This window comes from Limosilactobacillus secundus, from assembly GCF_020784695.1.
GTDB lineage: Bacteria > Bacillota > Bacilli > Lactobacillales > Lactobacillaceae > Limosilactobacillus > Limosilactobacillus reuteri_F.
In genome coordinates this window covers 1-52,485 of record NZ_JAJGUA010000041.1, presented here as the reverse complement: position 1 = coordinate 52,485, position 52,485 = coordinate 1, and the positions used below count along the sequence as shown (strand labels likewise).

The following is a 52,485-nucleotide window of genomic DNA, read 5'->3' as shown; positions in this document are numbered from 1 at the left end:
AGCTTTTTGAGCATCTTGGTAAGCTGCTTCATAGCCTTCCTTGATGTAATCTTCTGCATCACTGTTTTGTGCATCATCGTTCAATGCCTTAGCTTCTTTAACTGCTTGGTAAGCCTTAGCAATTTCTGGACTTGCCTTGGCAGCAGCATTATATGCATCTTGAGCATCTTGGTAGGCCTTTGCGTAGCCTTCCTTGATGTAATCTTCTGCATCGCTGTTTTGTGCATCATCGTTTAATGCCTTAGCACTATCTAATTCATCAGCAGCTTTGATAACCGCTTGAGCATTAGCCAAATTTTCACTAGCTGTCTTTTGGGCAGCCTTAGCGTTATCTAAAGCTTTTTGTGCGGCATTAACAACATTATTTGCGTTGTTTAATGCACTTGTAGCCTTTTCAGCGTTAGCAGAAGCTTCTTCATAAGCTTTCTTTAATGCATCAAGATTAACAGCTAACTTGGCATTATCAAGAGCAGTCTTAGCTTGTGCTTGAGCACTAAGAGCAGCATCTAATTGCTTTTGAAGGTTTGCTTGGTTAGCATTTGCTTCGTCAAGAGCTTTTTGTGCTGAAACGATTTGTTCATTGGCATACTTTTCGTATGTGTTAAGAGCATCAACAGCCTTACCCTTATTGGAAACAGTTGGGTTTTGGTTATATTCGTTAATTGCATTAATTACGTTTTCAGCTGCTTGTACTTGCGAACTGTTGTTACCGTAAAGCTTTTGAGCTTCACTAACGGCAGCTTGTGCAGCATTCAAAGCATTGTCAGTCTTGCCATCCTTAAATTGATTATAAGCAGCTGCAATGTTAGTTGAAGCGTTAGTAGCGGCGTCAGCGTTTGACTTAGCAGCGGTGTAGTCTGCAAATGCAGAACTTGCAACAGCTGAAGTAGAAGCAGCATTACTTTGTGCAGTTGAAGTTGCGGCACTTTTAGCAGTTGCTACATTTTCTTGAGCAGTACTGTTAGCTGCACTAGTAGTTACAACAGCACTAGAAGCCGCAGTAACTGCATCACTAGCAGCATTAACATTTTCTTGAGCTTGTGAAACTACATCAGATGAAACATTTGAAGCAGCACTTGTTGTACTTGCGACATTAGCAGAACTGGTTGTTGCAGTAACAGCAGGTTGGTTAGCAACGTCAGCGTGAACTTCAGTGCTGTTAACGTTTGCTAATGTAAGACCTGCCAAAGTGGCTGTAGTCATTAAACCAGCATATACAATATTTTTCTTTGCTTTGTACATTTTGTAGTGTACTTGATTATTTTTCATAAATAATCCTCCCAAAAAATAAAAACTTCAAAATAATTGTTGTCTTACAACACCATCATTTTATGTAATCGCTCTTTCTATTTCAAGTCGTTTTCACTTATCTTTCGATTGATAAAAATAAAAAAAAAAAACGGCATTATTTGCGTCATATCAACATCCATTTTATAAATTTTAATTACAAAAAATTTCAATTTATATTTTTCGCCAGATCAAGATACCAAGTTTCTTTATCAACAGATAATATAAAACGCAAAAAATATAAACATTAAGAATATCCACACTCTAAAGTCATTAATATTTATAGATAACTACATAGGATCACTTGATTAACAAAACTTAATATTAAGCTTCATTTCTTGCACAAATTCGCTACCAAGAGTTTATGATACTATTTTTCAGATTTTTTTCGCTGATCACTTCCATACCGGCCTTGTTCCTTGATTACACTGCCTTCATGCCGATGCTTATAAATAAAATCTTGTTCAGTAGCGAAAATCATTAAAAAGTCGATAAAATTTTTACTAAAATTCTTTTTAAATTTATTCCATTTATTTTTGACCATTTTATATCCCTCAGAAATATCATCCATCTTTACTTTTATTTATTCTAGCATATCTATTTTAGTGCAAACGATTGCGTAATTTTAAAATGAAATTGTGGTAAAATAGAATTTGTAAAAGCGCTTACTTCAAGGAGGAAATATTTTATGGAAATTTCTAAAGTACCATTTGGAACTTATAAAGACGAACCAGTAACAAAATATATTTTAACGAACGATAATGGTGTTCAAGTAGGAATTCTTGATTTTGCCGGTTTACTTCAATCTTTTAAGGTTCCAACAAAAGATGGTGGTAAGGCCGATATGATTTTGACCTCTGAAAAACTCGACGAATTTACTAATAATGGCTTTTGTACTAACCGCTTAATCGGCCGGGTTGCTGGACGAATTGCAGATGGTAAGTTCAGTATTAACGGTAAAGATTACCAAATTGAACAAAACGAAGGTAAAAATGCTCTTCATGGTGGAACTAATGGTTTTTACAATCATATTTGGCATGTTGATAGCACAGAAGCTACCGACAACTCGGTTTCGATTACCCTTAGTTTAACCTTAAGTCCTGAAGTTGATACATACCCTGGTAAGATGCATGTCACTGCAACCTATACTTTAACTAATGACGACTTCCTTTCACTTAAGATGTCTGCTACTACTGATGCAGATACGTTGTTCAATCCTACCAACCACACATACTGGAATATGGCAGCAGCAAATATCCCAACGATTAATCAATTAAAGCTTTATGTCAACTCTGAGAATCATTTAGCCGTCGATGGTGGTAAGATTCCAACCGGTGAAAAGATCGCTAACGAAGGAACTCCATTTGACTTTAGTACCCCAACTACAATGGAAGATGCTCTAGAAAAAATGAGTTCAACTAAAGAAAACGGCTTTGACGATATTTGGGAAGTTACTCCTAGTCTTACAAAACCAGTTGCCACACTTGAAGATCCAGAAAGTGGGCGAAAGATGAGTCTTTACTCCGATCGTAACGGATTAGTTATGTATACGATGAATTCAGATGATGCAGCTGTTTACAATCATGGACAAGTTCATCCCCACCTTGGTTTAGCAATGGAAGCGCAGAATCTTTCTGATGCGCCTCATCATCCAGAATTTGGTGATATTACTTTACATCCGGGTGAAGAAAAAACATACACCATTAAGTGGCACGTTGAATATTAATTACTAAGTAAAATACAAAAAAAGAGATCGACGCTTTGCCGATCTCTTTTTTATGTATTAGGAATTATAAATTAGTCTTTGTCATCCGGATTATACTTTCCAGCCTTTTGAAGGATTTCCTTTGCCTTTTCAAGGTAGTGGTGTTCTGCACGGAAAGCCTTAATCTTACCACCTTCATCATCAGTAAGGGCAGCTAGCTTATCATCAAGTTCCTTAAATTCCTTGTTAAGGTCCTTGATAACGCCTTCTTCATCTTTCATGTAAACATAGTGATTTTCTGCTGGATCTTTACGACCTTCGCCAGCACGCTCTTCAAGCTTTACTGCATCTTTGTCTACTTTCCAAGCATGCTTAAGGATTGACTTAATATCCTTAATTGTTTCGTGTTGAGCAGTACGATGCTTTTCATTGTCAACACTATCTTCAATCTTGGTTAAGTGTCCTTCAGCATCTGCAATCTTCTTTGCAATACGATCCAAAGCCTTAAGTTGACGTTTTGCGTAATCAGCCATAAATAATTACCTCCTAAATATAATAGCTATAATTCCTAATTCACTTTTATTATATTTTTATAATTTAAATTATACAAATAATACGTCTTAAAATTATAGTTAATTTTATTTTGCAGTAATTTCAGAGCTTAAATAAATAGATGATCGATAGGAATTTTTTCTTCTCAGTTCTCTATTTAGTTAAACATCGACTTTTTAGCAACACTTTGACTTGTACTTACTGGAATATTAAAATCAGGCAACCCTGGAATATGTAACTCAATTGAACCAACTTGTTGATTCTTCTTTATCGGTGCAGTTAATTGTTTTGGGTCGTCTCCCTGCAGTCGTAATACTGGTTTAGTTGCTTGTAATTTCATATTCTTTGGAAGCCAAACGGTAGTCTTCTTAGTCAACTTAATATTGGTCTTATTCTTATTTTCACCATTCTTTATTTTTATCTTGGTGAGCTTAGCTGAAAGATCACTTACATTTTTGATTTCAACTGGCTGATACTCATCGATTAATTTATTATAAAAGTCTTGCTGCATCTTCGACTGATCATTCCATTCTCCTTTTGTATGCAAGGCAACCAAAATAATCCGTCGTCCTGCGAATGTCCCTGTTGAAACAATGCACTTTCCTGCCCGATCAGTATTACCTGTCTTTAGTCCGTCAATTTCTCCATTCTTAGGAGCAAAACCGTTTTGCGGCAAAAGAGCATTTACATTTGTCATTAAGTATTGTTGGTCTTTAGTTATATCAAAGTTCGCAAACTTTTGCTTTGTAATGCCAAGAGTTTCAGGATATTTTTCAACAAGATACTTTGAGATAAGGGCAACATCTTTAGCAGATAATAAGTTCTCGGCGTCTTTATCTACACCCTTTAGTTTATGTTTTCCTAAGTCCCCATTCGGCAACCCAATCATATTGTAAATTTTTATATCTGTAACTCCTGCTTTTTTCGCAAACGCCATCATCTTTTTATTAAAGGCTGCTGTACTGCCAGCATCAGCTAATGCCAGTGCTTCTGTACTTCCATCAGCGGATACGAGCATCATCGAATCAACTAACTGACGGACTGTATATTCTTCCCCGTTCATTAATGGGACATTGGAAAAGTGCCAATCATCCGCCATCTTGGCAACTGCTGGTGTAATCTTTATTTTCTGATCCCACCTTAAATGATGATTTCGAATATCTTGTAAAATCACTCCTAAAGTTAAGATTTTAATTACAGATGCAATTGGGTAGCGTTTAGTTGCATTTTTTTGGTATAGAACCTGACCAGTTTCTGCATCAATCGCATAAGCTGCTCGTGCATCCATCTGAAAAGCTGCCGTATCAGCATGGACTTTTGCGAACATCCCCAAGCCATTTAAACAGATACTAATTATTGCCGTTATTAATAATAATTTGGCAAAAAAGGATTTAACTTTTTTCATGATAATCATTTCTCCCCTTTACACATTTAACTATCATATCTTATTCTGTCTAAAAAAGGTGTAACGATTTGATAACAATTCAAATGAAATCCTTATTTTTCATTAAATTAAGAAGATGCACCTTTTAACTTCCAAAAATTATCTGTATTATTAATAAGTATGCTAATTTTAATCAGAAAGGGTCGGTTAAAAAATGCAAAGATCGCAACGTCATCGTCGTAAACTGCGCAAACTTATCTTAATTATTATCGCTATTCTGCTCATTATTATGGGTGTCCGGCACTTCAGCTCGACAAGTGCCCGCCTAAAATCCGCATGGAATAAGATCATTTTCACTTCCAATAATAATGTTAGTATTGCGGTATATTCACCAAAGACCCACCAAATTTATACTTCTAGTAATGCACCCCAGCATAAGTTTCGAACTGCTAGTACAGTAAAGGTTAGTATTCTAGCGGGAATTCTTGCTAAACAACAAAGCCCTCTTACAAGCCATCAAAAATCGCTTGCTACTAAAATGATTGAACAGAGTGACAATGATTCGACTAGCGAATTATTTGAAGATTATCTTGGCGGAAAAAACGGTCTCCAGCAAACTTTTGAAAAATTTGGTATGACCCAATCCCAGGCTAATAGCAGTTGGGGATTAACTGTTACTACTCCTAAAGATCAAGTTAAATTATTAAATAATATCTTTTACAAGTCCAAAATTTTATCTGACGAAGAAAGAAGCGAAATTCGTGATTTAATGGGTAATGTCGAAAATGACCAAGCCTGGGGGATCTCAGCAAGTAGCGATAATTTCGCATTAAAAAACGGTTGGCTAAATTACGGTAAAGATGAATGGATCGTCAATAGTATTGGCTACGTAAAAAATAGTAACGGTACAGACTACACAATTGCAGTTTATACTGATAAAAACCAATCAATGGCAGCGGGACAACAAGTAATTGAACAACTTGCTCGTGTAACAAAGCCAATCTTGGACTAATTGAAATGATAAACAAAACAGGGCTGGAAGAAAACTTCAAATTTTCTTCCAGCCCCATTTTTTATAGGTAGTTTATTGAGAGAGATAAAGCGTTTTGGAAAGGAATACTACCTATTTTATTTCGAGAGAGATTACTAATTAATTTGATGTCTATTTTTGTTCCATCACTTTTTCACCATTAGCTGTAATAGTGAAAGTCTTGTTAGCAGCATCAGCGTCAAGAACAGCAACATTTTTGCCGTCCTTATCCTTCCGTGTAATCTTAATAGTTGTTTCAGTTGGTGTTTCCACATCAATAGAACCATCAAGATCAAAGGCAGCAAATTTATTCCGCCATGCAAGTAAGTCTAAGAGATTCTTAACTACTGGACGTTGAACTTCTTGTGCAACTTCTTCTTTAGTGTAGTAGTGACGGTTGATGTTACGACCTTCCTTAGTCTTTTCAAGCAATTCAAGGTCATTTGACCCAGCAAGTAACCCAACATAGTAAACCATTGGAATACCAGGTGCAAATACTTGGAATGCACGAGAAAGCAGGTAAGCTTTATCATCGTCACCTAATGCAGAGTAGTAAGTAGAGTTAATTTGGTAAATATCCAAGTTGTTGTATTCAGCACTTGAGTACTTCCGCTTAACATTAGCACCAACCTTGTATAATTCGTTGGATGCATATTCGATTTCATCATCACTTAAGATATCCTTAGCATCAACAACCCCAATACCATCATGAGTATCAAGAGTAGTAAATTGCTTCATTGGTGACATCTTTAACCACTTAGCAAGACGGTTAGTCTTACCAGAGTAAAGAGTATAAAGAGTAGTCATTGGTAAGGTAAAGTCATAGATGAAGAAGTCATGTTGTGAAATCTTTTGTGGAATCGTGTAGTGTTCGTGAATTTCAGGAAGGATGATGGCCTTGTATGGAGCCAAAATATCTTGAACTTCATTTAAGAGATCCCAAATTTCAGGTTCAACGAAGAAATCATTAGTACCAACCTTCTTAATAGCGTAAGCAAAGGCATCAAGACGAATCATATCAGCGCCGTGCTTAACCATGTCAATTAATGTTTCCTTGAAGAATTCGTTAGCCACCTTACTCTTAACATTAATATCAATTTGTTCTTCACCGAAAGTGTTCCATAAGTTTTCAGTAGTACCATCATCAAAGGTAATTTCTTGCTTAGGAGCTTTGTCCTTCCGCTTGTAAATTAAATCAACGTCTTCTTGAGTTGGACGGTTCTTACCAGCTTTTTCCCAGAATTTTTCCCAACGAATAAAGAAGTCATTGTACTTAGAGTCATCGTGCTTCTTCTTGAAGTCTTGGTACATTTCAGACTTCTTGGAAATATGGTTAATCATGAAGTCAAACATTAAGTAGTAGTCTTCACCCAATGCTTCGACGTCATCCCAATTACCAAAAGCAGAATCAACAACATCGTAACGGTATGGTGCGAAACCACGGTCACCAGTTGATGGGAAGAATGGAAGTAAGTGAACACCGCCGATTGCATCACCGATATAGTTCTTTAATACTTCATGAGTTTCTTTAATATTTTTGCCCATTGAGTCAGAGTAAGTAATTAACATTGCTTCATTTTTGATTGGCATAATGATATCCTCCAATAATTTTAAATTTAGTTAGCTTGTTTAGAATGACGAGTTGCAAAGAAAATAATTAAGGCAATAACTATTAGCATTACCCCGTAGATTGGGAATGGCGCAGCAAGATCGAGACCACTCATTGGACGACCGACTAACCGATTCATCCATTCAGCAATTGTTGGTGAGAAGAAAGCTCCAAAGTTAAAACCAATCAGTACCATTGAAGTTACTAATGGTTGACGCTTAGCAGGGGCTAAATCCGGCAACAAGTTAAAAATCAACGGAGAAACCAATTGTAGTGGGAAACCGATTAAAAGCAAACCAATTACTAACATTACAAAGTTGCCGTTTGCGAAGGCAAATAAGAAGTTCGAAATGGCCATTAACCCAAGACCAAGGTAAACAGTGTTAAAACCTAACACTTTATTAATTGATCCATAGAATAAACCACCAAGCGTTGCGCCAATTAACATCAAGGAAAGGAACATTGATGAACCAGTATAGCTATTTCCCTTAATCGCAACTGCCAGACCAGGGAAACGGTTTTCCATTCCCACATAATCTACAACCAAGAGGAAAGCGAAAAGAACAAGGAGGTAAACTACTGGACTAATTTTTTTAATTGGTTCTTCCACTTCAGTTAATTCTTCAGCAAGATCGTCTTCTGCAACGTTATTATCTTGTGCTTTGCTATCGTCAGGAACACGAACTGCAAAGAAGAAAAGGACAACGAAAGCAAGAAGATAGACGGCAAATGATGCATGCCAACCTGCATAGCTAAGAATCAATCCCGCAATTGCAAGGGTACAAGCCTGACCGATTTGTTCAGCTGCAGCACGCCAACCAAGCATTTGAGCTCGGGTTGTACCTTCATACCAAACCGAAATCATCGAAATTGCTTGAGAGTTGTATAGACCAAATCCAGCTCCTAAAACTAACCGGGAAATCAAAATCGCAGTGTAGTCATTAGCAAACATGGGAACAATTCCTGCAAGACCAACAATTGTAACCCCAGCCATAATAATCTTTTTATCAGAAATGTTGAACCATTGTTGAAGTAATGGTGAAAGGACAACAAAAATCATTACAGCAAATGATGGAGTTGTAACTAAATATTCTGACTGTGTCTGTGAGATTCCGAGTGCCGCCTTTAATTGCGGTAAAGAACCTTGAATGGCATAAGCACTCGTAACCATGAATGAAACTGACAAGAACGCCAATTTGGTAACAAGAGAATTTTTGTTATTCATAATTAGTAGGTACTCTTTCTATAGGTATTTGATAAACGTTTATCATTACTGTACACAAATAATATACAATGAACTTTTCAAAATGTCAAACGCTTAACAAAGATTTCTTATAAAAATTGTAATCCATTACATTGTTATTATAACGCGGTTTGAATATAAGAAGCCAAAAACTGATGATAACGCTATTTTAGCCCTTCTTTTGAATTGTTTGTGAATTTTAACACATTATATTTTTATAATTTTTTTATTAAACTTAAAAGGGTAAAACAATGACTAATTCATCGTTTTACCCTTTTAAGTTTAATCTTTATATTTAATCCACGCAAAGTTGCTTAATTGCTTGGGCATAAATTTCCATTGCTTTATACATGTCTGGCAATGGCCATTGTTCGTTAGCTTGATGCATATAGTCGGGAGTCGTCGGTAACATTCCCCCAAAGGCAACACAATTATTCATAGTCCGAGCAAAGGTTGCTCCACCAGAAATTTGCGGTTCAGCATCAACATCCCCAGTTTGTTCTTTATAAATATTCATCAAGGTTTGAACTAATTTACTATCTTTAGGAACATATAGTGGTGCTAGATAATCAAAATGAACATACTTCAAATCGTAAGCTGCTACCTGCTTACTTAATTTTGCTAGTAATTTATCACGATCAACCGTTACCGGAATTCGTAAGTCGATTTGCATCCGTGTTTCATTTTCATTAATTTCAAGACTAGAAATATTGAAGGTTAATTGTCCAGATTCATCGCGAACATCACCGAGAACATTACTCCCCGTCGCGTCTTCCTTAAACAGCTTACCAATAAAATCAAGTGGCTTAAAATCAAAAACATCATCAAGGGCAATTGCTAACCGCAAAATAGCATTCGTTCCTGCTGGTGCCATCATCGCATGAACGGACTTGCCCATAACAGTAATTGAATTACCATCACTCGTATATTCAAAGCCATGATTGTCTAAAGCTGCCCTAACTTCATCCTGCTTGGGGCCATCATACACTGCGGTATCAGGAACGGCATTAAACGCATTTTTCAAATTGAGTTTTAATTGATCTGTTCCCGGACCAACGAGATAAGATTGTTGCAGTCCCTTTTCAGCATATATTAATGGAAATTCAGCATCAGGAGAAATCCCACTATCAATTGGCGCTTCCTTTTTATTATATTCAGCAATTCCGCGCCATAGGATTTCTTCATCAGTTCCATAAATAAAACGAATTCGCTGATTAAAGTGATAACCTTGATCCATCAATGCTTTAACGGCATATAAGGCTGCAATTCCAGGCCCTTTATCGTCTTGTGATCCTCGTCCATAAACTGCATTATTGATTACTGTACCTTTAAATGGATCATGTTTCCATTTGCCTAAATCGCCGGCAGGAACCGTGTCAAGATGACAAATTACACCAAAAATTTTATCCCCACTACCAACTTCCGCATAGCCATAATACCCATCTGGATCTTTATAAGTCTTAAAACCTAGTTCATCGCAAATCTTCATCATCTCATCGAGGGCGTTACGAATTCCCTTACCAAATGGCGCGCCTTCTGCTGCTGATTGATTATACGATGGAACCGAAATTAGTCGTTCTAAAGTTTTAACAGCAGCTTTTTGTTCCTCTTCTGTAATAATTTTATCCATTCAAATCTCCTCCTAAAGCAAGGCAGCAATTCCTAAGAACAAGCAAGTAGCAACAAAGAGATAAATCATTAATTTCAACATCCACTTCCACCAAATGCCAACATTAATATGAGCAATTGCTAATGCTCCCATAACAACTCCCGAAGTTGGGGTAATAAGGTTAACCCAACCTGAAGCTGCTTGATAAGCGGTAATAACAAGACTACCTGATACGTGCGCAAAATGCCCCATTGGTCCGATAATTCCCATCGTTGCAGCAGCTAGTCCAGATGTTGATGGAATTAAGAATGACATTGGAATATAGAAAATATAAGTCAAAATAATAAAGATCGTTTGGGATAATCCATGAAGGCCTAATTCTCCCCAGTAAAGAACTGTCCCAGTGATCATTCCATTATTCATTATTACTTGAATTCCCCGTGCAACTGCCACAATAATCGCAACGCTTAAGAAATCCCCCATTCCTGACATAAAGGCATCAATAAATTCGCTTTCCTTCATATGATAAACAGCCATAATTAAGACTGACATAAAGAGGAAGAGCATGGTGATTTCATTAAAGTACCATGTTCCAAGCGGTGCCATATTATGCCCTAATAAATCGCCTAGAAATGGAATATTAACCAACCACTTTGTAAATTTATCAAAAAATGTCCAATGACTATTAAGGTTTGCCCATGGAATTAATCCTAGAATCATCACAATAAAAGTAATCCCGAATAACCAAATAACTGTCTTTTGGCGGCCGGTCATCTTATGGTCGTCATTAGGGTCAGCCTTGACTAAAAATTGCTTTTCATCTTCCGCTCGTTGATTGTAAACCAATGATTTAGTTGGGTCTTTTTCAATTACCGATGCATAGTGGTAAACATAAATAATACTAATCGTGATCGTAATAATTAAAAGTATTACCCGGGAAACTAAACCATCACCGGGAGAAATATTTAATGTTTGAGAAGCTACGCCTGTGGCAAAGGGGTTAACGGTCGAAGCAAGACAACCAACTTGGCTTCCCACTAAAGCAATAGCGACCGCCACAATTGAATCAAAGCCAACTCCCATCATCACGGGAATCAAGAGAGGATAGAACGCAATCGTTTCTTCTCCCATCCCATATGTTGATCCACCAAGGGCAAACAGAAGCATTAAAATTGGAATCAATTGTTTTTCTCGTCCCTTATACCGGCGAACAATTGAACCAATCCCTTCATTTAATGCATTTGTCTTATTGACTACTCCTAAGAATCCACCGATAACAAGAATAAATAGTGATACTGAGATGGCTCCATCTGTCTTTTTATCACCGACCATCCCGATAACGGGAGCCATAAAGATATCCCAAATTCCCTGGGGTTTATTTGTAACCGCCTTATATGTGCCAGAAATAATATTCCCAGCTTTATCTGTTTCATATGTCCCCGCTGGTATAATCCACGTTAAAATTGCAATTAAAATAATAATTAAAAATAAAATTGTAAACGCAGAGGGCATATGAAAATGATGCTTTTTCTTCGTTTGTGTTTCCTGCACGATAACCGCCTCTTTTGTAAAATTAATATCAATTTTATTTTAATTCAGTTTGAAAGCGGCTTCAACCAAATCTAAGAATTGTCCTTAAAGAATGCTATAATTGCCTTGTAGCAATTTTAAGGAGGCTGAAGCCAATGGTAATGAATCCCAGTAAAGCTCAAGACGTTTGGAAAGATGCTGGTGAACATGTTCAATTTACTGTATTAGAATTAAAACGAGAAGATCAAGCAAAGGAACAAGAAGCAATTCAAGAATTTGTTGAACGGTTCCAGGCAATTACTCGATCACTGCGAATCCGAGATAATAAAGGTAATCTTAAAGTTTCTTTAGGCTTTAGCAAGGACGCATGGGACTATCTTTTCCCCAATGCCCCCAAACCCAAAGAATTAGAAACTTACCAAACATTAACCGGGCCAAAATACAAAATGCCTGCTGCAAAAGGAGATATCTTCCTCCATATTCGGGCAAACGATGAAGCTGCTGTTTACGAATTCATGGCCCAAGTAATGCTCTTCATTAGGGATATTACTAATGTTGTTGATGAAACAAAAGGCTTTCGCTATTTTGAAGGCCGGGCCATTATTGGCTTTATTGATGGAACTGAAAATCCAGAACCTCAGGATGCTGCTGAGTACGCCATTATTGGTGATGAAGACCCTACGTTTGAAAATGGTTCATATGCCTTTGCCCAAAAATGGCGACATAACATGGATATCTGGAATAAGTTAACTACTGAAACACAAGAAAAAGCTGTTGGTCGAAAAAAGTTTTCTGACTTAGAATTAAGCGAAAAAGAAAAGTTTAAGAATGCACATAATGTCGCTTCCCAAGCTAAAATCAATGGAGTTGAACAAAAAATTGTGCGCATGAATGTTCCGTATTCAGACCCTGCCGCTGATAATACCGGAACTTTCTTTATCGGTTATTCACGGCATTGGACTGTAACTAAGAAAATGCTTGAAAATATGCTTGAGCAAAACGATTATCTCCTAACCTTCTCTGATATTTTAGGTGGTCAACTCTTCTTTATCCCTTCGCGCCCAATATTGGATCAAATTGCTGAGGGTGAATTAAATTAATTAGTTGACAACTTAAAAGTAAATTGCTATATTATTAGCAATAAATTTTAGGAGGGATCATCCATTGAAATTTTAATTCTACACAATTTAACGTATCTGACACTGTGGACTTACGCAGAAAAGGTACTATGGGTAGAATTATTTTTCAATGATTGATCAATAAATGAGAACTAATGGACCAACACCATTAGTTTTAAAAGTCTACCTGTAGGGGTAGACTTTTTTAGTTACCTTTTCTGCAAGTAACGAAAGGGTGATTTTTTAATGGAACCAATTACAATAAATAATTTAACTTTTGCCTATCCAGGACAAGAACCGCTTTTTAATCATTGCGATCTTAATATTAGCAGCGATTGGAAGCTAGGTCTTCTCGGCCGAAATGGTCGTGGTAAAACCACATTACTCAAACTCTTGCAAAAACAACTTTCCTTTCAAGGAAGTATTCAGACTAATCTTAAATTCAACTATTATCCATTAGTAATTCGTGAACCAGATGATTACACGTTAAACGTCCTTACGCGAAGTGGCTATCAAGGTGAACAATGGCAAATCGAACGAGAATTAAATTTGATGTCAACTCCCACAGAATTACTATGGCAACCTTTCAGTAGTCTTAGTGGTGGCGAACAAACACGCGTAATGCTAGCAACCCTTTTTGCCCAAGATGGATCCTTCCCCCTGCTTGATGAACCTACTAATCACCTTGATCAGGATGGGCGAAAACAAATTGCTCAATACTTAAAAACAAAGAAAACCGGCTTCATTATCACTAGTCATGACCGAAATTTTCTCGACAAAGTCATTGACCATGCATTAGTGATTGAACAACACCAGCTTGTTTTAACTCATGGTAATTACAGTGATTATTTTATTCATAAGGAGCAACGAGATTCTAGGACCATCAAGAAAAATGAAAACTTATTAAAAGATATTCATCATTTAAAGCAAACACGTCAGGCAAAATCTCAATGGGCTCAACAAGCAGAAAATGAAAAGAAGAATAATTCGCATGCGGATAAGGGATTTATTGGTGCCAAAGCTGCAAAAATGATGAAAAAGGCAACTATAATGAAAGGACGCTTAGATACTGCAATCGAAGAACGAAAAGGGCTTTTAAGAGAAATCGAAAAAGTTGTTCCGCTAACAATTAATGTCCTCCCTCCTAATCATCAACCATTGTTAACCATTAATGATCTAACGTTATCGCATCCAACTAAACAACTCTGTTCTAATTTAACCGTGACCGTTGAGAAAAACGATCAGATCCTGCTTTGTGGTAATAATGGTACTGGTAAGTCTAGTATTATTAATGCAATCCTCGGGACATTCAGTGGTAAGCAAAGCGGAGATATACTTTTGAGCAATGCACTTAAAATTAGTACAGTGCGTCAAGATTATTCTGATAATCATGGAAGTTTACGTAGTTTTGCTTCCGCTTCTAAAATTAACTACGATCAATTCCTTAACATTCTTCGTAAATTAGGAATGGAACGCGCTACTTTTAATGTTCCAATTGAAGAAATGAGTATGGGACAACAAAAGAAAGTTGAATTAGCACGGTCGTTAGCTGAGCCAGCCCATCTTTATTTATGGGATGAGCCACTAAACTATCTCGATACTTATAATCAGCAACAGCTAATTCAATTAATTCAAGAAAAGCGACCACCAATGCTAATTGTTGAACATGACCAAAATTTCATTAATCAGGTTGCTACAAAGAAAATTAAAATTTAATATTTCCTGGGAAATAATCGAATTTACTAATTCAATGTTAAAAAGGAGCTTCACGCGACGAATTAATAGTCGCTTGAAGCTCCTTTATCAGCTAAATTAAATTTAATTCAGTTAACCACCCAAGAAATAGTGGGAACCACCTTCCCATATGTGTATCTATCCGGTCATTATTGACAATACCAGTATATTCGTTAGCTAACGCGATTCCGTGGCCCCCAGTACCAAATTCATGTAATTCATATGGAATATCATGCTTAATTAATGCATCTGCATATACTTGGAGGTGATCAACAAAGGGAGTCAGTTCATCTTTTGCCGATCCCCACATAAAGGTTGGGGGTGTTTGCGGATTTACCAATTTCGCCACATTTTCCGTTGTAACCCCCATGCGTTCATCAATCAAGGGTTGAATAACAGGATATCCTAATGCAGCGAATTTAGCATGGGTTAGTTTTTCATTACTATATGCAGCGGCAATTTGGCCTCCTGCAGAAAAGCCAATAATTCCCAACCGATCAACGTCAACATCTAATTCATCTGCATGGTTAATGATATATTCAAATGCTTGGTGAACTGCTATTTTGGCTTCTTCATAATTTTTATGTTCAACTACCGGATATCGCACAACAAACGTTTGCCATGCATGTGTTGCAAACGTTAATGCCACCCGTTCAGAATCTCGTTCCATAATCTGGTTATAACTGCCTCCTGGCAAAATAACAAGACTGGGTAACGCTTTATCACTATTACTATGATAAATATCTAGAGACGAATATGGTTGATCTAAGTTAACACTTTTAAATTCCATTTTCTCACCTCATTTTGATTTTTCTAAATGTTGAAATTACAAATAATAGTATAACCTTAATACGAGATAAACGATACAATTAAACAGTTTATTATTAATTTCTAAATTTCCTCTTGTTTATCACGATACATTTGTTAAAGTGATAAGGTATCAATTATCAATTGGGGGTTAGAAAATCTAATGAGTATTATGAAGACTAGGTCATTTTGGATTGCCGCTATTATGACCTTAATCTGTTCTGTCGCTGGAGTCCTTTTAGCAAAACTTCCTTATATCAACTTGATTGGGGCACTGGTTATTGCTTTGCTATTAGGTATTGCAATGCAGTTGACTCCTGCTAGCTTGCGCAATGAGGCTCAAGGTGGCATCGGATTTATTTCTAACAAATTTTTACGGCTTGGTATTATTCTTCTTGGTTTTCGCTTAAACCTAGAAAAACTTGCTGCCGCTGGTGTTAAGACTATTTTGGTTGCAGCCATTGGCGTTACCGGAACGATTGTCCTTACTTATTGGCTGAGTCGAAAGTTTGGCGCAGAAGATGAATTAGCTATCCTTTCTGCTTGCGGCTGTGGTATTTGTGGAGCGGCTGCCGTAATGGGGGTTTCACCACAAATTGAAACTAACAATGAGGAGCGCAAACGAGAAAATGAAGTATTAGCTGTTGCTGTTGTTTGTGTAATGGGGACAGTCTTTACTTTAGTTGAAATTGGAATCAAACCACTTCTCGGGCTGACTGATCCACAGTTTGGTATTGTTGCTGGTGGTTCATTACACGAAATTGCGCATGCCGTTGCAGCCGGAGGAGCTTTTGGTGAGGCAAGTTTAGATAACGCCCTTATCATGAAACTTTCACGAGTTCTTCTCTTAGCACCTGTTGCTTTAATTGTTGGTTACTGGTACCAACACCGCCTTGTAGTTGAAAGTGAAGAAGACCATACTAAAGAACCAAAGAAATTACCAATCCCTTGGTTCCTCGGTGGTTTTATTTTAACTAGTGTGCTAGGAACCTTTCTTCCATTCTCACCAGCCTTTCTCGATGCCCTTGTGCAAGCAGCCTATATCTTTTTAGGAATGGCAATGGCTGCATTAGGTGTTTCAGTAAACTTTAAGGTTATTTTCAAACGCGGAGGGGCTGTTTTTGGTGCAGCTGTGATTAGCTCAACCTGTTTATTAGTATTCATGATTATTATGAGTAAATTATTCTTCTAATTATTAAAAGCGTTAAGATTGAGGATTTATTTTAGTGGCATATAGCCTTTCCTTCAAATTTAACGCTTTTTATTTATAGTCTTCTATTTAAGTGCCTTTCCCAGCTGATAAGCTTCTTCAACGTGTTGAGCCAATTTTTGATTATTCCAAGAATCAGCTGCAAGCACCTCTCCTATTTTATCCCAACGCATGTATTCAAGTAATTGCTTAAAATATAAGTTAAGTGATGCAAAGGCATCTTCTTGTCCATAACCACTCACTAAAGTAATAGCTTTCTTTCCGCCGTGGAGTTCATGGTTATAGTTGTAGAAACGATCAATTACTGCTTTTAGTGCTGCATTGATCCCATAATAATATAATGAACTAACCAAGACTACCATATCTGCCGCTAACAGCTTAGGCATTACTTCATTAGTAATAACATCATTCGGTTCAATCGCCACTTCTTGTCCGGGATGATTGTCTTCCAATTTAATCATTGAAAATTCATCGGTCCGGCGTCCAGCATCAAAGCGATAAACGGCATTTCCTGCTTCAGTAGCGCCCTTAACAAAGGCATCTGCTAATTGCTCAGAAGTTCCTGGATGATGGGGACTTCCTGTTAATACAACAATCTTCATCATGATCCCGCCCTTTCTTACTTAATTATAGTGATAATTCGACCAGATTAGAAATAGAAACATTGAATGTTAATAGATAGCTAAAATGAATTAACGATGCCAATTAAAGATTTTTAACCAGTTAACCGTAAAATGATTGCGTTGTTGTTCTTCTTTAATGTATGAACGATCCGTAATGAAATGAAAGATATTCATATCCTATTCCTCATAAATATGTTCACTGAGGTAACGCTCGCTTGAATCAGGAAATACCGTGACTAAATTAGCCCCGTGTGGCAATTCTTTAGCAACTTCTAAACTTGCCGCAAGCGCAGCCCCACTAGAGCTACCAATAAAGAGGCCAAGATTTTTAGCAACCCAGCGAACATAATAGAATGCATCCTCATCACTGATTGTTTTTACCCCGGTATAATCTAAGTCCTTGAAAAACGGTGGAATAAACTCCACTCCAATTCCTTCTGTACGGTGACTATGGGCTGGGCCACCATTTAAAATCGATCCGGCTGGTTCAACAATATAGCCTTTCAATTCTGGGTAAGCATCTTGGAGTGCCTTTTGAATCCCCGCAAAAGTGCCTCCACTTCCTGCCCCTGCTACAAAAGCCGCCAACGGTTTATTAGCAAGATCAGCTAAAATTTCTGGTCCCAAGGTGTGTTGATAAACATCAGGATTCGCTGGATTCTGAAATTGTAAAGGCACATAAGCATCCCCGATTTCAGCAGCTAATTCTTTGGCGGCCGCAATTGCTCCTTTGATCCCTTCTTCACTTGGAGTATTAATCACTTCGGCTCCCAACGCACGCATCAATGTTTGCTTTTCAAAACTAAACTTTTCTGGTACCACTAATTTAACTGGTAAATGGTATTTTAGTGCTGCTAAAGCGACTCCAATCCCTGTATTTCCAGCAGTTGGCTCGATGATTGTCGTTGTATCTGTTATTTTTCCTTCTTCCATTCCTCGCTGGATTAGCGCCATCCCCAAACGATCCTTGATACTGCCACCTGGGTTAAACATTTCGAGCTTAGCATAAATATTAACGTCATTCGGAGTCTTCATTGGCAAGTGCATCAAGGGGGTGTGACCAATCAAATCATAAGTATTTTCAACTAACATAATAGTTCCTTCTTCCTCAGAGTATAAAAAAAGGCACAAACTCAAGAAACAATCTTGGATTTGCGCCTTATGTGTTATCAACTTGATAGTAATTCAATTAAAAATGAGTATACCAAAAAGTGAGTCGCATAAGACGCGATTCACAACAACAAATATTTGCGTTAACAAAATAATTGTTTTCCATTGGTAATTTCCTCGTATTTCAAATTACAGTAATAATAACTAGTTAAAAGTAAGTTGTCAAGAAAATTTATATGGACAGGTGTAAAATAAAAAAGAATTATTTTATAAAGCAGGAGCGATACCTATGAAAAAGAATGGACTACTATTAGTCAATCTCGGTTCACCCGATACGCCAACAACTCCCGACGTTAAACGTTATTTGAAGGAATTCCTCAGTGATCGGAATGTTATTGAAATGCCCCCAGCATTATGGCAGCCACTCCTTCGTGGGATTATTCTTCCAACGCGATCATGGCGATCAGCGACTTTTTATCGTAATTGCTGGACAAAAGATGGGTCTCCATTGATTGTCTACACAGAACGGTTGGTTGCTAAGGTTCAGGGATTAATGCCGGAATGGGTTGTCAAAATGGCAATGACCTATGGCAAGCCTAAAATTAGCGACACAATTACCGAAATGAAAAAGGAATGTCAAAATATTACAGTTTTGCCGCTCTTCCCTTTTTTTACTAAAAGTACAACTCAAACGGTTATTGACAAGGTAAAGGATGCTGATCCAGAAGCGAAAATAATTGATCGTTTCTCGGCCGAAGAAGATTATTTAGACATATTGGCTAAACAAATCCAAACGGCATGGGATAAAGGGAAATATGACAAATTACTCATTTCGTACCATGGAATTCCGACAGCCATGGTTAATCACGGTGATCCTTATCGTGATGAAACAGAAGCGGCCACCGCGGAACTAATTAAACGTCTTGACATTCCTGAAAAGCAAATTAAGATGGCTTACCAATCTAAGTTTGGCCCAATGCCATGGTTAAAACCTTACCTCCGGAACACGCTGCTTAATGAGGCACAACTCGGGCATCGTGATGTGTTAGTCGTCGCTCCATCATTTGTGGCGGACTGTTTAGAAACATTAGAAGAAGATCAAGTGCAAAACTATCAGGTCTTTCGTGAAAATGGCGGAAATAACCTTGTAATGGTACCTTCGCTCAATGACTCACCAGAATTTGCTCAGTTTATTACTGATCTTGTGCAACGAAAGGGATAAAAATGGAACGAAAAAGTTTAGACGAAATCAATGGAAGTGTTGATGTTCCAAATGTCTATCAAAGTGCATTTTGGCAAAAGTTTCTCGCCTATAGTGGTCCGGGTGCTTTAGTCGCCGTTGGTTATATGGACCCGGGGAACTGGTTAACGTCGCTTGCTGGTGGTAGTCAATACCGCTACCAGCTATTAGTGGTCCTTTTTACCGCCATTTTAATCGCTATGTACATGCAATCTTTATCAATCAAACTCGGCGTTACCACCCGAACCGACCTCGCCCAAGCAATCGCGCGACGTTTACCTACTCCATTACGCATCGCCCTGTGGTTATTCAACGAAATAGCGATGATGGCAACGGACTTAACCGGAGTCGTTGGAACTGCTGTCGCCTTAAATATGCTATTTAAACTACCATTGCTCATCGGGGTGCTATTAACAATTGCGGACGTTTTAGTAGTCCTCTTCTTCCTTCACTTTGGGATCCGCCGAATTGAATTTATCGTTCTAACTGCTATTCTGGTTGTCGGCGCCATCTTTGCGATTGAAGTATGTCGGACCCACCCTGAATTTTCCGCGATTATGGACGGTTTTGTTCCCCGTTCCACAATTTTTACTAATCACAGTGAGCTACTAATTAGTTTAGGGATTGTCGGAGCCACGATTATGCCTCATAATATTTACCTTCATTCATCCTTAGCGCAAAGTCGACGCTATGATGAGCATGATCCAAAGCAAGTCAAAGAAACGCTCCGTTTTGCTAACTGGGATTCATTAATTCACCTTTTTGCAGCCTTCATCGTTAACGCCCTTCTGCTTATCCTTGGTGGAACCCTCTTCTTTCATGCGGCAAGTCTCGGTAGTCTTGAGGATGTCTTTTTCGGGCTAAAGAATCCCCATATCGTTGGTGCTCTAGCAAGCCCATTAATGAGTTGGCTCTTTGCCTTTGCCCTTTTGGTAACTGGTTTAATCTCCTCTATCACTAGTACCTTGGCCGGCCAAATTGTCATGGAAGGATTTATCAATATTCGCCTCCCACTCTGGAAACGGCGCCTCCTTACCCGGGCTGTAACCCTCGTGCCAATCTTAATTATCGGCTTCATGATTAATTTCAACGAAGAACAATTTGAACAACTCATCATTTATGCGCAAATCGTCCTCAGTATCGCCTTACCATTTACGCTCTATCCCCTTGTTGCTTTGACGGGCAATAAGAAACTGATGGGACCACACGTTAATTCACCATGGCAAACCGTCCTTGGATACGTTTTGGCTAGTTTGGTCACTGGGTTGAACTTGCTAGTGTTGGTATAATTTTTATTTATCATTATAAACTCAATAGATAAATACCCTTATTTTCAGTTATCAGTGTTTAAAAAAGCAATCAAATATTGTAAGATAATAATAAATTTTGTTGTAATTTTTGATGCAATAAAAGACTGGGCACTATTTACTTTTGGGAGAGTAATTTGATATAAAAAATTTCTTATCTTTGGTGTGACGCTTTTAGTAATCTCATTTTACAACTGAATTAAAGAAGCAGGGCTGAACGATATTTATGTTCAAACCCTGCTTCTTTATTTTAGTTTCGTCGTGCAACCATCACGCGCTGTCCACCCATTTGTTCAACTTTAATATCTTTGAACCGACAATATTCCAGTAGTTGCCGATAACGTTGCACAGTAGTAGCAGTAATCACTATGGTTCCTTTAAAATCGAGGACCCTTATCGCTTCTTGTAAAATACGTCCCTGTGTAATTGCTGGTTTTACTTGCTGAAGGTTATTAATTAAAACATAGTCAAACTGATGACCAGCGAAAGGCAAATTAGTAATATCAGTCAATTCTACTTTCGCGCGATCAGCTACTGCCTCTTCTTTGATCAGTTCTTTTAATTTTTGTTCCTGCTTTTCATTTGTAACCACCCCAACGATTTTCCCTGGAGTAGTCAATTGCTTGGCAAGATTAATAAACGTTTTTCCATTACCGATGCTCATGTCAAGGATTTGCACGTCCCCACTTATCGATAAATCAGCACTTATCTTTTTCCAGACTTGTTGCCTTTGCCAGATCAACCATCCAATTATCCCAGCAACTATAACAATTACGATCCCAATTCCGGCTATCAATTCTCTTCACCCATTATTTTAACTAACAATATCGTTTAATTTACGAATATCCTTCAAGTTCCCAACAACTGTAATTTTATCGTGGGGTTGAATAACATCATTTGCTTGCGGCATCTGATTGACTTCATCATCTTTACTTACAATGATTATCACATTGACATTATAACGATTGCGAAAATCCAGTTCATCGAGCGTCTTATTGAAAAACTTCGGATTATTAATGTTTACTTCTGCCAAGGTTATCTCTTTACTTAGCGTTACATAGTCCACTACGCTTGGGTTTAATTGCTGAAAAATAAGTCGCTTAGCTAAATCATGCTCTGGACGAACAACCATATCAGCGCCAATTCGTTCTAAAACGCGGGCATGATTAACATTTTCAGCTCGACAGATTACATCTGGTGCCCCGAGTTCTTTAGCAATCAGGGTCGCCATGATACTTGCTTCAACATTTTTTCCGATTGAAATATAAATATGGTCAAAACTACCGATGTCAAGGTCACGCAGGGCATCCTCATCTTGCGCGTCCGCAATTACCGCCCGCATAACTGACCCCGCAAATTCATTTACCACTTCTTCACTAGAATCAATCGCCAATACTTCTTGCCCAGCCTGAACTAGGGCTTCACATATTGAGGCTCCAAATTGTCCAATTCCAATAACAGCATAACTTTCTTTTTTAGCCAATTAACACACTCTCCTCTGGATAACGATAATTCTTCGCTGCCGTACTTGCATTTAAGATTGAGAACATTACCGTATAGATTCCTACCCGACCGACAAACATCAAAAACATAATAATCAGTTGCCCTAACAGATTAAGGTTAGTTGTAATCCCTAATGAAATCCCAGTAGTACCAAAGGCCGCGACCGCCTCAAAGGTAACATACGCTAATGAATCATGTTCTGGTAAATCCTGTGTTTCAGCAAGAACTAAAATTGCTACAAGCAAAATAAATAAAGCAACAAATAATAATGTCAATGCCCGATAAACGTTTTCCTGGGTAAAACGTCGATGGGCAAAAGTCGTATCCCGTTGGCCACGCAAGGTTGCAAAGCTCTGAATCGTCAATAGCCCAATTGTTGTTGTTTTAACACCACCAGCAGTTGATCCCGGTGTTCCACCGATAAACATTAAAATAACAGTAAATGCAAGACCAGCAGCACTTAAATCAGTATAAGGAAAAGTGATTAAACCGGCAGTTCGTGGAGTAATAGCCATAAAGATGGTATTGAAAATCCGGTTTGAAACACTTAATTTATCGCTTAATTGCGCTAAGTTCTTCTCGGTAATAAAGTAAACAATCACGGAAACAATAAATAGGACTGCACCAGTGCGTAACGCTAATTGAGTATGCAAGGATAGTCGGTGATATTTAGGATAATTGAGGATGTCTTTCCATACTAAAAAACCTAGTGATCCAGCAACAATCAAAATAGCAAGTACACATAACATATAAGGGTCATTAGCATAATTTGCCATACTGTTATCAAATAAGTCAAAGCCGGCATTACAAAAGGCTGAGATTGAGTGAAAAATACTAAACCATATCCCCTTACCAAGTCCATAACGCGGATAGAAATCAAAAAACAAAAATATTCCACCCGCTAATTGGATAAGTAACGAAAGCCGGATAATAAGGTAAACCACGTTCAATTGGGACAAATGATCAAGATTAAGTGCTTCTTGGGTTAGCAGTCTTGTCGACATTCTCATTCGTTGCCGAACCAAAAGCGACATCATAACCGCAAATGTCATAAAGCCTAACCCTCCTACTTCCATTAAGATTGCAATTACAATCTGACCAAATAATGTCCAATGATGAACTGTACTAACGAGAGTTAACCCTGTTACACAGGTTGCACTCGTTGAAGTGAAGAAAGCAGTCATAAAATTTGTCGTTTCTCCTGATCGCGTCGCAAACGGTAAGGAGAGTAAAATCGTTCCCATAAAAATAACGATTAGGAACCCAAATGTAAGGATTTTAGGAAATGTATATTTATGTTTATTTATTTCAATCACTTTTATCCTTCCCCATATTAATATTACTCAATTAATTATAAGCGTTTTTGTTAAATTCTAAACCATTATTTTATTTCCCGGGAAATTATCTAGAGAAAGCGCTACAATATAACTGTGGCTTATGAGATTACTTTTCCTGAAAGGAGACCTTTTTATGTATTATTCAAACGGAAATTATGAAGCATTCGCTCGTCCCCGTAAGCCGGTGGGAATAGATAAAAAGCACGCTTACATTGTTGGGGCCGGTTTAGCAGGCCTTTCTGCGGCTGTCTTCTTAATTCGCGATGCCCAAATGCCAGGTGAAAACATCCATATTTTTGAGGAATTACCAATTGCTGGTGGTTCCTTAGATGGTCAAGATCGCCCCGATGTTGGCTTTGTCACTCGTGGCGGACGAGAAATGGAAAATCACTTTGAATGTATGTGGGATATGTATCGTTCAATTCCATCCTTGGAAATCCCGGGAGCATCTTATCTTGATGAATATTATTGGCTAGATAAGGATGATCCAAACAGTTCAAATTGTCGCTTAACCTATAAACGGGGCAATGAGGTTCCCACTGACGGCAAGTATCTTCTCGGAAAATCAACTAAGGAATTGATGAAACTAATCCTTACCCCTGAAGACCAACTCGGCGACTTAACGATTGGTGATTACTTCTCGGAGGACTTCTTCAAGAGTAACTTCTGGATTTATTGGTCAACCATGTTTGCTTTTGAAAAGTGGCATTCGTTAGCAGAAATGCGACGATACGCAATGCGATTTATCCACCACATTGATGGTTTACCTGATTTTACTGCTCTTAAATTCAACAAGTACAACCAGTATGAATCAATGACCAAACCATTGCTTGCATACCTTAAAGATCATGGTGTTAAGTTTGAATATGATACACAGGTTCAAAACGTCCTAGTTGATACTAAGAATGGTGAAAAGCACGCTAAAAAGATTATTCTTAAGCAAGGCGGCGAAGATAAAACGATCAACTTAACTGACGATGATCTGGTATTTGTTACTAACGGTTCAATCACGGAAAGTTCAAATTATGGGAGTCACCATCAAGTAGCGCAACCAACCCGGGCCCTCGGCGGTAGCTGGAAATTATGGGAAAACCTTGCTAAACAATCACCAGCGTTTGGTCATCCAGACGTCTTTTGTAAAAATATTCCTAACCGTAGTTGGTTTATTTCTGCAACTGCTACCGTTAAGAATCCACAAATTGAACCGTACATTGAACGCTTAACTAAACGTGACCTTCACGACGGAAAAGTAAATACTGGTGGTATTATTACCGTTACTGACTCAAATTGGATGATGAGCTGGACTATTCACCGTCAACCGCACTTTAAGAGTCAAAAGCCAAATGAAACCATTGTGTGGATTTATGGTCTCTATTCTGATACAGAAGGTAATTACATTAAAAAACGGATCGTTGACTGTACTGGGGAAGAAATTACTAAAGAATGGCTTTATCACCTCGGGGTACCAGAAGCTTTAATTGATGACTTAGCAAAAGAAGAATCAGTTAATACGGTTCCGGTCTATATGCCATTCGTTACTAGCTACTTTATGCCACGGGTAAAAGGCGATCGCCCTGATATTGTTCCGGAGGGGTCAGCTAACCTCGCCTTTATTGGTAACTTTGCCGAATCGCCAACTCGGGATACCGTCTTTACTACTGAATACTCCGTTCGAACTGCGATGGAAGCCGTTTATAGTCTCTTGAACGTTGATCGCGGGGTACCAGAAGTCTTTAATTCGATCTATGATATCCGTGAACTAATGCGAGCCATGTATTACATGAATGATAAAAAGCCGCTTGAAGAAATGGATCTTCCAATTCCAAAGATTATCGAAAAACCATTACTTAAGAAAGTTAAAAAGAATTGGATTGGTGAATTAATGGAAGAACAACATTTACTTTAAAAACTGAGGGAGTGAGGCATAAGCTAAATCAGCTTTTGTCTCACTCTCTTCACTAATAAAGGAGTCCTTATTATGGCAAACGATACAATTGAACATCAATTAAACCACCGTACAATTCGGGCATTTAAGCCCGTAAACCTTTCAGCAGAACAACTGAATACTCTTTATTCTGTTGCAAGCCAGACGCCAACTAGTATGTTTATGCAACAAATGTCAATCATGCATATTACTGATTCAGATAAACGGGCCGCAATTAGGGAAATTAGTAAGCAACCGTATGTAGGCGCAAATGGTGACCTGTTCATTTTTTTAGTTGACCTTTATCGCAACCAACAAATCCGGCACCAAAAGGGCAAAGATGATGGTCGTTTACATACCGCTGATATTTTCTTCCAAGGTCTCGACGATGCAATCATGGCTGCCCAAAACGTAATTGTTGCAGCCGAGAGTATGGGCCTCGGGGGTGTTCCCCTTGGCTCGATTAAAAATGATCCGCAAAAAATCATTGAAGTCCTTAATCTGCCTAAAATGACCTTCCCAGTTTTAGGCTTACAAATCGGCGTACCTAATCAAGTACCTCAACTAAAGCCCCGTTTGCCATTAAACTTCATTGCATTTGATGATAACTATAAAAAAGAGATCAAGCTCAGTGACTTAAGCGATTATGATCAAGAAGTTACTACCTACTATGACCTTCGCGATGCTAATCGACGAATTGATTCCTTTACCAACCAGATTGCTGGGGCTAAACTCGATCGTCATCATACTAAGCGCGATGAAATCATGAAGGTTTTACATCAACAAGGACTTTGCACTGATGAAGGAATTGGTTAATCCATCCACTTTGGAGAAGCTAATATCTTAACACAACTTTTTCAGCAGTTCACTAGTTTAAAAGCTTAATAAATAAGGTGAAATCTTCATTTAAAAATCACCCTTTTCTATAGTTAAATTTAGAGATATTCCTATTAGATATCTTCGTACGTTAAAAACGTAAAACCGAAATTATTAAGATAAACAAAAAGCCTGATCTCCTCAGTGCAGGAAAAATCAGGCTTTTAACTTAGTAAACTCATCTATGAAACATAATGTTGTTGATGTTAATTGGATAAAGGGATGCATTGTTTCAATGAAGAGTCTTTTATCTAACTTAAAAAACAAGTGAATTTCTTGTTTGTACGTATTATATCACACCTGTTGTGAATATGTTAACTAAGTTTTTTTATAATTAAACATTTTTCGCAAAAACTACTTATTTATCCACCTTTAACCTTGTTTACCAGCAGTGATTATACTCACAATATCACATTATTTCTAATTGAATTTAGAAATAATAAATTATCCTGTCTGTCTCCGCTTAAAATTCTCTCCTGTATTTTATAGCTAATATCACTGCTTTATCTAATAAGTTTCATTATATCTGTCTTATTATATTATAATTTGTAAAAATAAATATTTTTATGCAATTGGCCTTGAAAAAAAAAAAAAAAGGCTAATATAAGGGTGATAAATAAATTTTAATAAATCCATTTAAAAGAAATGAATTTATTATTCCTGATCACACCCCATACGGTCAGCAGCAATGATTTTATAGTTATTTATAAACTACTATTTCATTGGACTTTATTTATCATACTTCATAGAAAGGAGCAGAAGGTTTTTACTCTGTTAGCTAAGTTTAGGGGTATTATTTGAGTTATTTAATTTACTTTATAGCTACTTTTCTTCCTTTATCAAATTGATTAAATCACTTAGATTTATATCACTAATACTTTTAACCTAGTAATTCTCTTTTAGCGTTTCTCATTATTCTTAGAAGCGCTGTTGTTTGATTCAAAAATAGAATATTCATTAATACACAGTTACAAAGCAATCTCTATATTTAAGCTTTCTAATCAAAAAGCAACCTCATGTCATCCTTTGACTTTGAGATTGCTTTTTATTTAATTACTGATTTTCAGTTAATTTTCGACGGACTAACGTTGGATCAGCCTTTCCTGGATTTAATTCAACCAGTTTCCCCGATCCACTGTAAATAATCCATTCTGCTAAGTTAACAATATGGTCGCCAGCACGCTCTAAATTTCGGAGAACGGCTAAATAGCTTTCATAGGCTTTTACATCTTCGCCACCTTTAACCAGTGCTTTCATGATTTCTTTTTGTAATTTTACATAAAGTAAATCAACTTTCAAGTCCTCGTTGGCAACCTCATAGGCAACCTGCTCATCAGTATAAACATAAGCATCGAGGATTCGTTCAAGCATCTTACGAACAATCATCATCATCTGTTCAATTGGTTGTTCGATGTCTTCATGATGTTCAAATTTGCTTAAGGTAATCGCAGCGCGGGCAATATGGGTGGAATAATCGCCTAATCTTTCGATATCAGTACTAGCTTTTAAGATACTGATAATTTTCCGAAAGTCGGTTGCAACCGGATTTTGTAATGCCATTAGCTTCAACGCCTGTTTTTCCAAATGAATTTCTTCATCGTTAATCTTTGTATCAGTTGTTAAAACCTTATCCGCTAAGTCTGCATCATGATCCGTAAAGGCCTTTGTTGCTTGATAAATCTGCTCACTAGCGTCGATTCCCATTTCCATGAAGTGGCTCCGCAGCCGTTTTAATTCATCATCAAAAATTGCTCCCATGTTTTCACTCCTAACCAAATTTTCCGCTAAGGTAATCCGCCGTTTGTTGTTGTTGAGGATTCATAAAAATATCCGCCGTCTGGTTAAATTCAATTAATTTTCCTTGGTGCATAAAAGCTGTCCAATCGGCCGAACGTGATGCTTGCTGCATATTATGGGTAACCATAATAATCGTAAATTTCTCTTTTAATTGTACTAAAGTATCTTCAATTTGCGAAGTCGAAACCGGATCAAGGGCACTTGTCGGTTCATCCATCAAGATAATTTCTGGTTGAACTGCCAGCGTCCGCGCGATACAAAGCCGTTGTTGTTGACCTCCTGATAAGGCGAGCGCACTTTCTTTTAAGTGGTCCTTAACTTCTTCCCACAAAGCGGCCTGGCGCAAACTCTCCTCTACTCGTTGATCAAGAATTTGCCGGTCCTTTACTCCGGCAAGACGTAATCCATAAATAACATTCTCGTAGATTGATAATGGGAAAGGTGTCGGTTGCTGGAAGACCATTCCAATTTGTTGACGAATCCGGTAAACATTAACTTTAGGCTGGTTAATATTCAAGTCATGAAAATTAATTTCACCTTTGACCGTTGCTAAATCATCGTTCATCCGGTTAAGGCTTCGTAACAATGTTGACTTTCCTGAACCAGAAGCCCCAATCATTGCCGTAATCTTGTTGGCCGGAAATTTCATTGAAACGTCATGAACAACGTGTTTATCACCATATAATACTTGTAAATTTTTCACTTCAAGAGCAACTGAATTTTCCATTCTTTTATCCTCACTTTGCAAGTCGTCGCTTGATTAAATAACCAATATATCTAGCTAATAGGTTAAAGATTAAAATTGTTAGAATCAAAACCGCTACTGAACCATTTGAAACAGCACGGGCATCTGGAACCAGTCCTTCACTGTTAACTTTCCAGATATGGACAGCTAAAGTTTCGGCTGGTCGTAATGGATTTAAGAAACTGGTAGGACTAAATGGGTTCCAATCGGTATAGCTAATAGCCGGTGAACTCTGCCCGGCCGTGTAGATCAAGGCGGCAGCTTCCCCAAAGATACGGCCAGCACTTAGGATCGCTCCGGTAATAATTCCCGGTAAAGCAGCTGGTAAAACAATTTTAGTTGTTACTAGCCACTTTGACATTCCTAATCCCAATCCGGCCTGGCGTTGAAGGTAAGGAACTTGGCGAAGGGCGTCTTCACATGCCCGCGTTAAAATTGGCAAGTTCAAAATTGTTAAGGCCAATGCCCCAGCAAGTAAGGAGAAGTCTAACCCCCATTGCAAAACAAAGACTAAGTAACCAAATAATCCCACTACCACTGATGGCAGTGAACTTAAAACTTCAATTGCCAAGCGTAATAAGTTTGTCCATCGATTATCTGGTGCGTATTCGCTTAAATAAATGGCAGCACACAATGCTAAAGGAATCGAAACGATTAATGTTAAAACAACCAGGTAAAGAGAATTAAACAATTGATCACGAATTCCCCCACCACTTCTAAACGATTCAGCGCTTGACGTTAAGAAATGCCAAGAAATATGGGGAATTCCTGATAGTAATAAATACGCTAACAAGGCAAATAAAACTAACCCTACTAAACCGGTTAAAGTTAAAATAATCACGGTTGCCAACCGATCTGCTTTTTCTGGACGCATTATTTTACCCCTTTCCGGCTAACGAGCCGCATTAAAAGATTGAAGGCCAAGGACATTACTAACAGAATTAAAGCTAAGGACCAGAGCGCATTGTTTGAGATCGTCCCCATGACTGTGTTTCCAATTCCGGTAGTCAAAACACTAGTCAAGGTTGCCGCCGAATGCATCAATCCCGTCGGCATTACCGTCGTGTTTCCAATTACCATTTGAACGGCTAAGGCTTCACCAAATGCCCGGGCCATCCCAAATACCATTGCGGTTAAAATCCCGCTTTTGGCACTCGGAATAATCACCCGCGAAATCGTTTGCCAGCGAGTTGCCCCCAGCCCCGCAGACGCATTGCGATATTGTTTAGGTACTGCCCTAAAACTATCAATTGTCATCGAGGTCATTGTTGGTAAAATCATCAAAAATAATACACAAGTAGCAGCGAGAATCCCAAAGCCAGTGCCGCCGAAAAAGCGCCGTAGAAAGGGAACGATTACTGTTAAGCCGACATATCCATATACCACAGATGGAATTCCGACTAATAATTCGATGGTCGGTTGGAGAAACTTATATGCAGTTGATGGCAAAATCTCTGTGATTGCAATAGCAACTACTAAGGCAAGCGGCAAAGCAATTATTCCTGACAAAAGAGTAACGCTAAAAGAAGTAGCGATCATCGGTAAAGCCCCGAATACATGATCACTTGGTCGCCATTTAATCCCACTTAGAAATTCCCACAATGAATAGTGATTGCCAGTAAAAAGAGCAATTCCTTTCCAAGTTAAAAAGATTAAGATCGTTGCCACTAGTCCCCCAATTAAAGTAATTGCAAGATAGCTAATTACTTTTCCTGAGGTTTCCTGCTTACTTTCAACAGAGGGCTGTGTCAAACGTTGTCGTAAGTCTTCCATCGTACTATTTCCTTTCAGTTACTTTCCCAGTTGGTGTTTTTTCAACTTTCATATCATGAATGCTAATATAGTGAGCTTCTGTTACGAGCGTCTTTTGGACTTTCTCGCTTTGCATATATTTAATGAAACTTGCAGTTGATTGGGATGGTTGTTTTTGCGTGTACATATGCTCATATGACCATAATGGCCACTTATTAGTTGTAACATTATCAGCAGTTGGCGCTACTCCATCAAGGTTAACTGACTGAACTTGGTCATTAAGATAGGCAAATGCAATATAGCTGATTGCCCCTGGTGTATTTCTAATAATTTCTTTGACTGTCCCGTTTGAATCTTGTTCTTGAGCATTCACTGCCTGCATCCCCGGTTTCAATACTGTTTGTTCAAACGCAACCCGAGTTCCACTCCCATGAGCACGATTAATAACTGTAATTGGCAAATCCGGTCCGCCAACTTCTTGCCAATTCGTAATTTGACCAGTAAAAATTTGCTGAAGCTGCTTCATTGTCAAATTCTTAATCCCAAGCTCTTCATTAACAATTGGTACTATTCCCGAAACAGCAACAATATTGTCATCTAATTTATTGGCATTAATCCCATCTTGCTGGTCAGCAAAAATATCAGCAGATCCGATATTTACTGCTCCTGCTTGCACTTGACTAAGTCCGGTTCCTGAACCACCACCCTGCACAATAATGCTGGTTTGGGGATGCTTAGTTCGGTAATCATTTGCAACTGCTTCAGCTAATGGTTGGAGAGCTGTTGAGCCGACAATAGTAATTTTTTCTTGTGATGGTTGTTGCTTAGCGAGTACCCATGATCCGCCTAGCCAACAAACTATTGCGACGATAACAACCCCGATAATCGTTTTTTTCATTACTATTCCTACCTGTTTATTAGTTGTTTTCATATATTTCGTATGGTACAAATAGAGAATAGCAAGTCGATGTAAATTTTTAATCTTTGTAATGTAAAGGTTATGTAAATTTTGGAGAAAGTATTATGACCAAGAAATTTTTGCTAATGAGCCAGCAAGACGATCTCGTCCAACAGTTACAAGCTATTTGTAAAAAAGAACACTGGACCTATGAGCTCGTGACTACTCCGACGGGCTTAGTAGTAGCCTTAGAAAAAAATCAAATTAGCGGAATTTGGTGGGATATGACGGAGGTAAGTCTAGACACCACGATTGCTACCATGACCCTTATTCGGTCGCAAGTCCAAGGACCAATTACCGTTTTGGTCCCCCACCTTACGGAACGCATTCAACGAAAATTATACCGAGCACATGTTGATGATATAATTGAATTTCCCCTTCTTCCCAGTGTTTTCCGCCCCCTAATTCAGCAGCGCTTGTGGACTTACCACTATCCACAGATGCATTCCTTGGCTGATGATAATACAACCAAAAATGACCCAGTAATAACTACTGGATCATGGGAAATTAATCAAGAAACCTATACTGTTACTAAAAATGATAAAACAATTGCGTTAACCCCCAAGGAATTTCAACTACTTTCCTACTTAGTTGACCATAAAGGACAGGTATTAAACCGGGATCAACTCGTTAATGGAGTTTGGGGATATGATATTCTTGATACTTCACGGATCGTTGACATTCATATCAGTCACCTCCGCGATAAACTTGAAGATGACTCTCAACACCCTACTCACCTTCTCACAGTACGGGGATTTGGCTACAAATTTGTTTAAAATAAGTAGGAATGTGATATAAGTCAAGTCACTTTCATAAAAGACAGCTAGCGCAGTACAACAATGGCCTCCAACGCTCGGCAAAAAAGCCGAATATTGGAGGCCTATTGTTGCTTGCGGGGGCTCGAAAACGAAGTCACGAGTGACTTCTGTCTCGCTCCCTTTTGTTACAAACATCTCTCATTTTATAAATTATCTAAGTAATCAATAAAGCGGGGCATCTCTTCCAGTTGATCCGCAGTTATTTCCCGGGTAATAGTATGATCTTCTGAGAAAACATAAACCCGATCTACTAATGATCTAATCTGGTTAAAATGGTGGCTCGAAATAATAATTGTTTTTCCCGCATGATGAAGCTGGTTAACAATCTGCGTTATCAATGCCCGATATTTTGGCGATAAACCATTAAACGGTTCATCAAGAATTACAATGTCAGGATTCATTGCCAGAACACTCGCAATCGCCACGAGTTTCTGTTCCCCACCAGAAAGGTGATAAGGAACCCGATCACGTAGCCGTTCAATTTTCAGCAGTTTCAAACAATCATTTACTCGTTGATCAATTTCATGCTGCGGAAGTCCTAAATGTTGGGGACCAAATGCAATCTCATCAGTTACACTGGTATTAAATAATTGAATGTCACTATTTTGGAAGACAAAGCCAAACTTTTGATAAAATGGACCAGTTTTAGTTGAATCTTTTAAGAACTTCTTATCAATCGTCTGGTCATTAAATGTATATTTACCATTCTCCAAACTAAATAGTCCCACAATTGTTTTCAATAGTGTCGATTTTCCAGACCCGTTTGGACCCATGATACAGACCGCATCCCCACGATTAACGTTGATATTTACATCATGAAAACCCGTTTGCGTTCCATAAGTATAAGCTCCGTTAGCTATTTTGATCATGCAACCACTCCTCGTATTAAGCAGTATGCAACAATTGCTAGTAACAATTCTCCCATACTAATAACGTCATATTTATTCCAACTAAGTCTCCAACTCGCAACATTATTACTATTATATCCCCGTAATAACATTGCTTGGTAAAGGTCACTGGTTCGCTTCTTTGCTGATAGATATACTTGTCCAATAATTACACCTAAAACACGCCGATTTACGTGTTGTCCAAATGTCCGTAATTTAATACTGCTTAATAATTCCTGGATATAAACACCTAATGTATAAACATATTTCATTGTAATATCAAGAGTTAGGATGATGACATTCGGTAAATGTAATTGTTTCAATCCTTGAATGAATTGCGGCCAAGAAGTAATACTTAAGAATATGGAAATATTTAACATGATTAGTGCAATCCGCGCTAAAAATAACCCAATATTATTTGCCTGTAATAATAAACTTGGTAAAAGGACAACTAATGAAACAAGCAATAATTTACAAAGTTTTTTACTAATTGTAATTATTACTGATCCAGGCAAAATAAGCAGGTGAACTAACATCAGGATTAGCATTAACCATAAAAACATAACTTGTGATGATAATACGATCAAGATTGTTAAACCAATCAGTTCAACAATTCGAACCCATGGCGAATTCTTAGCAGAATAAACCGGCGTAATTCGTGTAAGAAAAGCAACCAATGCGGCAAATTTGCTCAAGTTATCTTGCACTAACCGCCCCTTTGTTAGGGGAACTTGATGCCGCTCTGAATTCATCAACCAGACTGGTAACTTTTCTATTGGTTTATTTTTAGGTTGGTTATTTATTTGGGGCTTTGTTTGTTGAACCATAGACTGCCATCAGCACCTTACTTATTAAGAAGAAAATTAATATTGCTGTGATCGCGCTTAAAATGTAGCCAATTGGCAAACTTGTTCCGGGAATCGTATAGTCACCAAACAATGCTGTATAGTTGAAACCATGATTCATCCCTGCAGGTACTGAACTTGAAATATGTTCTAATTTTAAGCGGTGAAGTAACTCAGTCTTATCCCATTCACCAAAAGCTGTTCCACTAGCAAGCAACCCAATTGGTGAAAGGACAACTAAGCCAATAATGACATATACCAGATATTTAAGGGAGCCTTTTTTAGGCGTTCCTTGCTGATCATTCTTGTAAATTTCATCAGGCGCCACTTTTTTCACGAAAGTATAAACAACATAGGTAAAGAAAGCCTCGATCCATCCCGCTACTGCTAGATGGGCAAAACACATTGCTGGAATTGTTACGGCTAATGGATACGGATTATATAGCGGTGCACCACTCGCCGTATGCGCAATTAATGGCTGAATTCCTAATTCAAACCCTGCCATTAAAGCGGCAAGGTTAATACCACAATACGAACCAATAATCGCTCCTAGACTTGCATGGTGGTGTTTACGCAAAAAGTTATAAATCCAATAACCAGTAAACGGCATGATAATCGCCATATTAAAAATATTAGCTCCCAAGGCTAAAATTCCGCCATCGCCAAATAGAAACGCCTGTAAGATTAGTGCGACTGTAACTGCAATACTAGCCGCGTATGGCCCAATTAAGATTGCAAGCAGCGTACCTCCAACCGCGTGTGCACTCGTTCCACCAGGTACTGGAACATTAAACATCATCATCAGAAATGATAATGAGGCTGCAATCCCCAGCATTGGCGCAAGTTCACGATGTTCTTTTAACTGCACTTTTACTTTTTTCGCTGAGACCGCAACCACTGGCGCAGCAACTGCAAACATTACCGCACAAGTAGCTGGACTCAAATAATTATCTGGAATATGCACTAATCCCACTCCTTTTAACCTATTTTAACAACTCCTCGCCATAATTCTTTCCCATTACTAGGAAAAGACCAGCGTAAACTGCAAACAATCCTAAAATCATATCGGCTAAAATATAGAAAATTCCAACCCAGATATGACCACCCATAAACAATACTGTAATTCCCTGAGCAAAGGATGAAAAAGTTGTTAGACCGCCACAAAAACCTGTAGTAATTATCGTATGCCAATCTTTTGGTACAATTTTCTTCAATGCCCAGCCGGTAAATAGTCCAATAATGAAACAACCGACAGCATTAACAATCAAAACTGCTAATGGATCAGCAAAGGGTGGATTAATCCATAAATCTGAAACTAATTCACAGGCATAACGGAGAACGCCACCGAAAAAGCAGCCACAACCAATTACTAGTAACTTCAAACCATTGGTCATCTTACTAACTCCTTTCTACAACCACGAGTGGAACCATAATCCTAAGTAAACACAGCAAATGCAGGCAATTACGCTTCCTACCCAATAAGTCCAGGCTAAAAGCTTTTTACCACTTTTGAAGTATTTCAAAGTTTCTAGTGAAAATGTAGAAAAAGTAGTTAGTCCACCACAAAAGCCAGTTGCTAACAAAACATTCATTGTATTTCGCAGCTCATCACTAGTAACCATTCCGGCAAAGACACCAATCAGTAACGACCCAATTAGGTTCGCCATAATGGTTCCCCACCGGTAATGGTCATAGTCAGAATTTAATACATCTGATAGCAGGCTTCGCAACCCACCACCAAAAAATGCACCAACTCCGGCTGCAAGCAAATCTGTAACAATAATATTCATTCTTATTTACCTGCTTTAAGCTTGTTCGCGTTCAAGGTGTTCACTCTTCCGTAAGTTGAGTTCAGAGAAGTGAAGAATCTTTTCACGATAGTAACTGATGAAGCGCCACATTAATTTGTGATTTTCAAAAGCACTATCACTCAATAACCGCAGCACCATTCCATCTTTTTCAAGTAGAGAAATGCCGTAGTGAATATTAACCTCGAACTGTTCCAAATACTTCCGCAATTCTTCAACTGTCTTTTGACTAATATTTTCATCAATAATGACAACCGAATTGAAGTTTAATTTACCTTCAAAATAACCAATTTCCTGCATTGGATCAGATTCTGGATCAACCAACAAATAATCGTTATAAACCAACTGACCATCGTAGTTAATTTTGGTTTGTAAACCTACTTCATCATATTGGAAAGGTGCTCCATCTGGTGACCATCCCTTGGAAAGGCCATCAGTTAAAATCAACTTAGCACCCTTCTCCATCTCGATTGTTGTTTTTTGATGATAGCATGCATCTTTATAAGGAATTGTCTCATCTTGGTAAAATTCTAAGATCGCATTTTTGCCAAGATGAAAATCATCCTCTTGAGTTGTCGTTTGATGATTTTCACACTTATAAACATAAGTTGGTGATTGGGTAGTTACAATAGCGTGACTATTATCATCTAATGTAATTTGGTGATGATATTTTTCACCCTCAACATATCCACCACCTGTTGTTATGAGAAAGTAATATGGAATGTTATCTTTATTGGGTTGGCAAAATGATAACCATGAATTACCCTTTCGGAAAGTACGCTTAGCAAAGTCGCGGCCTTTCGTATGAGTAAATTCTAGGTCGATCATGCCATCATAATCTTTACTTTTCATCTTCCAAGTCCTCAAGTAATACATCTTTCTTCAACCAGTCAACAACCCCATCAAGACCAATATCCTTCTTTAAGTTAGTAAAGAGGAAGTTGCCATCATTCCGGAATTTTTCTGAATCTTTCTTCATTCGGTCAAGATCAGCACCAACATATTTAGCTAAGTCGGTCTTATTAATAATGAAGAGGTCAGACTTAATCATTCCCTGTCCAGCTTTCCGTGGAATCTTTTCACCTTCAGCTACATCAATAATGTAGATTGAAAAGTCAACTAATTCTGGACTGAAAGTTGCAGCTAAATTATCTCCACCACTTTCAATAAAGATTAGGTCAAGGTCATTATTAAACCGTTGTTCTAATTCTTCCACAGCGGCCATATTCATTGAAGCATCTTCACGAATGGCAGTATGAGGACAACCACCTGTTTCAACCCCAATGATCCGATCTTCATCAAGAACTGAATTTTTAGCCATATATTCGGCATCCCATTTTGTGTAAATATCATTAGTAATTACCGCAATATTATAATCATTATGAATCCGCCGGGTAAGCCGTTCGATTAATTGCGTTTTTCCTGACCCAACAGGACCACCAACACCAATTCGTACTGCACGTTTCATAAATTTTAACTTCCCTTCCAAAATAATTAAGACATGAACAATCGTGATTCTTGTGTTTCGTGATTAATCTGTGCCATCTCTAAACCAGGAGCATTAGCGCCAAGGTAAGATTCATCAAGTTTCATTACACGCTTATATAGGGGCTTCAAAAGCTTGATTAAGTCATTTAAGATAACCTGTCCTTCACGCTGACCAAGTGGTACCGCACGAACTGCGTTTAATACCAATGTGGAGGCAACGCTATATCCATACATCAAGAAAGCATCCATCAATGGAACCCCTTTATAATGAGCAAACATTGAGAAGACGATTGCAGGGTTTCCATACGCTTTGCCATCTTCAATCGCCTTTGCATATTCCTTTAGGTGCGGAACTTTATCGCCATAAATTTTATCAATTAAAATAATCATTTGGTGGGCAATCAGCTTTGTCCCGTTCCGTGTTTCAGTTGCTAAAGTCGATTTCGTAATCTGATCATCATATTCAATAAGCTTGTCAAAATCATGCTTATCAATTGCTTCATAGCATAGCTTGACGAGCAAACCTTCACCAAATCTAAATTGCGAACGATAGTAGTTCTCAAGCCAAATACGAAACTCAGGAGCTTTTTTAATTACATTAGTTCGTAAATAATTTTCCATTCCGAATGAGTGATTAAATGTACCGATTGGGAAGGTAGAATCACAAATTTGAAAAACTTCAAGATAGTTGAGTTTCTTTGTTAATTCATTTTCCATTAGCTATCCCTACTTACTTTGTCAAATCAAGGTACTCAAGTGGTTGGTCTAGTTGAACCTTCTTTAATTCATAATTGATGTCATGCTTATCAAGCATTTTAATAACAACTTTATCTAGGAGAAGTGAAATTTTACCATCCTTAATTTGGACCGGCTTGTGTAAATTGCCAAGGAAGTGAGCAACAAGTCCCATTTCATTAATATCACGTGGCGTTATCTCAATCATTTCATCAGCGATTACGCTCAATACAAGTAATTGCTTATCGCCAAGCTTAAAGGCAGAACCATTCTCTAAAATCTGATCTTCATTATCAAGACGAATGCCGTATTCGTTACCATGATCTGTCTTTACCCGGAGAATATTTTTCATCAAATCATCACTTTTAACCATTGCAGTTTCAATGTGATAACTACCAATATTAGGAATATCATCTACGTTACGATAAACTTCTGTTAAAACCATAAATATAAAACCTCTTTTTATATATTTTTATAAAAGGAGATTGGGGCACGGCTCCCAATCCCCTGGATAAATCTAAATTAGATTAATATAGGTAGTAGCGTTGAGTTAATGGCAATGTTGGTGCAGCATCACAAGTTATCAACTCACCATCAATCGTTACTTTGTAAGTTTGCGGATCAATTTCAATTGTCTTTGGAGTGTAGTTGTTAAGCTTCATGTTAGCCTTAGTAAGACTCCGCGTATTATGAACAGGTAAGATAATCTTGTTTAAACCAAGTTGTTCCTTAATACCATGATCATAAGCATATTGAGATACATAAGTTACACATGTGTGGTTAACAGCTCGACCTTCAGCACCATAAAGGAACCGTTCAAGCACTGGTTCAGGTGTTGGAAGACTTGAACTTGGGTCACCGGCAATACCGTATGTGATCATTCCGTTCTTGATAACCATATCTGGCTTAGTTCCAAAGTATTGTGGGTTCCAAATGTTTAAGTCGGCATACTTACCAACTTCAATTGAACCAACATAATCGGAAATACCATTACAGATAGCTGGATTAATTGTGTATTTAGCAACGTAACGCTTAATCCGGTTGTTATCGTCATACTTAGAATCACCATCTAGTGGTCCACGAACCTTCTTCATCTTGCTTGCTAATTGCCAAGTCCGCATTGCAACTTCACCAACACGTCCCATAGCTTGAGCATCAGAAGTCATCATGCTAAGTGCACCCATGTCTTGGAGAACGTCTTCCGCAGCTTCAGTTTGCTTCCGAATCCGTGATTCAGCAAAGGCAACGTCATCAGGAATCTTTGGATTAAGGTTATGGCAAACCATTGTCATGTAGAACAATTCGTCAAGGGTGTTCTTACAATATGGGTTAGTTGGCGTAGTTGATGATGGAAGAACATTATCTTGACCACAGACAACCATAATGTCAGGAGCGTGTCCACCACCAGCACCTTCTGTGTGGAATGTGTGAACTGTATTGCCATCGAATGCATTGATAGTATTTTCAACGAATCCACCTTCGTTTAATGAGTCAGTGTGGACAGCGTATTGAACATCATACTTGTTAGCAGCAGCAATTGAATTTTCAATTCCGGCTGCAGTAGCACCCCAGTCTTCGTGGGTCTTAATAGCAGCACAACCAGCTTCAACTTGTTCGCCGATTAGTTCTGGACGATCACCAGAACCCTTTGCCATCAATCCATAGTTAATAGGTGCATTGTCAACCGCTTGTAACATCCGATGAGTATACCAAGCACCTGGGTTACAAGTAGCTGAACGAGTACCATTTGCAGGACCAGTACCACCACCAAAGAGGGTTGTAATACCATTATCCAAAGCAGCTTGGGCAATTGATGGTGTAATGTAGTGAACGTGTAAGTCAATTCCACCAGCGGTAACAATCATTCCTTCACCAGAAATGGCTTCAGTACTTGCACCGACGATGAAATCAACATTATCCATGACGTCTGGGTTACCACCTTTACCAATGGCTAAGATCTTACCATCACGAATACCGATATCTGCTTTGTAAATACCAGTCCAGTCGATAATAATTGCATCAGAAATAATTGTATCTGCAACCATTGGATTTTCAGCACGTGTTTCAGTAGCACTAACACCCATACCGTCACGAAGGACTTTTCCACCACCAAAAAGGCTTTCTTGACCATGAACTGTTAGGTCTTTTTCAATCTTGGCAAACAGATCAGTGTCGCCTAGTCGTACACTATCGCCAGTAGTTGGTCCATAAAATGAGGCAAACTGCTCGTGATCCATATCAAAACTCATAACTTTACCTCCTCTTTACTTCTCTTCGGGATAACTCTTTTCAAATGGGTATCCATTAAAGGTATCGGCTTTCTTATCAACATCAAGCCACCCATTGACCTTGTTATTGAAACCGAATACACGGCGTTTACCACCAAAATCAATTAGCTTAACGGTCCGCTCTTCACCAGCTTCTAGCCGAATAGCAGTACCAGCTGGAATATCAAGGTGCTTACCCCAGGCTTGACTACGGTCGAATTGTAGCCCTTCTTCATTAGCTTCATAGAAGTGATATTCTGAACCAACTTGGACAGGACGGTCACCAACGTTTTTTACTTTGAGTGAAATGTCATCGTAACCAACATTGTATGGAACTTTATCTGGTTGTAATTTGTATTCTCCAGGAACCATTTTGTTTCCTCCTTTTATCTATGCTAAGAATTAACGAATTGGGTCAGTAACAGTAATTAGCTTAGTACCATCAGGGAATGTTGCTTCAACTTGGATCATGGGGATCATTTCTGGAACACCTTCCATAACATCATCCTTTGTTAGCCAAGTAGCGCCAGCGTTCATTAAGTCACCCACGGTCTTACCATCACGGGCGCCTTCCATTAAACGACTGGTGATTAAGGCAACTGCTTCTGGTTCATTTAGCTTTAAGCCACGGTCTTTACGCTTTTCAGCAACCATTCCGGCTAAACTAATCATCATTTTTTCCTGTTCACGTTTTGTGAGCCTCATTGTATATCCTTCCTTTCTGCCTAAATTGAGTTAGTTAGGCCAGCAGTTCAGGAGCATTAAGAATCCTGGAATCCATGCTGTACAAATTCCTTCAATAATTCCTAAATATCCTGGAAACTTCCCAAGATTCATCTTTAGATTGTTGGTCAAGAATCCTGTTAACCAGAGAATTCCCCAGGCCCACCAGATGATTCCATACATCCAATTTCCACCATAGTTTTGGAAACAAAGAATCCCAGCTGGAATTGAATTGATCGCAACAAACAAACTAAACCAACCATAAAGTCGTTGGTCAAAATCACAGAGAGTGTTAAAAGCTACATAAAGATAAGTAAATGCGAATAGCAACCCAGTGGCACTGGCATAGAACCAACTTGCCGGTTTATTGTTAATAATTCCCCAAGACAACGCAACAATATTTAGCGTTAAACTGAGGCCACCAGTAAAGAAGTTCATAACCACAATCGATTTATCCTTTATGTCTTCAACGGCATAGAAACCATTACTCATCAGTACCATGCCGACATAAAGCAATATACAACCTAACAATTCATTTTCGCCTCCTTTCGTTGAGACGAGTTATAAAAAGCATTAATCAATATCGTATGTCGTTTCATTAAGCAACGTTTGGTCAAGACCTTCTTGAATGATTTCATCAGAAGGACGAATATTAGTAATTACGCCTAATACCTTAAGTAAAATAAAGGTAATTGCAAACGAGTAGGCAGCAACTAAGATAACGCCACCAGCTTGGATCAAGAATTGGTGACCACTTGCAGCAACCCCATTAACAGTTTTATCTGCTAAAATACCAATTAAGATTGTTCCGGTGAATCCACCAATACCATGAACTCCCCAAACACCAAGCGCGTCATCCCAGCCAATCTTTTCTTGAAGACTAACAGCTACATTACAGATAATCCCAGCTGCTAAACCAACTAAGACCGCGGCAGCAGGATTAATATAACCAGCACAAGGAGTAATGGTAGCTAAACCGGCAACTGAACCAGTTAAAACGTCAATAAAATTAGCCTTTCCACGAACAAACTTGGCATATAAGACCCATACAATCATTCCGCTAGCTAGTCCAATTGCAGTATTAGCAAAAGCCTTGGTAGAGAGAGCACCTGCTTTTAAGGCTCCTCCTGAATTAAATCCAAACCAACCAAACCAAAGAAGTCCTGTCCCGATTGCAGCAGCCATCAAATTACTTGGCTTCATTCCTGTATGCTTTAATTTACGTTTACCAAGCACAATAATACTTGCTAATGCAGCAAAACCAGCAGTGGTATGAATAACTGTTCCACCAGCGAAGTCAACAAAGCCCCACTTTGCTAAGAAACCATTACCCCATACCCAGTGACATACTGGAATATAAACAAGGTATGTCCAGAAAATATCGAGAAGAATATACCCTTTCATATTCAGTCGTTCTGCAAAGGCCCCACTAATTAATGGAACTGTAATTACACAAAACATTAACTGAAATAGAAAGAATAAAGTAAAAGGAATGGAAGCAGCGTGAACTGAATTTGGCACTAATCCAACATTAGTTAAAGCAAAGTAATCAGAAATCCGTCCGATAACTCCCCCTTCATCTTTTCCAAACGCAAGACCAAATCCACCGTAAATCCAAATCAGTGTAACAATTCCCATTGAAATAAATGATTGCATCATGATATATAAGACACTTCGCTTACGAGCTAACCCCCCATAAAAGAAGGCGAGGCCTGGTGTCATCAAACAAACCATTGCCGTACAAAGCATCATAAAGGCCGTGTCACCACTATTAATATGCAAAATATAATTCCTCCTTGACTGCTAATTAATTTATTAATGAAATATTGATAATAAACACGTAGTCTATAAATGATTATTAAAACCTTTTCACTAATATTCACTCCTATAATACTATTTATATTAATTATTACAAGAAATAAGGTTTTATTTTCATAAAAAATATAACTACCAAAAAAAGCCTACGAGAATTGATGCTCTCATAGGCTTTTGTTTTATTAGTGTAATTAACTTAATTTATTTTTTATTCATGTGAATTTTAGTAAAACTAAATATACTGTTCAACCACATTTCGATACTTTAATAGTTCTTTTTGCTCCATAGAAGAATCGGGGAGAACAACTTGAACGCTATCATTACCACCATTTTCATCCATTTGCTGACGTCCCCATACTCCTAACGACATAACAAGACGTGCAAATTCTTGACCACCTGTCGTGAGAACAAAGCAACCAGCTTCTTTAACCGGACTAATTAAATATTCGGTTTGTAATTCCTCAATTATTGTTATCAATTGATTATCAGAAATATTAGTCAATAATTCGTGCAAATCATCAAAGTCTAACGGTTTTATTCCTAGCCAGAAAAGAGCTTTAGAGTAATCACCATTGCGCAAAAGACTTAAAGAATAAGTAATACCATGATTAGTTTCTTGATTCATCATTAATCAACTCCTGCGTACAAAACATTGTAATAATCATCACAAATTATAACATGAGCAAAAGGCAATTTCAAAAGATAACCTTGAATTCATTTATCGCACTATTAGCTTTAAAGACAAATATATTTTTAATGTCAATTTATTTTTAAAAATCGCTACCAACATCATTATAATGTATATTTACTCTTTAGTAAAATTTGTGCCTCTTTTATCCCAAAAAAGTGTGATTTAGGGCTGCTCACCTTATGAGCGATCAATATTTGTTGCGCCTGTTCACACTGCACTTTCGCTAAGTCATTTTGCTGGAATACTTGAAGATAAAATGATAACTGTCGTAATTTAATCGCCAGTTGACTGCGTGCCTTAGTCAAAGTTACATCCTTAAACTGCTTATAATCATGAATAAAGAAACGTGTTTTCCGTCGCTGTAAGGCATAATTAACTGAATTACTCTTAATCCGATGAAGGTCCTGAGCCCCGAGTCCGTGCTGGCGGAGAAAATAATTAAACATCGTAATTTGTTGATCAATCTGCCGCCAATCCGTTGCAATATCATCTCGTAATTGTTTAATCTCTTTTTTGGTAAGGCGGTGGGTAACTCCTTGTTTTAATTGATGATATAAGGTTTGCAGATCTTGATAATCGCGTTGGTGGAGTGGAAGGTCAATCTGACTAAATAAGTTACAGCGCTGGTAAAGGATCGTCCCTTCGCGGTTCTTAAATCCCTGCTGGTCAACAACAAACTGAAATATCTCTTGTGGAAAACGCCGACCTGCTTGATAAGCCAACAGAATACTATCCATATACAGGTTAATTTCATTAATTCCTGCCTGAATCTCTCTAGCAATTTTATGGGGAATACTTGCATGTTGCTGAAAATGAGAGATACCCAAAAATAGCTGATGCCCACTTGTACGAGAACGTAAGATAAATTGATTTTTTAAACGCCGTCCACAATCACAATAGAGGTTATCCCCAGGGTGATCATGTTGTCGCTGATACCATGGGTCAATTACCATCCCCTGAAACTCCCAATCAGTTTGTTTAAGATAATGGTGAGTATGAAAACGCGAAAGCATTGCGTAACGGGTAAATTCACTTAACGCCTGAACCTGGTTTGGTCTTAACTGTTGTAAAATATCTTCTCGCTGTTGATGGGTCAACGTAATGATTTTATCCATTCTCTCATTCCTCTCTTAAATATTGTATCACTATACCAGAACAAATGTTTGATTTCAAATTGTCTATTTAGTCCTTTTCTGGTAAAATATTTAACTACAAGGAGTGATATTATTTGGATTTAGACATACAGCCCGTGAGGTTGAGTTTAAAAGAATATAAACAAGTTAAACAATTATATATGCGCGCATTTCCGAAATATGAGCGAGAACCGTGGACGTGGTTGCTCATCAAGAGTAAGTATCAACGCGCTGACTTTATGGCCTTCTATGACCAGGAACAGTTTGTTGGATTTGCTTACGTTATTCACAGTCACGGTATGCATTATATTTTATATCTCGCAGTTAATGATCAAATCCGTTCTCAAGGATATGGGACACGGATTATTAATGAGCTTCGTCGCCTTTACCCTGAGGATTCGCTTGCCCTTGATGTTGAGCAGCCTAATCCCCAGGCAGCAAATAACCAACAGCGGTTACGACGACTTAAGTTTTATCGGCGCAATGGCTTTTTCCCAACTCCAAAACTTTTTAAAGAGGAAAAAGTCACTTTCCAAGTTTTAGCAACCAATAAAAAAATCAACCAACGAAAGATTGATAAGGCCTTTGAGTGGTTCTCATGGCCTCTCGGTTGGTTAATTCAATAAAAAGTTCAATTTTATTAGTTTGAGGCTGAGAAAAAGCTTTTTTTGCTTTTTCAACAGCCTTTTTTTATTGTCAGGAAAATAAGTTTTACAAAAATGTTATAATTTATGTAAGCGGATACATAAAGAGGAGTGATAACATTGGTAGAACCATTATTTTTAAAGCCAGTCTTTCATGCAAAAATTTGGGGTGGTCGACACCTTGCAACTGACTTCGGTTACCAAATTCCGGAGGGAACGATTGGTGAGTGCTGGGCAATTTCTGGACATCCTCATGGGCCAAATATCATTACCAATGGTCAATACGAAGGCCAACTATTGCCAAAAATTTATCAGCAACATCCTGAGTTATTTGGCAATCCATGCTCTTCTGTTTTTCCATTATTAACAAAGATTCTTGATGCTAATGCTAGTTTATCAATTCAAGTTCATCCCGACGATGCTTACGCCGAAGAACATGAGCACGAGTTAGGCAAAACAGAGTGTTGGTATGTTATTCATGCAGAACCGGGAGCTTATTTAACATATGGCCATACCGCCAAAACACGCGATGAACTTATTAAGATGATCGATAATCACCAATGGTCGAAACTCTTTAGTAAAAAGCCAGTAAAAACGGGGGACTTTATCTATGTGCCAAGCGGAACTATCCATGCCTTAAATAAAGGAATTATCGTCTTAGAAACCCAGCAAAGTTCTGATACCACTTATCGAATCTACGACTATGATCGTCAAGATAAAAAAACAGGTCAGCTACGCCAGCTTCATTTAAGACAAGCAAAAGACGTGACAACGGTGCCATTTACTGAACCACAAATTATCTCCCACATCGTTCATGATGATAATTCAATAATTACTACTTTAATTTCTCAACCTGACTCACCATTCTTTACCGTCTACAAGTGGGAGATCCATGATCAAACTAGCTTGACCCACGAGCATGGTCCCTATACTCAGGTTTCAATTATTGATGGCAATGGTATTTTAACCGTTGATAATCAACAATATTCACTTCACAAAGGCGAACATTTTATCATCCCTGCAACCATTAAAAGCTGGACGATGGACGGTGAGCTTTTAGCCATTGCTTCTGAACCAACAAATTAATCATTTGTGCAGTATTTTAGCTACTTGTTTTACAATATCATGCGGCTTTTCCGCCTTAAAAATTAATTTAACCTCAAACGACTGATTGTTTTTCTAGCCACAAGATACCTGCTATAGCTTAAGCGAAGCCCTCCCCCATTGGCTTGTTAAGCTAAAGAATGAAATTAATTAACTATTCTTAAATTTCCTATGTTCATTTAGTTAAGAAGAATTTAAGGTGGTTAATATTTGTTAGCAACTAAGGTAATTCTCTTCTCTATTATCTTTAAGGTCGATAATATATATAGCAATCACCCAATATAACTTTTAATTTGAGGAGGGATTTATTATGAAATTTCAAAGTACTACTAACTCACCGATTGGCAAGCGCTTTGTTATTCTTGTGGTTTCTCTGCTGTGCGGTCTATTCTTAATCAATCACCGGGTATCAGCAGCTACTCTTGAGGCGCCTGTAAATACTACGGTTGCACCATTTGAATCGAAGCTCCCTCCCGTTAAAATTATCTCTAGCACTGAGCTTTTGAAACGGGAATACGTGGATCTACGAGCAAAACGACAACTAGAGAATGAACAAGTTATAACTAATTTCGATAATAAATAACAAAGCGGGTCTCGTCTCCTGGTAACACCAGTGCGAGATCCGCTTTGTTTTTTAATCATCATCTCGGTAATGAAGGTCGTCAAACTTCTTATCAGCGTTCTGTTGCGCCATATCCTTTGATTGATAATAAACAGCATCTACCCAGTTTTCAGCGCCTCCGCCAACAACTAAGACTTTAACTTGCTTACCATCAATGGTTTCTGTCTTCACCGCATATGACTCACCATCGCCAGCACTTTGGGTCCATCCGCGAACATTCAACCACCGTTTGCCATCAATATTTAGATAGCTCACTTTTCCCCAATTCTTGGTTGCTTTTTGAACATCTTCGTTAGTATAGTTATCTTCATCTTCACCAAATTGAGGATCCTGCTTGTAAAGCTGGGTAGTTCCGCTATCGTCATCATAACTGTATGTGTAAGAATGAGGTCCAAAAGTCATGGTTGAATCAGAGTCATTATCTGCCGAATACCATGTTCCCTGCATTTCACTCGGAACATCAATAGTACCAATGCAGCCATACTTATGATCATTGCCAGAATTACCGGTGCTTGCTGAGGAATTGCTATCCCCACTGCGCTTATCGACTACCTGTGCCTTAGCCGCTAAGTCATTAACGAGCTTTCCTTGACCTTCTTGATTAACATAATTGGCCATTTCTGACTTTGAGATCGTAGCAAGTTTGGTACTTTTTTGATTTTCCTTGACGTTTTGGTAGATGTTTACATCGTCGTTATTAACAGTGTAAACCAATCCCTGTGACTTTCCACCAGCAGTCACATCGTAAGCTACTCCTTGCCCTCCATCACTCAATCGGTATTTCGAACTCGGATAGAGATTTACCTGCAATCCCTCTTTTTGAGCTTCTTTTGCCATGGCGGCCCAACTTCCGCCATAACGAAGACCACAATACGTACTAATCAAACTGACAGCTTCTTGAGGGCTCATGTTATCACTATTAATTTTCACATTACTTTTAGCTACTAATAAACTACTGCTTGATGCCGATGAAGAATTAGCCACTTTATTGTTAGTCTGATTTCCACAACCCGCTAACAGTAAGCTCATCCCCGTGACCATCAAAAATCCTATTTTCTTATTCATATTAATACTCCTATAAAAAATGAGGCTGGAGAAAACTTTTGTTTTCTCCAGCCTCAACTGCTTTTATGAACAATAGTAAGATAACGTGGAAAATAACCACAAGGCTCGAGTCTAAGTACGGACGATAATCAGCCCGTGCCGTGCTAATCACCGTCCTAGCTTAGCCCACCGCCTTGTCGAGGGGGTTATTTCCCACTTCCATATTAATTAAGCACGTGACTTGTAGCTACCATCAGTTGTGTTGATGATTAACTTGTCACCGTTCTTGATAAATGCAGGAACATTAACAACTAAACCAGTTTCCATCGTAGCAGGCTTACCACCACCATCGATAGTAGCACCCTTAATCATTGGTTCAGTTTCAGCAACAGTTAATTCAACAGTGGTTGGTAATTCAACCCCAATGATGTCGCCGTTAACAAAGTTTAAGATAACCTTCATGTTTTCAACAAGGTAGTTCTTGTCGTCACCAAGTAAGTCATGGGTTAAACTGTATTGTTCGTAGCTTTCAAGATCCATAAATACGGCTGAGTCACCTTCATCATAAAGGTATTGAGCAGAACGCTTGTCAACGTTAACTTGTTCAACCTTTTCAGATGGACGCATCGTAGTATGGACAATTGAACCTGAACGGAGGTCTTGGATGTCCATTTGCATTAAAGTGTTACCCTTACCAGGCTTGTGGTGGTTGATTTGAAGAACCTTTAATAACTTACCATCACGTTCAAAAACCATACCTTTTTTCAAATCAATTGTTTGAATCATAGTATAAAAACTCCTTCATATAAAACTGAACTCTTTTACCGATTAATGGGACTTTGCTTTAAGCAAGCCTTAATCTTTGGCTTCGTTCCGCGCCGTTAATCATAGATAGTTACCATCTATAATTTACATTCACTGTCTATTGTATCACATTCCCTAATCACAACAATAGCAGTTGTTAGTATGTTTTATCAATAAAAAACTGTCTGCCTATTTCAAATTTTCAATAGCCAAACAGTTTTTTATGATCGGTATTTCTAAACTAGCTCAAGATGCAACTGCTTTTCACCGATGAAGCCAGCGCGTTTAAGGACAAGGTAAAGAGCAATTGAAAGAACAGCGGGTACTGCCACGCCGAAAACCATGTATGTGCTGAACTGAGCCCAGCCACGTGATAAGTAAGCAATTGGTGCAATCAAGGAGTTTAGTCCCAAACCTCCTAATGTCGATGTTGAACGGAAGTCAAACAGAACTGTTGCAATTGGTGCACAAACAGCTGCTGAAACAACCGTTGGAACTAAAAGATAAGGATTGATGAGGAGATTGGGGAATTGAACTTTAGGTGTAACAAGCCCTTGGGCAATATTTGCGCCAAGGTTATTTTGCCGAAATGACATCGCAGTAAAACCAACAAATTGAGCAGTAGTACCGATCAAGGCAGCCGCCGAAGAAATTGGATCAAGCATCAACGCAACGGCCAACGCTGCAGAAGAGGCAGGCGTCATCAGAAATAGGGCCCACACAACGGAAATTACCATTGATCCTAAAACTGGTGAAACTTGCATCGTGTGCGCAATGTAGGCGGACACCGCAAGAAGCGCCGGTGTAACAACTGCCGCAACCACTAGACCAAAACCGATTCCAACAGCTAAGGCGCCAAAAGGAACAAGAACCATATCAAGTGGTGTCTTTCCGGTTAAATACTTACCGACAAGAACAGCAACAATCGCCGCTAAAACAGCAGAAACAGGTTGACCAGTAGTAAGAACTGGGGCTCCCGCTGCTGCCGCGGTTACTTGCCCAGTTGCAGTCATTCCTTTAACCGCCGTCTCAGTAAAATGAACACCATTTGAGCCAACGGTAGCCGCTACCATTGATGCAAAGGTAACTAAAGTATTTGTATTCATCTGCGAAGCAACCGCAACCCCAATAGCAGGCGCTAACAATGCTTGAGCCTCCCCACCAATTAAGGTAAGGACATGAATACCAGTCAAGTTACCAATTGTTTGAGTTAATAGTCCGCCTCCTAGAACGACCAAAATAGCATTAGCCACCGCCGCAAAAATTCGATAGGCCACTTCCTTGACCTTTGATGAATTTTGATAAGTTGCATTAGCTTTAGAATTGCTAACTCGATTTTCCATCATTAACGCCTCCTTATGATTTATTTTTTGATTAATGACTGTTGTTAGTTTAATCGACTCAGGATTAAAAGTCAATTATGTTTCTAATGATATTTTAATGTTAATCAAATCTCTTATTTAATAAACATTTCATTCTCAATCACATTAAAAGAAAACCTTTTCATAAAAATATATTAAAGTTTCATTAAAAAAGAGATAACAAACATTTCTGCTTGCTATCCCTTTATGCTTCGAGTTTGTTGCTATGAATCTGTTAAGCCACTATCCATTGCATTATGTGTTAAGTCATTGCAATAAACCATCTTCAAATTAACCACAACTCTCCGCATAACTTATCTTTGACAGTTCAAAGAATTACTAATCTTCTTTACGCCGTTTCTTTCCTGCAGCCAATAAACCAGTTAAGCCTAATGCAGCTAATCCAAGGGCAGCAGCTGAATTATTTTCATTACCAGTTTGTGGTAACTTCTTAGCTTCTTGCTTAGCAGGTGCAGCTGACTCAGTCTTCATTGGCGCTGGCGTATCTGCTTGTGGTGCAGCAGGAGTTTGAGGAGTTGCCGGTTGAAGTGGTTCTGGAGTAGCTGGTGTTTCTGGAGTTGCCGGTTCATCTGGTTGTGGTGTTACTGGCGTCTCAGGAGTTACCGGTGTTGGCGTCGTGTAAACGACTGGCGTATCAACAGTTGGGTGCGTTGGTGTTACGGTAGTAACGTTTGGCGTCATTCCTGGAACTGAAGGTACGGGTTCATTTGGTACAACCTTAGTTGGGTCAGTTGGGTCATTGGTATATGGTACAGCTGGAACATTTGGAATTGGGTTGCCATTTGGATCAACCGGTACAATGTTTCCAACCTTAGTGTAAGTAACCGTATCTTCAAGGTTTTGTTGAACCGTTTCCTTAGCCGGAACATTAGCCTTATCCGCAACATAGCCATTGATTACTGGAACCTTAACTTCGTTATAGCTCCCTTTATCAGCAGTCCATCCTTCCTCAGGGTTAATAACTTGCCCAGTTACCTTGTCGATGATTAATGTCCGTGTCCAAGTTGAAGTTTGCACATCGTCATCACGCATCTTATTACCGTTGTTATCCACGAAGTGGACCGTTGAAGTGTATTCCTTCGTGTAAGTGTCCTTAGCAGGCCACTTTGGACCGTTTGGTTCATCCGGGTTAACTGGTGTACCAGGTTCATGTGGATTGTTTGGTCCTACTGGAGCATGACCATGCTTCAAGACAACGGTGAAGACTTGAGTTTGATCTGCATTATCATCAAAGGTTGCGCCTGCTGGGAACCCATCACTTACCAGCACATAACCTTGTGCTTCCAGTTGCTTGATTTGATCAGCCGTACTGTAGTTAATTACACTGCCTGCCTTACCAGTTAAGTCACCAGAAGTTGCGATTTGAACGTTGTTGTTATCTTGGTCAACGTAGTTAACAATCGCAATTTGATCAACCGCTGGCTTTGGATTTACCGTATCTGGCGTGTACTTAACGGGTGTATCAACACCTGGATCAGTTGGGGTTACCGTTGGTACTTCTGGCTTGTAGCCTGGAATAGTTGGTACTGGTTCATCTGGCGTTACCTTAGTTGGGTCAGTTGGATCGGTTGGGTATTGTGGGGTTGGAACATCTGGAATTGGGTTACCAGTTGGATCAACTGGAATAATCTTTCCATTTGGTACATAAGTAACTGTAGCTTCTTGATCTTCCATCGTGACACTTG

The 52,485-nt window shown here is 38.5% G+C and carries 52 protein-coding genes; 13 read left to right on the top strand and 39 right to left on the bottom strand.

The features are described from left to right. Both LMB57_RS07590 and LMB57_RS07585 read right to left on the bottom strand, forming a co-directional pair. Window positions 1-1,269, bottom strand: a 1,269-nt coding sequence (locus LMB57_RS07590; RefSeq protein ID WP_229278164.1) for a KxYKxGKxW signal peptide domain-containing protein, incomplete at its 3' end; no start/stop codon positions are given. A 388-nt stretch (window positions 1,270-1,657) separates the two neighbouring features. Further along, window positions 1,658-1,831 carry a hypothetical protein gene (locus tag LMB57_RS07585; protein ID WP_229272471.1) on the bottom strand — a complete coding sequence of 58 codons (174 nt, stop codon included), beginning with the start codon at window positions 1,829-1,831 and terminating at the stop codon, window positions 1,658-1,660. Between the two features lie 144 nt (window positions 1,832-1,975). On the opposite strand from LMB57_RS07585, the gene LMB57_RS07580 reads away from it, so the two are divergent. Then, entirely contained in the window at window positions 1,976-3,013 is a 1,038-nt protein-coding gene (locus tag LMB57_RS07580) for an aldose epimerase family protein (protein WP_229272472.1), read from the top strand. A 71-nt stretch (window positions 3,014-3,084) separates the two neighbouring features. Here the strand turns inward: LMB57_RS07580 and LMB57_RS07575 are convergent, their stop codons facing one another. Continuing rightward, entirely contained in the window at window positions 3,085-3,525 is a 441-nt protein-coding gene (locus tag LMB57_RS07575; protein WP_229272473.1) for a hypothetical protein, read from the bottom strand. A gap of 176 nt (window positions 3,526-3,701) precedes the next feature. Continuing rightward, a complete protein-coding gene (locus tag LMB57_RS07570; protein ID WP_229272474.1) occupies window positions 3,702-4,949 on the bottom strand; it encodes a D-alanyl-D-alanine carboxypeptidase family protein in 1,248 nt (415 codons plus the stop codon). A 193-nt stretch (window positions 4,950-5,142) separates the two neighbouring features. Between LMB57_RS07570 and LMB57_RS07565 the strand changes: the two genes are divergently transcribed. After that, complete coding sequence (locus tag LMB57_RS07565) at window positions 5,143-5,940, top strand: serine hydrolase (protein WP_229272475.1); 798 nt, start codon at window positions 5,143-5,145, stop codon at window positions 5,938-5,940. A gap of 150 nt (window positions 5,941-6,090) precedes the next feature. On the opposite strand, the gene gtfA is transcribed toward LMB57_RS07565, so the two are convergent. The 4 genes from gtfA to LMB57_RS07545 form a co-directional block, all read right to left on the bottom strand. Beyond that, a complete protein-coding gene (gene gtfA / locus LMB57_RS07560; protein WP_229272476.1) occupies window positions 6,091-7,548 on the bottom strand; it encodes a sucrose phosphorylase in 1,458 nt (485 codons plus the stop codon). A gap of 26 nt (window positions 7,549-7,574) precedes the next feature. Further along, complete coding sequence (locus LMB57_RS07555; RefSeq protein ID WP_229272477.1) at window positions 7,575-8,792, bottom strand: MFS transporter; 1,218 nt, start codon at window positions 8,790-8,792, stop codon at window positions 7,575-7,577. A 313-nt stretch (window positions 8,793-9,105) separates the two neighbouring features. Continuing rightward, a complete protein-coding gene (locus tag LMB57_RS07550; protein WP_229272478.1) occupies window positions 9,106-10,440 on the bottom strand; it encodes a dipeptidase in 1,335 nt (444 codons plus the stop codon). A gap of 12 nt (window positions 10,441-10,452) precedes the next feature. Then, window positions 10,453-11,970 carry a YfcC family protein gene (locus tag LMB57_RS07545; RefSeq protein ID WP_229272479.1) on the bottom strand — a complete coding sequence of 506 codons (1,518 nt, stop codon included), beginning with the start codon at window positions 11,968-11,970 and terminating at the stop codon, window positions 10,453-10,455. A 134-nt stretch (window positions 11,971-12,104) separates the two neighbouring features. Between LMB57_RS07545 and LMB57_RS07540 the strand changes: the two genes are divergently transcribed. Next, on the top strand, window positions 12,105-13,049 hold the full coding sequence (locus LMB57_RS07540) for a Dyp-type peroxidase (RefSeq protein ID WP_229272480.1): 945 nt from the start codon (window positions 12,105-12,107) through the stop codon (window positions 13,047-13,049). A gap of 264 nt (window positions 13,050-13,313) precedes the next feature. Continuing rightward, window positions 13,314-14,783: a ribosomal protection-like ABC-F family protein gene (gene abc-f, locus LMB57_RS07535; protein ID WP_229272481.1), complete on the top strand. Its 1,470-nt coding sequence runs from the start codon at window positions 13,314-13,316 to the stop codon at window positions 14,781-14,783. 91 nt (window positions 14,784-14,874) lie between these two features. On the opposite strand, the gene LMB57_RS07530 is transcribed toward abc-f, so the two are convergent. Then, window positions 14,875-15,591 (bottom strand): alpha/beta hydrolase, encoded by a 717-nt coding sequence (locus tag LMB57_RS07530; protein ID WP_229272482.1) that lies wholly within the window; start codon window positions 15,589-15,591, stop codon window positions 14,875-14,877. A 180-nt stretch (window positions 15,592-15,771) separates the two neighbouring features. Between LMB57_RS07530 and LMB57_RS07525 the strand changes: the two genes are divergently transcribed. Further along, window positions 15,772-16,800 carry a YeiH family protein gene (locus LMB57_RS07525; RefSeq protein WP_229272483.1) on the top strand — a complete coding sequence of 343 codons (1,029 nt, stop codon included), beginning with the start codon at window positions 15,772-15,774 and terminating at the stop codon, window positions 16,798-16,800. 83 nt (window positions 16,801-16,883) lie between these two features. On the opposite strand, the gene LMB57_RS07520 is transcribed toward LMB57_RS07525, so the two are convergent. Next, window positions 16,884-17,423 (bottom strand): flavodoxin family protein, encoded by a 540-nt coding sequence (locus tag LMB57_RS07520; protein WP_229272484.1) that lies wholly within the window; start codon window positions 17,421-17,423, stop codon window positions 16,884-16,886. Between the two features lie 195 nt (window positions 17,424-17,618). Next, the gene (locus LMB57_RS07515; protein WP_003664688.1) at window positions 17,619-18,533 is read right to left on the bottom strand and encodes a PLP-dependent cysteine synthase family protein; all 915 of its coding nucleotides are present in this window, start codon (window positions 18,531-18,533) and stop codon (window positions 17,619-17,621) included. 307 nt (window positions 18,534-18,840) lie between these two features. Here LMB57_RS07515 and hemH point away from each other — a divergent pair, with 307 nt between their 5' ends. Continuing rightward, the gene (gene hemH / locus LMB57_RS07510) at window positions 18,841-19,773 is read left to right on the top strand and encodes a ferrochelatase (RefSeq protein ID WP_229278163.1); all 933 of its coding nucleotides are present in this window, start codon (window positions 18,841-18,843) and stop codon (window positions 19,771-19,773) included. A 2-nt stretch (window positions 19,774-19,775) separates the two neighbouring features. Further along, window positions 19,776-21,080 (top strand): Nramp family divalent metal transporter, encoded by a 1,305-nt coding sequence (locus LMB57_RS07505; protein WP_229272487.1) that lies wholly within the window; start codon window positions 19,776-19,778, stop codon window positions 21,078-21,080. A gap of 268 nt (window positions 21,081-21,348) precedes the next feature. Here the strand turns inward: LMB57_RS07505 and LMB57_RS07500 are convergent, their stop codons facing one another. The 3 genes from LMB57_RS07500 to LMB57_RS07490 are packed head-to-tail and all read right to left on the bottom strand — an operon-like array spanning window position 21,349 to window position 23,917. Next, window positions 21,349-21,894 (bottom strand): class I SAM-dependent methyltransferase, encoded by a 546-nt coding sequence (locus tag LMB57_RS07500; protein ID WP_229272488.1) that lies wholly within the window; start codon window positions 21,892-21,894, stop codon window positions 21,349-21,351. Between the two features lie 18 nt (window positions 21,895-21,912). After that, a complete protein-coding gene (locus LMB57_RS07495; protein WP_229278162.1) occupies window positions 21,913-22,581 on the bottom strand; it encodes a potassium channel family protein in 669 nt (222 codons plus the stop codon). Next, the gene (locus tag LMB57_RS07490; RefSeq protein WP_229272490.1) at window positions 22,574-23,917 is read right to left on the bottom strand and encodes a TrkH family potassium uptake protein; all 1,344 of its coding nucleotides are present in this window, start codon (window positions 23,915-23,917) and stop codon (window positions 22,574-22,576) included. The genes LMB57_RS07495 and LMB57_RS07490 overlap by 8 nt, the downstream gene beginning before the upstream one ends. A 154-nt stretch (window positions 23,918-24,071) precedes the next feature. On the opposite strand from LMB57_RS07490, the gene LMB57_RS07485 reads away from it, so the two are divergent. After that, window positions 24,072-25,844: an oleate hydratase gene (locus LMB57_RS07485; protein ID WP_229272491.1), complete on the top strand. Its 1,773-nt coding sequence runs from the start codon at window positions 24,072-24,074 to the stop codon at window positions 25,842-25,844. Between the two features lie 72 nt (window positions 25,845-25,916). Further along, a complete protein-coding gene (locus tag LMB57_RS07480; RefSeq protein WP_229272492.1) occupies window positions 25,917-26,678 on the top strand; it encodes an NADPH-dependent oxidoreductase in 762 nt (253 codons plus the stop codon). A 1,113-nt stretch (window positions 26,679-27,791) separates the two neighbouring features. Here LMB57_RS07480 and phoU read toward each other — a convergent pair. The 5 genes from phoU to LMB57_RS07455 are packed head-to-tail and all read right to left on the bottom strand — an operon-like array spanning window position 27,792 to window position 31,930. Then, window positions 27,792-28,496 (bottom strand): phosphate signaling complex protein PhoU, encoded by a 705-nt coding sequence (gene phoU / locus LMB57_RS07475; protein ID WP_229278161.1) that lies wholly within the window; start codon window positions 28,494-28,496, stop codon window positions 27,792-27,794. Window positions 28,497-28,506: 10 nt separating this feature from the next. Continuing rightward, window positions 28,507-29,262, bottom strand: a complete 756-nt coding sequence (pstB, locus tag LMB57_RS07470; protein WP_003664719.1) for a phosphate ABC transporter ATP-binding protein PstB — start codon at window positions 29,260-29,262, stop codon at window positions 28,507-28,509. Between the two features lie 10 nt (window positions 29,263-29,272). Continuing rightward, a complete protein-coding gene (pstA, locus tag LMB57_RS07465; protein WP_229278160.1) occupies window positions 29,273-30,154 on the bottom strand; it encodes a phosphate ABC transporter permease PstA in 882 nt (293 codons plus the stop codon). Beyond that, on the bottom strand, window positions 30,154-31,053 hold the full coding sequence (gene pstC / locus LMB57_RS07460; RefSeq protein ID WP_229272885.1) for a phosphate ABC transporter permease subunit PstC: 900 nt from the start codon (window positions 31,051-31,053) through the stop codon (window positions 30,154-30,156). Before pstC ends, pstA begins: the two co-directional genes overlap by 1 nt. 4 nt (window positions 31,054-31,057) lie before the next feature. Next, the gene (locus tag LMB57_RS07455) at window positions 31,058-31,930 is read right to left on the bottom strand and encodes a phosphate ABC transporter substrate-binding protein (protein ID WP_035169431.1); all 873 of its coding nucleotides are present in this window, start codon (window positions 31,928-31,930) and stop codon (window positions 31,058-31,060) included. Window positions 31,931-32,055: 125 nt separating this feature from the next. Between LMB57_RS07455 and LMB57_RS07450 the strand changes: the two genes are divergently transcribed. Continuing rightward, a complete protein-coding gene (locus LMB57_RS07450) occupies window positions 32,056-32,766 on the top strand; it encodes a winged helix-turn-helix domain-containing protein (protein WP_003664725.1) in 711 nt (236 codons plus the stop codon). A 185-nt stretch (window positions 32,767-32,951) separates the two neighbouring features. On the opposite strand, the gene LMB57_RS07445 is transcribed toward LMB57_RS07450, so the two are convergent. The 16 genes from LMB57_RS07445 to LMB57_RS07370 all read right to left on the bottom strand — a co-directional run bounded on the left by LMB57_RS07445 (window position 32,952) and on the right by LMB57_RS07370 (window position 45,182). Then, on the bottom strand, window positions 32,952-33,677 hold the full coding sequence (locus LMB57_RS07445; protein ID WP_003664727.1) for an energy-coupling factor ABC transporter ATP-binding protein: 726 nt from the start codon (window positions 33,675-33,677) through the stop codon (window positions 32,952-32,954). Next, window positions 33,674-34,522 (bottom strand): energy-coupling factor transporter transmembrane component T, encoded by an 849-nt coding sequence (locus LMB57_RS07440; RefSeq protein WP_003664730.1) that lies wholly within the window; start codon window positions 34,520-34,522, stop codon window positions 33,674-33,676. Before LMB57_RS07440 ends, LMB57_RS07445 begins: the two co-directional genes overlap by 4 nt. Next, complete coding sequence (gene cbiM, locus LMB57_RS07435; RefSeq protein ID WP_019253679.1) at window positions 34,491-35,504, bottom strand: cobalt transporter CbiM; 1,014 nt, start codon at window positions 35,502-35,504, stop codon at window positions 34,491-34,493. Before cbiM ends, LMB57_RS07440 begins: the two co-directional genes overlap by 32 nt. A gap of 19 nt (window positions 35,505-35,523) precedes the next feature. Further along, entirely contained in the window at window positions 35,524-35,934 is a 411-nt protein-coding gene (gene crcB / locus LMB57_RS07430; protein ID WP_003664732.1) for a fluoride efflux transporter CrcB, read from the bottom strand. 15 nt (window positions 35,935-35,949) lie between these two features. After that, a complete protein-coding gene (crcB, locus tag LMB57_RS07425; protein WP_035154127.1) occupies window positions 35,950-36,330 on the bottom strand; it encodes a fluoride efflux transporter CrcB in 381 nt (126 codons plus the stop codon). A gap of 15 nt (window positions 36,331-36,345) precedes the next feature. Continuing rightward, window positions 36,346-37,200 (bottom strand): urease accessory protein UreD, encoded by an 855-nt coding sequence (locus LMB57_RS07420; protein WP_229272503.1) that lies wholly within the window; start codon window positions 37,198-37,200, stop codon window positions 36,346-36,348. Beyond that, window positions 37,190-37,816: an urease accessory protein UreG gene (gene ureG / locus LMB57_RS07415; protein WP_003664735.1), complete on the bottom strand. Its 627-nt coding sequence runs from the start codon at window positions 37,814-37,816 to the stop codon at window positions 37,190-37,192. Before ureG ends, LMB57_RS07420 begins: the two co-directional genes overlap by 11 nt. A gap of 26 nt (window positions 37,817-37,842) precedes the next feature. Continuing rightward, on the bottom strand, window positions 37,843-38,553 hold the full coding sequence (locus LMB57_RS07410) for an urease accessory protein UreF (RefSeq protein ID WP_229272504.1): 711 nt from the start codon (window positions 38,551-38,553) through the stop codon (window positions 37,843-37,845). 13 nt (window positions 38,554-38,566) lie between these two features. After that, window positions 38,567-39,016, bottom strand: a complete 450-nt coding sequence (locus LMB57_RS07405) for an urease accessory protein UreE (RefSeq protein ID WP_035154122.1) — start codon at window positions 39,014-39,016, stop codon at window positions 38,567-38,569. A gap of 82 nt (window positions 39,017-39,098) precedes the next feature. Next, window positions 39,099-40,820, bottom strand: a complete 1,722-nt coding sequence (ureC, locus tag LMB57_RS07400; protein ID WP_229272505.1) for an urease subunit alpha — start codon at window positions 40,818-40,820, stop codon at window positions 39,099-39,101. Between the two features lie 15 nt (window positions 40,821-40,835). Continuing rightward, complete coding sequence (locus tag LMB57_RS07395; protein WP_035155977.1) at window positions 40,836-41,210, bottom strand: urease subunit beta; 375 nt, start codon at window positions 41,208-41,210, stop codon at window positions 40,836-40,838. A gap of 30 nt (window positions 41,211-41,240) precedes the next feature. Continuing rightward, complete coding sequence (locus LMB57_RS07390) at window positions 41,241-41,543, bottom strand: urease subunit gamma (protein WP_035155979.1); 303 nt, start codon at window positions 41,541-41,543, stop codon at window positions 41,241-41,243. A 30-nt stretch (window positions 41,544-41,573) separates the two neighbouring features. After that, on the bottom strand, window positions 41,574-42,092 hold the full coding sequence (locus LMB57_RS07385) for an AmiS/UreI family transporter (RefSeq protein WP_229272506.1): 519 nt from the start codon (window positions 42,090-42,092) through the stop codon (window positions 41,574-41,576). A 42-nt stretch (window positions 42,093-42,134) separates the two neighbouring features. After that, entirely contained in the window at window positions 42,135-43,313 is a 1,179-nt protein-coding gene (locus LMB57_RS07380; protein WP_229272537.1) for an ammonium transporter, read from the bottom strand. A 295-nt stretch (window positions 43,314-43,608) separates the two neighbouring features. Beyond that, window positions 43,609-44,004, bottom strand: coding sequence for a hypothetical protein (locus LMB57_RS07375; protein WP_229272507.1), 396 nt, complete (start codon window positions 44,002-44,004; stop codon window positions 43,609-43,611). Between the two features lie 164 nt (window positions 44,005-44,168). Next, the gene (locus LMB57_RS07370) at window positions 44,169-45,182 is read right to left on the bottom strand and encodes a hypothetical protein (protein ID WP_229272508.1); all 1,014 of its coding nucleotides are present in this window, start codon (window positions 45,180-45,182) and stop codon (window positions 44,169-44,171) included. A 113-nt stretch (window positions 45,183-45,295) separates the two neighbouring features. On the opposite strand from LMB57_RS07370, the gene LMB57_RS07365 reads away from it, so the two are divergent. The 3 genes from LMB57_RS07365 to LMB57_RS07355 all read left to right on the top strand — a co-directional run bounded on the left by LMB57_RS07365 (window position 45,296) and on the right by LMB57_RS07355 (window position 47,531). Beyond that, window positions 45,296-45,826 carry a GNAT family N-acetyltransferase gene (locus tag LMB57_RS07365; RefSeq protein ID WP_003671533.1) on the top strand — a complete coding sequence of 177 codons (531 nt, stop codon included), beginning with the start codon at window positions 45,296-45,298 and terminating at the stop codon, window positions 45,824-45,826. Between the two features lie 138 nt (window positions 45,827-45,964). Beyond that, on the top strand, window positions 45,965-46,930 hold the full coding sequence (manA, locus tag LMB57_RS07360; protein ID WP_229272509.1) for a mannose-6-phosphate isomerase, class I: 966 nt from the start codon (window positions 45,965-45,967) through the stop codon (window positions 46,928-46,930). 328 nt (window positions 46,931-47,258) lie between these two features. Then, window positions 47,259-47,531, top strand: a complete 273-nt coding sequence (locus LMB57_RS07355; RefSeq protein WP_229272510.1) for a hypothetical protein — start codon at window positions 47,259-47,261, stop codon at window positions 47,529-47,531. A 51-nt stretch (window positions 47,532-47,582) separates the two neighbouring features. On the opposite strand, the gene LMB57_RS07350 is transcribed toward LMB57_RS07355, so the two are convergent. The 4 genes from LMB57_RS07350 to LMB57_RS09840 form a co-directional block, all read right to left on the bottom strand. Then, window positions 47,583-48,635 (bottom strand): hypothetical protein, encoded by a 1,053-nt coding sequence (locus tag LMB57_RS07350; RefSeq protein WP_229272511.1) that lies wholly within the window; start codon window positions 48,633-48,635, stop codon window positions 47,583-47,585. Between the two features lie 207 nt (window positions 48,636-48,842). Then, a complete protein-coding gene (gene efp, locus LMB57_RS07345) occupies window positions 48,843-49,400 on the bottom strand; it encodes an elongation factor P (protein WP_229272512.1) in 558 nt (185 codons plus the stop codon). A gap of 254 nt (window positions 49,401-49,654) precedes the next feature. Then, complete coding sequence (locus LMB57_RS07340) at window positions 49,655-50,836, bottom strand: PTS sugar transporter subunit IIC (RefSeq protein ID WP_229272513.1); 1,182 nt, start codon at window positions 50,834-50,836, stop codon at window positions 49,655-49,657. Window positions 50,837-51,118: 282 nt separating this feature from the next. Then, a partial coding sequence (locus tag LMB57_RS09840) for a mucin-binding protein (protein ID WP_267493888.1) occupies window positions 51,119-52,485 on the bottom strand: 1,367 nt, incomplete at its 5' end.

Coding starts and splice junctions, on each gene's coding strand:
- ureC (WP_229272505.1), bottom strand. CDS start 40,820: ATGAGTTTTGATATGGATCACGAGCAGTTTGCCTCATTTTATGGACCA.
- LMB57_RS07520 (WP_229272484.1), bottom strand. CDS start 17,423: ATGATGAAGATTGTTGTATTAACAGGAAGTCCCCATCATCCAGGAACT.
- LMB57_RS07480 (WP_229272492.1), top strand. CDS start 25,917: ATGGCAAACGATACAATTGAACATCAATTAAACCACCGTACAATTCGG.
- crcB (WP_035154127.1), bottom strand. CDS start 36,330: ATGAATATTATTGTTACAGATTTGCTTGCAGCCGGAGTTGGTGCATTT.
- LMB57_RS07525 (WP_229272483.1), top strand. CDS start 15,772: ATGAGTATTATGAAGACTAGGTCATTTTGGATTGCCGCTATTATGACC.
- LMB57_RS07555 (WP_229272477.1), bottom strand. CDS start 8,792: ATGAATAACAAAAATTCTCTTGTTACCAAATTGGCGTTCTTGTCAGTT.
- LMB57_RS07445 (WP_003664727.1), bottom strand. CDS start 33,677: ATGATCAAAATAGCTAACGGAGCTTATACTTATGGAACGCAAACGGGT.
- crcB (WP_003664732.1), bottom strand. CDS start 35,934: ATGACCAATGGTTTGAAGTTACTAGTAATTGGTTGTGGCTGCTTTTTC.
- LMB57_RS07410 (WP_229272504.1), bottom strand. CDS start 38,553: ATGGAAAATGAATTAACAAAGAAACTCAACTATCTTGAAGTTTTTCAA.
- LMB57_RS07450 (WP_003664725.1), top strand. CDS start 32,056: ATGACCAAGAAATTTTTGCTAATGAGCCAGCAAGACGATCTCGTCCAA.
- gtfA (WP_229272476.1), bottom strand. CDS start 7,548: ATGCCAATCAAAAATGAAGCAATGTTAATTACTTACTCTGACTCAATG.
- LMB57_RS07375 (WP_229272507.1), bottom strand. CDS start 44,004: ATGATGAATCAAGAAACTAATCATGGTATTACTTATTCTTTAAGTCTT.
- ureG (WP_003664735.1), bottom strand. CDS start 37,816: ATGAAACGTGCAGTACGAATTGGTGTTGGTGGTCCTGTTGGGTCAGGA.
- LMB57_RS07540 (WP_229272480.1), top strand. CDS start 12,105: ATGGTAATGAATCCCAGTAAAGCTCAAGACGTTTGGAAAGATGCTGGT.
- pstB (WP_003664719.1), bottom strand. CDS start 29,262: ATGGAAAATTCAGTTGCTCTTGAAGTGAAAAATTTACAAGTATTATAT.
- LMB57_RS07370 (WP_229272508.1), bottom strand. CDS start 45,182: ATGGATAAAATCATTACGTTGACCCATCAACAGCGAGAAGATATTTTA.
- LMB57_RS07530 (WP_229272482.1), bottom strand. CDS start 15,591: ATGGAATTTAAAAGTGTTAACTTAGATCAACCATATTCGTCTCTAGAT.
- LMB57_RS07565 (WP_229272475.1), top strand. CDS start 5,143: ATGCAAAGATCGCAACGTCATCGTCGTAAACTGCGCAAACTTATCTTA.
- pstA (WP_229278160.1), bottom strand. CDS start 30,154: ATGCGTCCAGAAAAAGCAGATCGGTTGGCAACCGTGATTATTTTAACT.
- LMB57_RS07455 (WP_035169431.1), bottom strand. CDS start 31,930: ATGAAAAAAACGATTATCGGGGTTGTTATCGTCGCAATAGTTTGTTGG.
- LMB57_RS07380 (WP_229272537.1), bottom strand. CDS start 43,313: ATGATGCTTTGTACGGCAATGGTTTGTTTGATGACACCAGGCCTCGCC.
- pstC (WP_229272885.1), bottom strand. CDS start 31,053: ATGGAAGACTTACGACAACGTTTGACACAGCCCTCTGTTGAAAGTAAG.
- LMB57_RS07515 (WP_003664688.1), bottom strand. CDS start 18,533: ATGTTAGTTGAAAATACTTATGATTTGATTGGTCACACCCCCTTGATG.
- LMB57_RS07485 (WP_229272491.1), top strand. CDS start 24,072: ATGTATTATTCAAACGGAAATTATGAAGCATTCGCTCGTCCCCGTAAG.
- LMB57_RS07355 (WP_229272510.1), top strand. CDS start 47,259: ATGAAATTTCAAAGTACTACTAACTCACCGATTGGCAAGCGCTTTGTT.
- hemH (WP_229278163.1), top strand. CDS start 18,841: ATGAAAAAGAATGGACTACTATTAGTCAATCTCGGTTCACCCGATACG.
- phoU (WP_229278161.1), bottom strand. CDS start 28,496: ATGGGAGCAATTTTTGATGATGAATTAAAACGGCTGCGGAGCCACTTC.
- LMB57_RS07350 (WP_229272511.1), bottom strand. CDS start 48,635: ATGAATAAGAAAATAGGATTTTTGATGGTCACGGGGATGAGCTTACTG.
- LMB57_RS07395 (WP_035155977.1), bottom strand. CDS start 41,210: ATGGTTCCTGGAGAATACAAATTACAACCAGATAAAGTTCCATACAAT.
- LMB57_RS07570 (WP_229272474.1), bottom strand. CDS start 4,949: ATGAAAAAAGTTAAATCCTTTTTTGCCAAATTATTATTAATAACGGCA.
- LMB57_RS07550 (WP_229272478.1), bottom strand. CDS start 10,440: ATGGATAAAATTATTACAGAAGAGGAACAAAAAGCTGCTGTTAAAACT.
- LMB57_RS07575 (WP_229272473.1), bottom strand. CDS start 3,525: ATGGCTGATTACGCAAAACGTCAACTTAAGGCTTTGGATCGTATTGCA.
- efp (WP_229272512.1), bottom strand. CDS start 49,400: ATGATTCAAACAATTGATTTGAAAAAAGGTATGGTTTTTGAACGTGAT.
- LMB57_RS07390 (WP_035155979.1), bottom strand. CDS start 41,543: ATGAGGCTCACAAAACGTGAACAGGAAAAAATGATGATTAGTTTAGCC.
- LMB57_RS07440 (WP_003664730.1), bottom strand. CDS start 34,522: ATGGTTCAACAAACAAAGCCCCAAATAAATAACCAACCTAAAAATAAA.
- abc-f (WP_229272481.1), top strand. CDS start 13,314: ATGGAACCAATTACAATAAATAATTTAACTTTTGCCTATCCAGGACAA.
- LMB57_RS07580 (WP_229272472.1), top strand. CDS start 1,976: ATGGAAATTTCTAAAGTACCATTTGGAACTTATAAAGACGAACCAGTA.
- LMB57_RS07585 (WP_229272471.1), bottom strand. CDS start 1,831: ATGGTCAAAAATAAATGGAATAAATTTAAAAAGAATTTTAGTAAAAAT.
- LMB57_RS07405 (WP_035154122.1), bottom strand. CDS start 39,016: ATGGTTTTAACAGAAGTTTATCGTAACGTAGATGATATTCCTAATATT.
- LMB57_RS07505 (WP_229272487.1), top strand. CDS start 19,776: ATGGAACGAAAAAGTTTAGACGAAATCAATGGAAGTGTTGATGTTCCA.
- LMB57_RS07420 (WP_229272503.1), bottom strand. CDS start 37,200: ATGAAAAGTAAAGATTATGATGGCATGATCGACCTAGAATTTACTCAT.